The organism is Kitasatospora sp. NPDC094028, from assembly GCF_049543595.1.
In the GTDB taxonomy this organism is placed as follows: Bacteria; Actinomycetota; Actinomycetes; order Streptomycetales; family Streptomycetaceae; genus Kitasatospora.
In genome coordinates, this window is record NZ_JBMVFA010000028.1 from 1,329 (window position 1) to 57,782 (window position 56,454).

A 56,454-nucleotide genomic window follows, 5' to 3' on the forward strand; every position below is an offset into this window, starting at 1 on the left:
CCGCGGCGGCTCCCGGTGCCGGCATCCCGACCGGGACGGTGTCGTTCTTCGACGGCGTCACCCTGCTGGGCACCGCCACGCTGGACGCCACCGGCACCGGCACCTTCACCAGTTCGGCTCTGGGCGTGGGCAGTCACGCGCTGACCGCCGTGTACGGTGGAGACACCAGCTTCAACGGCTCCACCTCCCCCGTCGACGCGCAGACCGTGAACACGGCGGACACCACGACGGCGTTGACCTCGGCGCCCGACCCGTCGGTGTTCGGCCAGGGCAAGGTCCTCACCGCCACCGTCACCGCCACCGCCCCCGGTGCCGGCATCCCGACCGGGACGGTGTCGTTCTTCGACGGCGCCACCCTGCTGGGAACCGCCACGCTGGACGCCACCGGCACGGCCACCTTCACCAGTTCGGCTCTGGGCGTGGGCAGTCACGCGCTGACCGCCGTGTACGGTGGCGACTCCGCCTTCAACGGCTCGACCTCTCCGGTGGACACCCAGACCGTGAACATGGCGGACACCACTACGGTGTTGACGTCCCTGCCTGACCCGTCTGTGTTCGGCCAGGCGAAGGTGCTGACCGCTACCGTCACCGCGGCGGCTCCCGGTGCCGGCATCCCGACCGGGACGGTGTCGTTCTTCGACGGCGTCACCCTGCTGGGCACCGCCACGCTGGACGCCACCGGCACCGGCACCTTCACCACCATCGACCTCGCTGTCGGCACCCACGCGCTGACCGCCGTGTACGGTGGCGACACCAGCTTCAACGGCTCGACCTCTCCGGTGGACACCCAGACCGTCAACACGGCTGACACCAGCACGGTGTTGACGTCTCTGCCCGACCCGTCGGTGTTCGGTCAGGCGAAGGTGCTGACCGCCACCGTCACCGCGGCGGCTCCCGGGGCCGGCACCCCCACCGGGACGGTGTCGTTCTTCGACGGCGCGACCCCGCTGGGCACTGCCACGCTGGACGCCACCGGCACCGGCACCTTCACCAGTTCGGCTCTGGGCGTCGGCATCCACGCGCTGACCGCCGTCTACAGCGGAGACACCGCCTTCAACGGCTCCACCTCACCCATCGACGCCCAGACCGTCACCACGGCGGACACCAGCACGGCGTTGACCTCGGCGCCCGACCCGTCGGTGTTCGGCCAGCCCAAGGTCCTCACCGCCACCGTCACCGCCACCGCCCCCGGAGCCGGCACCCCCACCGGCACGGTGTCGTTCTTCGACGGCGCGACCCCGCTGGGAACCGCCACCCTGGACGCCACCGGCACCGGCACCTTCACCACCACCGACCTCGCTGTCGGCACCCACGCGCTGACCGCCGTCTACAGCGGAGACACCGCCTTCAACGGCTCCACCTCACCCATCGACGCCCAGACCGTGACCACGGCGGACACCGCTACGGTGTTGACCTCGGCGCCCGACCCGTCGGTGTTCGGCCAGGCGAAGGTGCTGACCGCCACCGTCACCGCGGCGGCTCCCGGTGCCGGCACCCCCACCGGGACGGTGTCGTTCCTCGACGGCGCGATCCCGCTGGGAACCGCCACGCTGGACGCCACCGGCACGGCCACCTTCACCAGTTCGGCTCTGGGCGTCGGCACCCACGCGCTCACCGCCGTCTACAGCGGAGACACCGCCTTCAACGGCTCCACCTCACCCATCGACGCCCAGACCGTCACCACGGCCGACACCACTACGGCGTTGACGTCCCTGCCTGACCCGTCGGTGTTCGGCCAGGCGAAGGTGCTGACCGCCACCGTCACCGCCACCGCCCCCGGTGCCGGCACCCCCACCGGCACGGTGTCCTTCCTCGACGGCGCGACCCCGCTGGGAACCGCCACCCTGGACGCCACCGGCACGGCCACCTTCACCACCACCGACCTCGCTGTCGGCACCCACGCGCTGACCGCCGTCTACAGCGGAGACACCAGCTTCAACGGCTCGACCTCACCCGTCGACGCCCAGACCGTCACCACGGCCGACACCACAACGGTGGTGACGTCCCTGCCCGACCCGTCGGTGTTCGGCCAGCCAGTGAGCCTGACGGCGACCGTCAGCGTCGTCGCCCCCGGGGGCGGCATCCCCACCGGCACGGTCACGTTCTTCATCGGCGGCATCCCCCAGGCGCCGGTCACCCTGTCCGGCGGCGTAGCCACCCTGACCACTGCCGCCCTCAGTGTTGGCGTGCACCCGATCAGGGCCACCTACAACGGGAGCGGCAACTACAACACCTCCACCTCGGCGACCATCACTCAGACGGTCACCAAGGCCGACACCACCACGGTGTTGACGTCCCTGCCCGACCCGTCGGTGTTCGGCCAGGCGAAGGTGTTGACCGCCACCGTCACCGCCACCGCCCCCGGTGCCGGCACCCCCACCGGGACGGTGTCGTTCTTCGACGGCGCTACCCTGCTGGGCACTGGCACTGTCGTCGCGGGCGTGGCCACCTTCACCACCACCGACCTCGGCGTCGGCACCCACGCCCTCACCGCCGTCTACGCCGGTAACCCCAGCTTCAACGGCTCCATCTCCCTCGTCGACGCCCAGGCGGTCACCACGGCCGACACCACAACGGTGTTGACCTCGGCACCCGACCCGTCGGTGTTCGGCCAGCCCAAGGTGCTGACCGCCACCGTCACCGCCACCGCCCCCGGAGCCGGCACCCCCACCGGCACGGTGTCGTTCTTCGACGGCGCTACCCTGCTGGGCACTGGCACTGTCGTCGCGGGCGTGGCCACCTTCGCCACCTCCGACCTCGCTGTCGGCACCCACGCCCTCACCGCCGTCTACAGCGGCGACACCGCCTTCAACGGCTCTACCTCCCCCGTCGACGCCCAGACGGTCACCAAGGCCGACACCACAACGGTGTTGACGTCCCTGCCCGACCCGTCGGTGTTCGGCCAGGCGAAGGTGCTGACCGCCACCGTCACCTCCGTGGACGGCATCCCGACCGGGACGGTGTCGTTCTTCGACGGTGCGACCCTGCTGGGCACTGGCACTGTCGTCGCGGGTGTGGCCACCTTCGCCACCTCCGACCTCGCTGTCGGCACCCACGCCCTCACCGCCGCCTACAGCGGCGACACCAGCTTCAACGGCTCCACCTCGCCCGTCGACGCCCAGACCGTCACCAAGGCCAACACCACCACCACGGTGACTACTGCGCCGAACCCCTCGGTGTTCGGCCAGCCAGTGAGCCTGACGGCGACCGTCAGCGTCGTCGCCCCCGGGGGCGGAATCCCCACCGGCACGGTCACGTTCTTCATCGGCGGCATCCCCCAGGCGCCGGTCACCCTGTCCGGCGGCGTAGCCACCCTGACCACTGCCGCCCTCAGTGTTGGCGTGCGCCCGATCAGGGCCACCTACAACGGGAGCGGCAACTACAACACCTCCACCTCGGCGACCTTCAAGCAGACGGTCGCTGAGGCCAGCACCACCACGGCGCTGACCTCGGCGCCGAACCCGTCGGTGCACAGGCAGTTGGTGACCCTGACAGCGACCGTCACCGCCACCGCCCCCGGGGCCGGCACCCCCACCGGCAAGGTGACGTTCTTCGACGGCGCCACCCTGCTGGGCCACGCCACCCTCTCCGGCGGCGTGGCCACCTTCACCACCACCGACCTCGGCGTCGGCATCCACGCGCTGATCGCCGTCTACGCCGGAAACCCCAGCTTCAACGGCTCCACGTCACCCATCCACGCCCAGATAGTGCTCTGAGCACATGAACTCACCCGGGTCGGCCTTCGGGCCGGCCCGGGTGAGGCATGTCCGGGGGTGGCGAGAGCGGCGTAGCCGCCAGTTAGCGGTTCCAACCGCCACCTGTCGCTTCCAGTCACAGCGGTGCGGCCGATGCGCCGGCCGCGTCAGGGGCAAAAAACAAGCAGGCATGATTGCTTTTTTCTCCGGGCGGTGCCAGGCTGCTGCGCGACGGCGCCCGTCCCGGTGTGCCGCCAACTCTCGGGCAGGGGAGGCGCATTGGAGCGCGGACGGGCAGGCTTGAGGATCGGCAACGCCTCGGGCTTCTACGGGGACCGCTTCGCGGCGGTGCGGGAGATGCTCACCGGCGGCCCGCTGGACGTGCTCACCGGGGACTACCTGGCCGAGCTGACCATGCTCATCCTGGCCCGGGACCGGCTGAAGGACCCGTCGCTCGGGTACGCCCGGACGTTCCTGCGCCAGATGGAGGAGTGCCTCGGCCTGGCGCACGAGCGCGGGGTGCGGATCGTGGTGAACGCCGGCGGCCTCAACCCGGCCCGGCTCGCCGAGGAGCTGCGGCAGCTGGCCGACCGGCTGGGCATCGGGGCGGTCGTGGCGCACGTCGAGGGCGACGACCTGCTCCCGCGCCGCGCCGAACTCGGCCTGCCCGAAGGGCTGCTGGCCGCCAACGCCTACCTCGGCGCGTTCGGCATCGCCGCCTGCCTGGACGGCGGCGCGGACGTCGTCGTCACCGGGCGGGTCACCGACGCCGCGCTGGTCGCCGGCCCCGGGATCGCCCGTTTCGGCTGGACGCCCGCCGACCTCGACGCCCTGGCCGGGGCGGTGGTCGCCGGACACGTCCTGGAGTGCGGCGCCCAGGCCACCGGCGGCAACTACGCCTTCTTCCGCGAGCACGACGTCACCCACCCCGGCTTCCCGATCGCCGAGCTGCACCCGGACGGCTCCAGCGTCATCACCAAGCACCCGGGCACCGGCGGCGCCGTCACCACCGGCACCGTCACCGCCCAACTCCTGTACGAGACCGGCGGGGCGCACTACCTCGGCCCGGACGTCACCGCCCGGCTGGACACCGTCCGGCTCACCGCGGACGGCCCGGACCGGGTCCGGATCGACGGGGTGCGCGGCGAGGCCCCGCCCGCCACCCTCAAGGTCGGGCTCAACCGGCTCGGCGGCCACCGCAACGAGGTCGTCTTCGTCCTCACCGGCCTGGACATCGACGCCAAGGCCGCCCTGGTCCGGCGGCAGTTCGAGGCCGCCCTGCCGCCCGCGGCCCGCCCGGCCGAGCTGCGCTGGACGCTCGCCCGGACCGACCACCCGGACGCCGACACCGAGGAGACCGCCTCGGCGTACCTGCGGCTCACCGCCCGGGACCGGGATCCGGCCAAGGTCGGCCGTGAACTCGGCAGGGCCGCCGTGGAGTCGGGCTTGGCTGGCTACCCCGGCTTCCACCTCACCGCCCCGCCCGGCCCGGGCGCGCCGTACGGGGTGTTCACCGCCGCGTACGTCGACGCGAAGGCCGTCGAGCACACCGCGGTGCTGCCGGACGGCCGCCGGATCGCCGTCCCGCCGGCGCCGGTCACCTGCCAACCGGGCCAGGTGGCACCGGAGTTGCCCGAGCCGCTGCCCGCCGGGCCGACCCGGCGTGCCCCGCTCGGCCTGGTGGCCGGCGCCCGCAGCGGCGACAAGGGTGGCGACGCCAACCTCGGCGTGTGGGCTCGGGGTGAGGACGGCTGGCGCTGGCTCGCGCACACCCTCACCGTCGACCGGCTGCGCGAACTGCTGCCCGAGACCGCCGAGTTGCCCGTCGTCCGGCACCTCCTGCCGAACCTGCGCGCAGTGAACTTCACCGTCACCGGCCTGCTCGGCGAGGGCGTCGCGGCGCAGCACCGCTTCGACCCGCAGGCCAAGGCGCTGGGGGAGTGGCTGCGCTCCCGACACCTCGACATCCCGACCAGCCTGCTCGACAGCACCCCGACCGACAGCCCGGAGGCCACCCCGTGACCGTCCTGCACACCCGCCTCGACCCGGCCGGGCCCGAGTACGCCGAGCACCGCGCCGCGATGCTCGGCAAGCTCGCCGAGCTGGACGAGGAGCACGCCAAGGCGCTGGCCGGCGGCGGCCCCTCGTACGTGGAGCGCCACCGGGGGCGCGGCAAGCTGCTGGCCCGCGAGCGGATCGAGTTGCTGCTCGACCAGGACTCGCCGTTCCTGGAGCTGTCCCCGCTGGCCGCCTGGGGCAGCGAGTACCCGGTCGGCGCGGCGCTGGTCACCGGCATCGGGGTGGTCGAGGGCGTCGAGTGCGTGATCACCGCCAACGACCCGACGGTGCGCGGCGGTGCCAGCAACCCGTGGACGCTGCGCAAGGCGCTGCGGGCCAACGAGATCGCGCTCGCCAACCGGCTCCCGCTGGTCAACCTGGTCGAGTCGAGCGGCGCCGACCTGCCGAGCCAGAAGGAGGTCTTCATTCCCGGCGGGGCGCTGTTCCGCGACCTCACCCGGCTGTCCGCCGCCCGCATCCCCACCGTGGCCGTGGTGTTCGGCAACTCGACGGCCGGCGGGGCCTACGTGCCCGGCATGTCGGACCACACCGTGCTGGTCAAGGACCGCGCCAAGGTGTTCCTCGGCGGCCCGCCGCTGGTCAGGATGGCCACCGGCGAGGAGGCCGACGACGAGTCGCTGGGCGGCGCCGAGATGCACGCCCGCACCTCGGGCCTGGCGGACCACTTCGCCGTGGACGAGGCGGACGCGCTGCGGATCGCCCGCCGGATCGTCGCCCGGCTCGACCACCGCAAGCCCGGCCCGCACCCGGACCGGCTCGCCGAGCCGCCGAAGTACGCCGAGGAGGAGCTGCTCGGCATCGTCCCCGGCGACCTCAAGGTGCCCTTCGACCCGCGCGAGGTGATCGCCCGGATCGTCGACGGCTCCGACTTCGACGAGTTCAAGCCGCGCTACGGCACCAGCCTGGCCACCGGCTGGGCCCGCCTGCACGGCTACCCGGTCGGCATCCTGGCCAACGCGCAGGGTGTGCTGTTCAGCGAGGAGTCCCAGAAGGCCGCCCAGTTCATCCAGCTGGCCAACCAGCGGGACACCCCGCTGCTGTTCCTGCACAACACCACCGGCTACATGGTCGGCAAGGACTACGAGCAGGGCGGCATCATCAAGCACGGCGCGATGATGATCAACGCCGTCGCCAACTCCCGGGTGCCGCACCTGTCGGTGCTGACGGGCGCCTCGTACGGGGCCGGCCACTACGGGATGTGCGGCCGGGCGTACGAGCCGCGCTTCCTGTTCTCCTGGCCGAGCGCCAAGTCCGCCGTGATGGGCCCGCAGCAGCTCGCCGGGGTGCTGTCGATCGTGGCCCGCCAGTCGGCGGCGGCCAAGGGCCGGCCGTACGACGAGGACGCCGACGCGGCGATCCGGGCGATGGTCGAGCAGCAGATCGAGGCCGAGTCGCTGCCGGTGTTCCTGTCCGGCCGGCTCTACGACGACGGCGTGATCGACCCGCGCGACACCCGTACGGTGCTCGGCCTCTGCCTGTCCGCGATCCACAACGCGCCGGTCGAGGGCGCGCGCGGCTACGGCGTCTTCCGGATGTGAGGGATCTCCGACCGATGTTCACCCAATCCATGATCACCAACCTGCTGGTCGCCAACCGGGGCGAGATCGCCCGCCGGGTCTTCCGGACCTGCCGCGACCTCGGCATCGCCACCACCGCCGTGCACTCCGACCCGGACGCCGGCGCCCCGCACGTGCGCGAGGCCGACGCCGCCGTCCGGCTGCCCGGCGCCGCGCCGGCCGACACCTACCTGCGGTCCGACCTGATCGTCGCCGCCGCGCTCGCGGCCGGGGCCGACGCCGTCCACCCCGGGTACGGATTCCTGTCCGAGAGCGCCGAGTTCGCCCGCGCCGTGCTGGACGCGGGCCTCACCTGGGTCGGCCCGCCGCCCGCCGCGATCGCCGCGATGGGCTCCAAGACCGCCGCCAAGCGCCTGATGGCCGGGGCCGGGGTGCCCGTGCTCGGCGCGCTGACCGAGCCGACCGAGGCCGACCTGCCGCTGCTGGTCAAGGCGGCGGCGGGCGGCGGCGGGCGCGGCATGCGGGTCGTGCGCACCCTCGCCGAGCTGCCGGAGGCGCTGGCGGCGGCCGGCGCCGAGGCGGCGAGCGCGTTCGGCTCGGCCGAGGTGTTCTGCGAGCGCTACCTGCCGAGCGGCCGGCACGTCGAGGTGCAGCTGCTGGCGGACGCGCACGGCACGGTCTGGGCGGTCGGCGACCGCGACTGCTCGCTGCAGCGGCGCCACCAGAAGGTGATCGAGGAGGCGCCCGCGCCGGGCCTCTCGCCCGCCGTGCGCGCCGGGCTGCACGCGGCGGCCGCCGACGCGGCCCGGGCGATCGGCTACGTCGGCGCCGGCACGGCCGAGTTCCTGCTCGGCGAGGACGGCCGGTTCTGGTTCCTGGAGATGAACACCCGCCTCCAGGTCGAGCACCCGGTCACCGAGGCGGTCACCGGGCTCGACCTGGTCGCGCTCCAACTGGCCGTCGCCGAGGGCGGTTCGCTGCCCGGCCCGACCCCGCCGCCGACCACCGGGCACGCGATCGAGGCCCGGCTCTACGCCGAGGACCCGGCGAACGGCTGGCGGCCCGCCACCGGCACCCTGCACCGGCTCGAACTCGCCGCCGGGCACGAGGAGTTCACCAGCAGCGGCGCGGCCGGGCTGCGGCTGGACGCCGGGATCGCGGCGGGCGACGAGATCACCCCGCACTACGACCCGATGCTCGCCAAGGTGATCGCCTGGGCGCCGACCCGGGCGGCCGCCGCCCGCCGACTGGCCGACGCGCTCGCCCGCGCCCGCGTCCACGGCCCGGCCACCAACCGGGAGTTGCTGGTCCGCGCGGTGCGCCACCCGGCCTTCCTGGCCGGCCGCCTGCACACCGGCTTCCTGGCCGAGCACGCCGCCGAGCTCACCGCCCCGGACCGGGCGGGCACCGACCGCGCCGCGCTGGCCGCCGCCCTCGCCGACGCCGCCGCGCGCACCACCGGGCCGCACGCCGCCCTCCACACCGCCCTGCCGTCCGGCTGGCGCAACCTGCCCTCCCAGCCCCAGCTCAAGCGCTACCGCACCGACACCGGCGCCGAGTCGGACATCCGCTACCGGCTCACCCGGGACGGCCTGCGGGCCGAGGGCCACCCCGGCACCGAACTGGTCGAGGCGGCCCCCGACCGGGTCGTGCTGCGCGAGGACGGCATCCGGCGCGGCTACCGGGTCGCCCGGCACGGCGACCGGGTGTACGTCGACACCCCCACCGGCGGCCTGGCGCTGACCGCCCTGCCACGCTTCCCCGATCCCACCGAGCAGACCGACCCCGGCGCCCTGCTGGCCCCGATGCCCGGCACCGTGGTGCGGGTCACCGCCGCCGTGGGCGACACCGTCACCGCCGGGCAGCCGCTGCTCGTGCTGGAGGCGATGAAGATGGAGCACCGCGTCGCCGCCCCGGCGGACGGCGTGCTGACCGAACTGCGCGCCGCCCCCGGTCACCAGGTCGAGCTGGGCGCCCTGCTCGCCGTCGTCAAGACGGCCACCGACACCCCCGAGAAAGCCCCCCGAGAAGCCTGAGGAAGGACCGCACATGCCCGCCACCGGCAGCCAGCTCCTCGAAACCCCCGAACGCCGCGCCCTGCGCCAGGCCGTGGCCGACCTCGCCCGTCGCTACGGCTCCGACTACTTCCTCGCCAAGTCCCGCGCCGGCGAACCCGTCGACGAACTGTGGGCGGAGGCCGGCAAGGCCGGCTACCTGGGCGTCAACCTGCCCGCCGAGTACGGCGGCGGAGGCGGCGGCATCACCGATCTGGCCATCGTGCTGGAGGAGTTGGGCGCGGCGGGCTGCCCGCTGCTGCTCATGGTGGTCTCCCCGGCGATCTCCGGCACCGTGATAGCCCGCTTCGGCACCGAGGAGCAGAAGCGCCGCTGGCTGCCCGGACTGGCGGACGGCAGCCGCAGGTTCGCGTTCGGCATCACCGAGCCGGACGCGGGCTCCAACTCGCACCGGATCACCACCGTCGCCCGCCGGGACGGCGAGGACTGGCTGCTGACCGGCCGCAAGGTGTTCATCTCCGGCATCGACCAGTGCGACGCGGTGCTGTTCGTCGCCCGCACCGAGGACGCGCGCACCGGCAAGCTCAAGCCCTGCCTGTTCGTCGTCCCGCGCGACACCCCCGGCTTCGAGTACCGGCCGATCCCGATGGAGATCGTCGCCCCCGAGCGGCAGTTCCAGGTGTTCCTGGACGACGTCCGGCTGCCCGCCGACGCCCTGGTCGGCGACGAGAACGCCGGCCTGCTCCAGCTGTTCGCCGGGCTCAACCCCGAGCGGATCCTCACCGCCGCGTTCGCGCTCGGCCTGGCCCGGCACGCCCTCGGCCGGGCCGTCGACTACGCCAAGGACCGCACCGTCTGGTCCACCCCGATCGGCGCCCACCAGGGCCTGGCGCACCCGCTCGCCCAGTGCGCCGTGGAGGTCGAGCTGGCCCGGCTGATGGCCCAGAAGGCCGGGCTGCTCTACGACGCGGGCGAGGACCTCGCCGCGGGGGAGGCCGCCAACATGGCCAAGTACGCGGCGGGCGAGGCCGCCGCCCACGCCGTCGACCAGGCGGTGCAGACCCTGGGCGGCAACGGCCTCACCCAGGAGTACGGGCTGGGCGCTCTGCTGGTCGCCTCCCGGGTGGCCCGGGTCGCCCCGGTCAGCCGCGAGATGGTGCTCAACTACGTCGCCCAGCACACCCTCGGCCTGCCCAGGTCGTACTGAGCCGGCGGACCGGGCTACCGGACCGAACTGAGGTGCGCGAACACCACGGTGTTGGCCTCGTACCCGGTGTGCCGGTCGAACTTCCCGCCGCAGGTGATCAGCCGCAGATCGGCGTGGTCGGTCTCCCCGTAGACCAGGCCGCTCGGGAAGTCCTTCTTCGGGAACACCTGGACGGAGTCGACGGTGAACACCGCCGTCCGCCGGTCCTTGCGGACCACCTCGACGGTGTGCCCGGGCCGGAGCAGCCCGAGCCGGTAGAACACCGCCGGCCCGCTGCGGTTGTCGGCGTGCCCGACGACGATCGCCGTCCCGGCGGCGCCGGGCGCGGCGCCGTCCCGGTACCAGCCGGCCAGGTTGCGCTGCGCCATCGGCGGGGTCGCCAGCTGCCGGTCGGGGGTCAGCCCGAGCCCGGTCACGGGGGCGTCGACGTCGATGGCCGGGATCCGGATCCGGGTCGGCGCGGAGGCGGGCAGCGGCGGGAAGCCGGGCGTGGCGGGCGCGGCCGGCGAGGGGGTGGCGGTGGGGACGGGTGACGGCGTGCCGGCGCCCGGCGCGACCGACGCCGGGCCGGCCGCCCGCGCGGCGGCCGGTGGCGGCAGCGGGGGGCCGCCCCGGCCCTCGCCGCCGTCCAGCACCAGCCACACCCCGGCGGTCAGGGCGACGGCGACGGCCCCGGCCCGCAGCGGGCCGGGGCCGAGGCGCCGCGAGCGCGGCGGCCGGTCAGGATCAGGCATGACGCCCGTCGCGACGACGGACGGCGCGGATGCCCAGTCCGGTGGCGCCGGCGATCAGGGCGAAGCCGCCGAGCACCTCGGGGGTGTTCGGCCCGGAGGTGCCGCCACCGCCGGTGCCGACGCCGCCGGTGGGCCCGCCGCCGTGGCTGGGGGAGACGCTCGGTCTGCCGCTCGGCGACGGGGAGCCGGACGGGGACGGGGAGCCGCTCGGCGAGGGCGAGCTCGACGGGGACGGCGACGGAGAGGGCGAGGTGGTCGCGCAGGAGACCTCGAAGACCTTCTGCTTCGCGGTGCCGGTCTCGCCGACGAACGTCCATTCGAGCTTGTAGTGCCCGTTCGGGAGGGTGAAGACGCCGGTCGCGCCGGTGCCGTTGGTGAGGCTGATCGACCCGGCCAGCACCTGCGCGGTGCCGGTCGGCGGCTGCTGCTCGATCGCCCAGTTGACCTGCTGGACCGTGTCGAAGTTGAAGGCGTCCAGGTAGAACTTGCAGACCTTGGGCTCGTCGCGGGTGTCGTCGACGGGCGTGGTGTCGTTGTGAACCTTCACGTCGCCGTTGTCGCCCGGCGCCGCGAAGGCGGCCGGGGCGCCGCCGAGGACGAGGACGGCGGCGGTGGTGGCGGCGGCGAGCAGGCGGCGAGCGGACGGCAGGGGAGGGGAGAGGGGGCTCACGGTGGGTCGCTCCAGACTTCGGGGCCGCACCCGGGCGGGCGGCCATGGCGTACCACCGTGCTGTTGTGCGCCCCCGGCGGCCAACGCGCCACGCGCACTCCGGGCCGGGTTCCCCACAATGGCCCAGCGGCGGCCCCGGGGATCCGTATGCTCCTGAACGCGCCCCGGGCCGGTGGCCGCCCAGACCCTCCGCCGGCTCTCGTTTCAGCTTCAACTTCCATAGTGGAGGCCTACCTTGGTGTTCCGAAGCGAGTTCCCCGACGTCGAGCCGATCGACCTGCCGATCCATCAGGCGGTCCTCGGCCACGCCGCCCGGCACGGCGACCGCCCGGCCCTGGTCGACGGCATCACGGGCGAGAGCACCAGCTACACGCGGCTCGCCGCCTCCGTCGAGCGGATCGCCGCCGGACTGGCCGGCGCCGGGGTGCGCCAGGGCGACGTGCTGGCCCTGTTCAGCCCCAACAGCACCGCCTACCCGATGGCCTTCTACGGCGCCACCCGGGCCGGCGCCACCGTCACCACCGTCTCCTCCCTCGCCACCCCCGGCGAACTGGCCGGCCAGCTCGCCGACGCGGGCACCCGCTGGCTGGTCACCGTCTCCCCGTTCCTGCCGACCGCCCGCCGGGCCGCCGAACTGCTCGCCGAACAGGGACGGCCGCTGGCCGAGGTCATCGTCCTGGACGGCGCCGAGGGCCACCGCTCGCTGGCCGACCTGCTGGCCGCCACCGGCCCCGCCCCCGAGGTCGACATCGACCCCGGTCGGGACATCGCCGTGCTCCCCTACTCCAGCGGCACCACCGGCCTGCCCAAGGGCGTGATGCTCACCCACCGCTCGGTCTCCACCAACCTCGCCCAGTGCGACCCCCTGTTCCGCCCCGAGGAGGGCGAGCGGATGCTCGCCGTGCTGCCCTTCTTCCACATCTACGGCCTCACCGCGCTGATGAACCAGCCGCTGCGCTGCGGCGCCACCGTCGTCGTGCTGCCCCGCTTCGACCTGGAGCAGTTCTGCCGCACCGTCGAGGAGCAACGCGTCCAGGGCCTGGTGATCGCCCCGCCGATCGCCCTCGCCCTGGCCAAGCACCCCGTCGTGGACCGCTTCGACCTCTCCTCCGTCGAGTACCTGCTGTGCGCGGCCGCCCCGCTCGACCCGGAGCTCGCCGACGCGTGCGCCCGCCGCCTCGGCCTGCCGCACCTGCTGCAGGGCTACGGCATGACCGAGCTGTCCCCGACCACCCACGTCGTCAACCCGAAGGAGACCGACCCCTCGCCCGGCTCGGTCGGCCGGATGGTCCCCTCCACCGAACTGCGGGTCGCCGCCCTGGACGGCAGCGACGGCGACCTCGGCCCCGGCGAGCGCGGCGAACTGCTGATCCGCGGCCCGCAGGTGATGAAGGGCTACTTCGGCCGCCCCTCCGACACCGCGGCGATGATCGACGCCGAGGGCTGGCTGCACACCGGCGACGTCGGCTACGTGGACGAGCGCGGCTACCTGTACATCGTCGACCGGGTCAAGGAGCTGATCAAGTACAAGGGCTACCAGGTGGCCCCCGCCGAGCTGGAGGCCGTGCTGCTCGCCCACCCGCAGATCGCCGACGCGGCCGTGATCGGCGTCCCGGACGCGGACGGCACCGAGTGCCCCAAGGCCTTCGTGGTGCGCACCCCCGGCAGCTCGCTGACCGAGCAGGAGGTCACCTGGTACGTGGCCGGGCAGGTCGCCCCGTACAAGAAGATCCGCGCGGTGGAGTTCGTCGACGCCGTCCCCAAGTCCGCGGCCGGCAAGATCCTGCGCCGCGAACTGCGGGCCCGGGAGGCCGCGCGCGCCGGGGCCACCCGCTGACCACCCCCGGCCCCGGCGTCCGAGGACGGCGGACCGTCTGTGAGGATCGACCCGCCGTACCTCCACCGACAGCGACCCCACCGGAACGGGAACCACCGCCAGCCATGACCAGCCACCCCGCCGTGCGAACCCCCCAGCAGGACCGCAGCCGCGCCACCCGCGCCCGGCTGCTCGCGGCGGCCGTCGAGTGCCTGGCCGAGCTCGGCTGGCAGGGCTCCACCGTCACCGTGGTCGCCGAGCGGGCCGGCGTCTCCCGGGGCGCCGCCCAGCACCACTTCCCGACCCGCGAGGACCTGTTCACCGCGGCCGTCGAGCACGTCACCGCCGAGCGGCTGGCAGCCGTCCGCGCCCACGCGGACCAGCTGCCGGCCGCCGGCCCCGACCGCACCCTGGCCGTCGTGGACATGATCGTCCAGCTCTACACCGGCCCGCTGTTCCGCGCCGCCCTGCACCTGTGGACGGCCGCCGCCACCGAGGACGCCCTGCGCGAGCGGATCGTCGCCCTGGAGGGCCGCGTCGGCCGGGAGGCCCACCGGGCCGCCGTCGAGTTCCTGGACGCCGACGAGACCCGCCCCGGCGTGCGCGAATCGGTGCAGGCCACCCTCGACCTCGCCCGCGGCCTCGGTCTCGCCAACCTGCTCACCGACGACAGTCATCGACGTTCCGGAGTGATCCGGCAGTGGGCGGGCCTGCTGCAGAGTACGCTGCGCCCGGTACGCCCATGACGCCCGTACACCGTCAGCGGCCGGACTACTCCTGACCAAGGGGTCGCCGGGCGGCCGATGTCCGTGCAGTCTGGAGAAGAATCCCGGCCGGCACGGACCGCGAGGCCCACCCGACCGGGCACGAGCCGAACCGGGGTGCTGCCTGATCATGCACGGACACGACTGGGACGCGACCGACGCCGCCGGCCTCGCACCGAGCGGTGCCCCGGCGCGCGCCGAAGGCCACCGACTCGTCCCGCTCGCGACGGCCCTGCTCCAGGGCGACGGACTGATCCTGCACTGGAGCGAGGACGCCGAGGCCCTGCTCGGCTACACCTCCGAGGAAGCGGTCGGCAGCTACGCCGCGCAGCTGCTCGCCGACGAGGACGACCGCTCCTCCGTCCTGGGCCTCTTCCAGCGGATCATGGCCGGTGTCGGCTCCTCCTTCGTCTTCCCGGTCCGCCACCGCGACGGCCACACGGTCGAGCTGGAGTTCCGCACCTACCCGATAGCCGGCCCGAACGGCACCCTGCTGCTGCTCGCCACCGCCTCCGACACCCGCGCCCTGCACGCCGTCGAGGCCGACCTGGCCGTCCTCGACGGCATCTTCGGCCGCTCGCCGATCGGCATGGCCGTCTACGACACCGACCTGCGCTACGTGCGGATAAACGAGGCACTGGCCCGGATGAACGGCGTCCCCGCCTCCGCGCACCTGGGCCGCCGGATATCGGCCGTCCTGCCGGGGATCAACACCGGCGAGGTCGAGCAGATCCTGCGTCAGGTACTGAAGAGCGGCAAGCCCGTGGTCGACGCCCGCTCGCACGGCCGCGTCCCCGGCGACCCCCGGCGGGACCGCGCCTGGTCCGCCTCCTACTTCCGGCTGGAGGACTCCACCGGCAAGGTCTTCGGCGTCGCCTCCTCGATCATCGACGTCACCGAGCGCTTCCAGGCCGAGGCCCGCGCCGCCCGCGCCCAGGAACGCCTCGCCACCATCGCCGAGGCCACCGCCCGGATCGGCACCACCCTCGACCTCACCCGCACGGCCGAGGAGCTGATCGAGGCGGTCGTCCCCCGGTTCGCCGACTTCGCCACCGTCGACCTGCTGGAGCCGGTGCTGCGCGGCTCCGAGCCCACCCAGATCCCCACCGACCGGCCGGTCACCCTGCGCGCCGTCGCGGTCGGCGAGGCCTACGAGTCCGGCCTCGGGGGCGCCGTGGACGTCGTCGGAGAGGCCTCCGAGTACGCCCCCGAGCGCAGCTACATCCAGTGCCTGCGCAGCGGCCGCCCGCTACTGCGCTCCCACGTCACCGAGGAGGTGCTGCGCGGCCTGGTCTCCAGCGACGACCGGGTCGCCCCCGGGATGGCGGCCGGCATCCACTCGTACCTGATGGTGCCGCTGATCGCCCGGGGCATGGTGCTCGGCGGCTCCGAGTTCATCCGGATGCGCAACCCCGAGCCGTTCACCGACGCCGACGTCGCCCTCGCCGAGGAACTGGTCGCCCGCACCGCGCTGGCCCTCGACAACGCCCGGCTCTACCGCCGGGAACGGGAGACCGCCCTCACCCTGCAGCGCAGCCTGCTGCCGCAGGAGATCCATCGCACCCTCGGCCTGGAGATCGCCTACCGCTACCTGCCCAGCAGCGTGGTCAGCGAGGTCGGCGGCGACTGGTTCGACGTGGTGCCGCTGTCCTGCGGCCGGGTCGCCCTGGTGGTCGGCGACGTGATGGGCCACGGCATCCGGGCTGCCGCCACCATGGGCCAGCTGCGCACCGTCGCCCGGACCCTGGCGACCCTCGACATGCCGCCCGAGCAGGTGCTCACCCGGCTGGACGAAACCGCCTCCGGAATCGGCGAGGGCCAGTTCGCCACCTGCATCTGCGCGGTGTACGACCCGCTGGACCGCACGGTGCAGGTCGCCTCGGCCGGCCACCTGCCGCCCGTCTGGGTCGGCCCGGACGGCGTCGCCCGGCGGGTCTCGGTGCCGCCCGGGGTACCGCTCGGCGTCGGCGGGGTCGCCTTCGAGTCGATCGAGTTCACCATCCCCGAGGGCGGCCTGGTCGCCCTGTACACCGACGGCCTGGTCGAACGGCGCGGCGAGGACCTGGACAAGGGCATCGACCTGCTCGCCGCCACCCTCGCCCAGCCCGGCCACACCCTGGAGGAGAGCTGCGACGCGGTGCTCGCCGCCCTGGTCACCGACGGCACCGAGGACGACATCGCGATGATCATGGGCCGGGTGCTGCCGCTGCCCGCCGACCGGATCGCCACCCTCCCGCTCACCGGCGGCGGCCGGGTGCCCGGCCAGGCCCGCCGCTTCACCCGCGCCACCCTGGAGAGCTGGGGCCTGAGCGCCCTCGCCGACTACGCCGAGCTGCTGGTCAGCGAGCTCGTCACGAACGCCCTGCTGCACGCCGACGCCCCGCGCCGGCTGCGGCTGTTCCGCGACCGGGTGCTCACCGTCGAGGTCTCCGACGCGGGCGGCCAGACCCCGCAGCTGCGCCCCTTCGCCGAGCAGGACGAGGGCGGGCGGGGGATGTTCCTGGTCAGCGAGCTGGCCCAGCGCTGGGGCAGTCGGCTGACCCGGGACGGCAAGGTGGTCTGGGCGGAGCTGGAGCTGCCCTTCGGCGCGTCCTGAGCACGGCGCCGGCCCCCGCTCGTCGCGGGGGCCGGCGTTCGGGCTGGTCGGACACGTTCGAGGGTCAGGCGTCGATCTTCTCGGGCGCCGGAGCGGTGACCTCGGTCGCCTCGGCCCCGGCGGGGCGCTTCTCCCCGCGCAGCAGGCGCCAGGCCATCGCCGCCGCGCCGAGCAGCAGCAGGGTGGCCAGCAGGCCGGCGCTGTTCATGCCGTGCACGAAGGCGTCCTTCGCGCTCGCCAGCAGCGGCCCGGCGACCTCGGCCGGCATCCCCTGCGCCGTTTCGACGGCGGCGCCCAGCGACTCGCCGGCCCGGGCGGCCGTGGCCGGGTCCACGGCGGCCGGGACGGTCAGCCCGCTCGCGTAGATCGAGCCGACCACCGAGCCGACCAGCGCGATGCCGAGCGCGGTGCCCAGCTCGTAGGCCGTCTCCGAGACCGCCGAGGCGGCCCCGGCCTTGTCGGCCGGCGCGGCGGTGAGCACCAGGCCGGCGCCGAGGGTGTAGGTGACGCCCTCGGCCGTGCCGACCACCAGGAAGGAGGCGGCCAGCACCAGGTAGGCGGTGTCCCGCTGGAGGAAGCCGAGCACGGCCATGCCCAGACCCATCGCGAGCAGGCAGCCGGCCAGCAGCGCCCGGGCACCGAAACGCCGGGCCAGCCGGGCGGTCAGCAGACCGCCGGCCACCGAGCCGACGAAGGCCGGCAGCTCCGCCAGGCCCGCCTGCAGCGGCCCGTAGCCGCGCACCAGCTGCAGGTACTGCGAGCTGACGAAGACCACCCCGGACACGCCGACCAGCGAGATCAGCGAGGCCGTGACGGCGGCGGTGAACCGCCGGTCGGCGAACAGCCGGACGTCCAGCAGCGGGGTCTCCAGCCGCAGCTGGCGGCGGACGAAGACGGTCAGCGCGGCCGCGCCCACGACGAAGGCGAGCGGGACGTCCCAGCGGGCGACGCCGTGCGCCGCGGCCTCCTTGATCGCGTAGACCACGCCGATCACCCCGGCCATGGACAGCGCGACGCTCAGCACGTCCCAGCGGCCCGGCTTCGGGTCCCGCGACTCCGGCAGCAGCCGGGCACCGAGCACCAGCAGCAGGAGCAGCACCGGGATGTTCAGCAGGAACACCGAGCCCCACCAGAAGTGCTCCAGCAGCGCCCCGCCGACGATCGGCCCGAGCGCGGCGCCGGCGGTGGCCGCCGCACCCCAGATGCCGATCGCGGTGGCGCGCTCCCGGTCGTCCGGGAAGAGGCCGCGGATCAGCGACAGGGTGGACGGCATGATCGTCGCCCCGGCGACGCCGAGCAGCGCCCGGGCCAGGATCAGCCAGCCGGGGCCGGGCGCGTAGGCGGCCAGCAGCGAGGCGGCGCCGAACGCGGCGGAGCCGGTCAGCAGCAGCTTCTTGCGGCCGATCCGGTCGCTGAGCGCGCCCATGCTGACCAGCAGGCCGGCCAGCACGAAGGAGTAGGAGTCGCCGATCCAGAGCAGCTGGGTGCCGCTGGGGCGCAGCGTCTCGCTGATGGAGGGGATGGCGAGGGACAGCACGGTCGCGTCGAGCGCGACCACGGTGACGGCCAGGACGAGGACGGCGAGGCCGGTCCAGCGCTGGCGGGTGGTCAGGGCGGTGCTCATGGCGTATCGGTTTCCGGTTTCCGGTCCGGGGTGTGCTGCGGGGTGTGGGCGGGGGCGGGGTGAGGGTGGCGCAGGGCCCCGCCGAGGAACAGTTCGGCCAGCGAGAAGGCGGCGTCGCGCGGGGCGAGCCGGCCGTCCTGGACGGCCCAGCCGATACCGGCGACCAGGTCGAAGAAGGCCTCGCTCAGCCAGGCGGCGCTCAGTTCGATCCGGAAGACGCCCTGCTGCTGCCCGCGCAGGAAGAGCGCGTGCAGCCGGGCGATCTGGACCTCCCAGAGGTCGTTCAGCCGGTCGTCGTCGTAGAGCTGGTTCTCGCCGGCCAGGAAGGCGCACAGCGCGGCGTCCGGGACGGCGGCGTCCACCAGGCGGCGCAGCGCGGCCTGGGCGTCGCCGTCCTCGACGGCGGCGGTGTCCAGCGCGGCGGCGAAGCGCCGCAGGCCGAGCATCCCGACTTCCAGGATCAGCGCCTCGCGGCCAGGGAAGAGCCGGTGCAGGGTGGCGCGGCTGATGCCCGCGGCGCGCGCGATCTCGTCCAGGTGGGCGGTCGGGCGGCGGGAGAGCACGCCGACGGCGGCTTCCAGGACGGTGTCGCGATCGGTGGCCATGAGACCAGTGTAGACCGAATGAGACATGGACGTCTCAGAATTTGTTCCCGAGTCTCAATCGGACCACCGCCGTCCGGGCCTGCGGACAGCAAAACCGGGGACGGCGAGTGCGCCGTCCCCGGTCCGGGGTGCTGCTGCGGCCGTACGGCCCGGTCAGCTCTGGTTGTAGAAGCCGGTGTCGTCCAGCGGGCGGTCGATCACCATCACCTCGACGTCCGCCGGGGTGAGCAGGAACACCCGGCGGGCGATCCGCTCGATGCCGCCCCGGGTGCCGAAGATCAGCCCGGAGGCGAAGTCGACCATGCGCTTGGCCTCGGCCTCGTCCATCTCGGTGAGGTCCATGACCACGGGGGTGCTCGCCCGGATGTGCTCGCCGACCGTCCGCGCGGCCTCGAATCCGGTCGGCCGCAGGGAGACGATCTTCGCGGGCGCGGGGACGGACGGCACCGTCTCCTGATCGACCCACTCGTCGTCGTACACCGCGGCCGGGTAGTTCCCCGAGGGCATCAGCCACCCGTTGTGGTGCTCGTCGCGAAGTGCTCCCATGCCGCGCCTCCCTGCCTCGTCCCGTCCTGGTCCCCCGGGGGTGGGTGTCCTTCTTGACACGTCATCCACTCGTCGGAACTGTCCGAGTATCGCACTGTTCACCGGTCCCGTGCCCGCTCGCGACCTCCGTACGAGTCGTGCCGCGCCGGAAACCCGGGCGAGCCCGGGCACCATCACCGACGCGTGGGCACATCGTACGGTTGCGCGCGTAGACCATATCGGTCACGGCCACCGCGCAATTGACCTTCTGTCAACAATGCGGAAACGATTTCGCCCCGGTTCGGTCCCGGCTCAGTCCCCGGTCGAGCCGTCCACCAATTCGCGCAGCAGATCCGCGTGTCCGTTGTGCCGGGCGTACTCCTCGATCATGTGCACCAGGATCCAGCGGAGCGTCACCTCCTGGCCCCGGCGCGGCCGCTCGGCCACGGTGTCCAGCGACAGGCCCTCGGCGGCGCGGCGGGCGGCGTCGATCTCGGCGCGCCAGGCGGCGAAGTCGTGGGCGACGTCCGCGGTGTCGACGCCGTTGAAGTCCCCGTCCTCGTCCTCCTTCGTCCAGAAGATGCCCTCCGGGAGCTCGGTCCCGAGCAGGACGCGCTGGAACCAGTGCTGCTCGACCTCGGCCATGTGCCGGACCAGGCCGAGCAGGGAGAGGTTGGACGGCGGGACGGAGCGCAGGCGGAGCTGGTCGTCGGTCAGGCCCTGGCACTTGAGGGCGAGGGTGCTGCGGTGGAATTCGAGCCAGGCGGTGAGCATCGCGGTCTCGTCGGCCACCATCGGCGCGTCGACGCGCGGGTCGAGTTCAGTCATATCGCCCATCCTGGCGGGGCGGTCGGCGGGCGGCCAGCGGATTTCGGTCCGCCGTCGCCGTCGTCGAGGCCCGCCCGGGCCGGGGGCGGTCAGGCCGTGCGCCGGCGGCGGGCCCGGGCGGCCCGCCAGAACCCCACCAGGCTGCCCAGCACCAGCACCGCGACGCCCCCGGCCGACACCAGGAAGGCGGCCGAACCGGGCTTGCCCGCGCTCGCCGCCGCCGTCACGTACACCGCCGTGGTCGGCACCACGCCGATCGCCGTCGCCGCCAGGAACGGCAGGAAGCCGACCCCGGAGAAGGCCGCGCCGTAGTTGCCCGCCTGGAACGGCATCCCCGGCAGCAGCCGCAGCACCAGCACGCTGCGGAAGCCCTGCTCGGTGAACCGCCGGTCCAGCGCGCCCAGCACCTTGCCGCGCAGGAACGGGCGCATCGCGTCCCGGCCCAGCCAGCGGGCCAGCCCGAACGCCACCACCGCGCCCAGCGTCGTGCCGAGCACCGCCAGCGCCACGCCCTCCTTGACGCCGAGCAGCAGCCCGGCGGCGGCGTTCAGCGCGGGGCGGGGGACGAAGGCCAGCGTGCCGACCGCGTAGACGGCGGCGAACAGCGGCGCGAACCAGTAGCCGGGCAGCCGGTCGGCGAGGCCGCCGTTCAGCAGCTCGGTCGGGCTCCACAGCAGCAGCGAGCCGGCGGCGGCGCCGAGCAGCAGCACGAGCAGGGCGAACCGCCACCACGGCGAGGCCGCCGGGGCAGTCGGGGCGTGGTCGTGCGGGTCGTCCTGGTCGACGGCGGACGGCGCGGCGGCGGTGGTCACGGGCACCGGCCGAGCCTAACCCGCACGGGGGAGCGCGCGGCCCGCCGGGCCGCGCCCGCCGGTCGCGGGCGACGGGCGGGCACCGGCCGCTCAGTGCTCGGTGCGCTCCGCGCCGGCCGTGCGGAGGAAGGCGAGCACCCGGTGCCAGGCGTCGAGGGCGGCGGTGAGGTCGGCGTCCAGGCCCTCGGGGGTGAGGGCGAGCAGGTGCGGGAGCAGAACCGGCATGGTGCCGAATTCCGCCGGGCGGTTTTCCGGATCGGCTCCGGCCGTCCGCCCGTAATAGTCGAGGACGAGTGCGGGGTGGCCCTGTTCGGCGAGCCGGGCGGCGGTGTGCCGGTAGAACGCGGACATTCCCTTGTTGTCGGGGAGGGCGAGCACACCGGGACCGGTGGCGAACTCGGGGCGGGCCAGGAAGGCGGCGAATTCGGTGCCGTCCGCCGAGATCAGGGTGAGCGGCGCGGCCTCGGCGAGCGGCCGGAGGGCGGGGGAGAAGGCGGGCGGGGCGGCGTCCGGGTCGTAGCACACGGGATTTCCTCTCGCGGACAGCGAAAACCGCCGGGCGCGGTGGCACCCGGCGGTCGGCGAGATTAGCGGGGAATGTCCTGGAGAATGCCGATCATAGCGCCGGAATATTTTTCCCGGAAGCGCTTTTCGGCGGCAGTTCGGTCACGATTCCTTTCGCCGCGTTCGGTTCGCCGAGGCGCAGTGCCCCGGCGCCGAGCAGCAGGGCGCAGCACAGGGCGGTGACCAGGCCGAAGGAGACGGTCAGTGAGGTGGCCTGGGCGAGGGCGCCGATGACGGCGGGGGCGATCAGGCCGGAGGTGTAGGTGACGGTGGCGACGCCCGCGATGGCCTGGCTGGCGTTGCCTCCGATCCGGCCGGCGGCCGCGAAGGCGAGCGGGACGATCACCGCGACGCCGATGCCGATGAGCGCGAAGCCGGGGACGGCGAGGGCCGGGTGGTCGGCGGTGACCACCAGCAGGCCGCCGGCGGTGGCGACGGCGCCGCCGAGCCGGGTGGCCCGGACGGCGCCGAGCCGGCGGATCACCGTGTCCCCGGCGAGCCGGCTGACGGCCATGGTGAGCGAGAAGGCGGTGTACGAGGCGGCGGCGACGGTGGCCGTGGAGCCGGTGACGTCCCGCAGGTAGACGCCGCTCCAGTCCATCGACGCGCCCTCGGCGAACACCGCGCAGAAGCCGACCAGGCCGATCACCAGCGAGCTGCGCGGCGGCAGGGCGAAGCGCGGCGGCGCCTCGGCCTCCTCGGCGGCCCGCAGGTCGGGCAGGCCCCGGCAGACGGGCTGGGCGAGGGCGAGCAGTGCGAGCGCGGTGACGGCGAGTTGGAGCCGGGCGTCGAGGTCGAGGTGGGCGGCGAGGATGCCGAAGCCGGAGGCGAGCAGGCCGCCGGCGCTCCACATGCCGTGCAGTCCGGACATGATCGAGCGGCCGAGCCGCTGCTCGATCTCCACGCCCTGCGCGTTCATCGCGACGTCCGCCATGCCCGCCGTGGCGCCGTACAGCAGCAGGACGGCGCAGAGCGCGGGCAGCGCGGGGGCGAGCGCGGGCAGGGTGAGGGCGAGGCACCAGAGCGAGACGAGCCCGCGGACGGCGGCCCGGCCGCCGTAGCGGTGCACGACCCGCCCGGCCAGCGGCATCGCCAGGGAGGAGCCGATGGCGGGCATCACCAGGGCGAGGCCGAGCCGGCCGGGGGAGAGGTCGAGGCGTTCCTGCAGCCAGGGGATGCGGGTGACGAAGGTGCCGCCGACGGCGCCGTGCACGGCGAAGACGAGCGCGATGGCCGTCCTGGCGCGGCGCGGGGCGGCGAGCGGTTCGTGGGCCGATGGTGCCGATGGTGCGGTGGGGTGTGCCATCCGGCGTTCCCTCCCGGTCGCGGGTGGATGGTCCGCGTCGTGGCGGAGCCGTGGGGCGGACGGTTCGATAAATTATCAGGAAGGGACCCTGATAGAAACCGTCTGGAAGGATGAGCCGCCATGACCACCGCGACCACCGCGCGCACGGCCACGCCGAGCACCGCCCGGGCGATCAACGACCGGCTGGCGCTCAACCTGCTCCTCGAACAGGGGCCCCTGACCGCGACCGAGCTGCGCGACCTCACCGGCCTGTCCCGGCCCACCGTCGCGGACCTGCTCGACCGCCTCCAGCGCACCGGCCTGGTCGCCCTGGCCGGCGAACGCGGCGAACAGCGGCGCGGCCCCAACGCCCGGGTCTACGCGCTCGTCGCCTCCCGTGCCCACCTCGCCGCCTTCGACGTCCGCTCGGGCGGTGTCAGTCTGGTCGTCGCCGACCTCGCCGGGCGCACCCTCGCCACCGCCGAGATCCCGGTCGAGGGCGCCGCCGGGCCCGGCACGGCCGCCCGGATCGTCGACGTCCTGCGGGAGACCGCGCGCGGCGCCGGCGTCGAGCGGCTGCACACCGTCGCGGTCGGCGCCCCCGGGCTGGTCGACCCGGCCACCGGCCGGCTCCACAGCACCGGCGACCTGCCCGTCTGGCACGCCGAACTCCTCGACGCGCTAAGGGAGTTGCCGGGAGTCGAAGTGATCCTGGAGAACGAGGTCAACCTCGCCGGGCAGGCCGAGTACCGGCTCGGCGCCGCCCGCGACCGCGACACCTTCGTGCTCCTCTGGCTCGGCCACAGCGTCGGCGCCGCCGTCGTCCTGGACGGGCGGCTGCGCCGCGGCTTCTCCGGCGGCACCGGCGAGATCTGCTTCCTGCCCGTCCCCGGCACCGTCGGCCTGCCCAGTGCCGACAGCTGCCAGGGCGGCTTCCACGACCTGGTCGGCAGCGCCGCCGTCTGCGCCCTCGCCCGCGCCCACGGCCTGCCCGCCGACCCGGCCGGGGACGCGTCCGCCGCCGAGGCCGTCCTGCGCGCCGCGCTGGCCGCGCCCGGGACCGGAGAGCCCGGCGGGGCCTTCCTGGACGAGCTGGCGGAGCGGATCGCGCTCGGCGCCGCCGCCGTCTGCGTCGTCCTCGACCCCGGCTGCGTGGTGCTCGGCGGCGAACTCGGCCGGGCCGGCGGGGACGAACTGGCCGCGCGGGTCGAACGACGGCTCGCCCGGCTCTCCCCGCTGCGCACCGAGGTGCGGGCCGGTACGGCGGGCGGCGGCGCGGTGCTCGCCGGGGCCGTGCTCACCGCCGGGGACGCCGCCCGGCGGGACCTCTTCGGCGAACCGTAAGGCGGTTCGCCTTCGCGGTGGGGCCCGAGGGCGACCGCGGTGGCCCCGGTGCGGCAGGATGAGCGGGGGCGCCGCGGCGCGTTCCGTCGCCCCTCGAACCAGCGTCAGGAGTCGTACATGGGCCAGGCCGACCAGCCGGTCAACCCCTACCGGATCGGCGAGGCCGCGGCACTGCTCGGCGTCAGCGCCGACACGATGCGGCGCTGGGTGGACGCCGGGCGGCTCGCCGCCGCGCGCGACGAGCACGGGCACCGGATCATTCCCGGCGCCGAACTGGCCGCGTTCGCCCGCGAGTTGGCCCGCTCCGAGGCCTCCGAGGGGGAGGGGCGCCCGTCCTCGGCGCGCAACCGCTTCCCCGGGATCGTCACCGACGTGCTGCTCGGCGACGTGGCCGCGCGGGTGGAGATCCAGGCCGGGCCGTTCCGGGTGGTGTCGCTGATCAGCCGGGAGTCGGCGGAGGAGCTGAACCTGGTGCCCGGCGCGCCCGCCACGGCGGTCATCAAGTCCACCAATGTGATGATCGAGCGGCGCTGAGCCACCGCGCTGCCCGCCCGTTCGTCCGCCGAACGAGCACCGAACGAGCACCGAACGAGCACCGAACGAGTACCGAAGGAGAGGCCCGCCCCGGATGCCACACCCGAAGCTGCCGACCACCCAGAGCGCCGTGCTCGCGATCGAGGCCGTGGCCGCGCGGCACGGCCGCGAGGTCCGCGCCCAGCACGACATCGGGCGCGACCAGACCTTCGCCGGACTGGTCGGCGCGGACGGGCCCGGCGAGCTGGACGCCATCCCGCACGAGGCCCTGCTGGAGTTCGGCGGCCGCCCGGCCGTCGACGTCCGGCTGTTCACCCACGACGAGGCCGTGGTCACCGTCGAGGGCATCGCCTTCGACGTCGCGCGCGACAGCGTCCCCGCGTTCGTCGACGCGGTCTGGAAGGGCCTCGTCCAGGTCAAGGCGCGCACCTTCCCGGCGTCCAGCACCCTGGTCGTCACCGTCCCCGGCGAGCCGAGCTACCGCGAGGGCATCGGCGTGCACGACCTCACCCCCTGGCTCGCGGGGAGGATCCGATGAGCACCACCCGACAGACCCGCACCTGGAAGCCGCTCGCCGTCGCCCACCGGGGCGACCCGTACCGGTACCGCGAGAACACCCTGCCCTCGATCGAGTCCGCGCTCGCCGCCGGCGCCGACGCCGTCGAGGTCGACGTCCAGCTCACCCGCGACCGGGTGCCCGTGCTGCTGCACGACCCCACCCTGGAACGGCTCTGGGGCGACGCCCGCGCCGTCGACCGGGTCACCGCCGAGCAGCTGGACGAGCTGCGCCGGGGCGAACTCGCCGTCCCCACCCTCGCCGAGGCCGTCAAGGCGGTGGCCGCCGCGAACGGCCCCCGGCTGCTGATCGACCTCGACGACCCCGGCCCGGCCGCCGCCACCTGGTCCGTCGTCACCGGCCTCGGCGCCGAACGGCAGGTCGCCTTCTGCGGCCCCGCCACCGCCATGCTCGCCGTGCGCGCCCTCAGCCCCACCGCCGACATCGCGCTCACCTGGAAGCAGCCCCGGCTCCCCGGCCGCGCCCTGCTCGACGACCTGCGCCCGCGCTGCCTCAACCCGCCGTTCGGCCTCGTCACCCCCGAGCTCGTACGGGACGCCGCCGACGCCGGGCTCGCCGTCTCCACCTGGACGGCCGACCTGCGGCGCACCATGCGCCGACTGCGCGACACCGGCGTCGCCTCGATCACCAGCAACCGGATCGGCGTGCTGCGCTCCGTCCTGGACGGCCGCCGGTGAGTGGCCCCTCGGGCGGCCAACCGGTGCTGACCACCCGGGCGTTGGGGCGCGCACTGCTCGCCCGTCAGCACCTGCTGGAGCGCACCGACCTGCCGCCCGCCGAGCTGGTCCACCACCTCGGCGGGCTGCAGGCCCAGGCCGCGCCGCAGCCCCCGTACCTCGGCCTGCTCTCCCGGCTGGACGGCTTCACCCCGGACGGGCTCAGCACGCTCATCGAGCAGCGGGCCGTCGTCCGGATCGCCCTGCAGCGCGGCACCATCCACCTGGTCACCGCCGAGGACTGCCTGACCCTGCGGCCGCTGCTCCAGCCCGTCCTGGACCGGGCACTGCGCACCACCTACGGCAAGCGGCTGGCCGGCCTCGACCTCGCCGCCCTGGCCGCCGAGGCCCGGGGCCTGGTCGAGGCGCAGCCGCGCACCTTCCAGCAGCTCGGCCCGGCGCTCGCCCGGAGCCGCCCGGACCGCGACCCGGCCGCCCTGGCCCAGGCCGCGCGCTGCCTGCTGCCGCTCGTCCAGGTGCCACCGCGCGGGGTGTGGGGGCACGGTGGCCCGGCCGCCCACACCACCGCCGAGGCCTGGCTCGGCCGCCCGCTCGACCCCTCGCCCGCGCTGGACGGCCTCGTCCTGCGCTACCTCGCGGCCTTCGGCCCGGCCGGCCCGGCCGACCTGACGAAGTGGAGCGGCCTCACCGGCCTCGCCGCGGTGCTGGCCCGGCTCGCGCCGCGGCTGCTCACCTTCCGCGACGAACAGGGCCGGCTGCTCTACGACCTGCCGCAGGCGCCCCGGCCGGCCGAGGACGTCCCGGCGCCGGTGCGGCTGGTCGCGCCCTTCGACAACCTGCTGCTCTCGCACGCCGACCGCGGCCGGGTGCTGCCGGAGGAGTACCGGGGGCGGGTGATGACGCAGAACGGCATCGTGCACGGCACCCTGCTGGTGGACGGGCTGGTGGCCGGGACGTGGCGGCTGACGGCGGAGCAGGACGTCGTCGTGCAGCCGTTCGTGCCGCTCGCGCCGGCCGACCGGGACGGCGCCGAGGCCGAGGCGCGGCGGGTCCGAGCCTTCGCGGGCGGCGGCGGATCCGTCCGGGTGGAGGCTCCGGCCTGAGGCCGGCGCGGGCACAACTCGCTCGCGGAGGCCGGGCGGACGTGTGAGCATGGCCGACGCGACGGACGTCGCGACTGCCGGGAGGGGATGCGCATGCGACGGGGCATGGAACTGATCGACGCGGCGCCCGAGGGCGCCGGGCCGTACGGCGTCACCGTGGCGCCCGGCGGGGACGTCTGGTTCACGCTGGTGCACAGCGGCGAGATCGGGCGGCTGTCGGCGGACGGCGAGGTGCGGCGGTACGGCCTCGGCGCGCCAGAGTGCGGCCCGGCCGTGATCACCGCCGGCCCGGACGGCGCGCTCTGGTTCAGCCGGATGCGCGACCACCGGATCGGGCGGATCACGGAGGCCGGGGAGGCGGGTTCGTTCCCGGTCCGCACCGAGGGCGCCGGCCCGTACGGCATCGCCGCCGGGCCGGACGGCGCACTCTGGTTCACCGAGCTGAACGCCGGCCGGGTGGGCCGGATCACGGTGGACGGCGAGGTCACGGAGTACCCGCTGCCGCTCGACGGGGCGTTCCCCTCGATGATCACGGCCGGGCCGGACGGCGCGCTGTGGTGCACGCTCAACCAGGCCGACGCCGTGGCCCGGATCGCCCTGGACGGCGAGGTGACGGTCCACCGGCTGCCCACCCCGGGCACCGCGCCGGTCGGCCTCACCGCGGGCCCGGACGGCGCGCTCTGGTACGTCGGGATCGGCGGCGGGCTGGTCGGGCGGATCACCGTGGACGGGCAGGTCACCGAACACCCGCTGGCCGACCGGGCGGCCAAGCCGCACGCGATCGCCGCCGGGCCGGACGGCACGCTCTGGTTCACCGAGTGGGGCGCCGGCCGGATCGGGGTGCTGCACCCGGACGGGCGGCTGGACGGCCACCCGGTCCCCGGCCCGGGCGCCGAGCCGCACGGCATCGCGGTCGGCCCGGACGGCACGGTATACGCGGCGCTGGAGCGCGGGCAGATCCTCCGCCTGAGCGTCTGACCGCACGTCGGCCGGCGGGCGCAACCGTCCGTCCATGGACCGACGAGCGGGGTGGGGCCCGGGCGGGAGGGCCCGGGCGGGGGCCCGGAAGACGGGCCCAGCGGCCCCGGGGAGCCGGGCCCAACGGCCCTGGGGCGCGGCGGTCGTGCGTTCGGATCATGGGACGCCATCATCCGCACGACGTTCCGAAGGAGTGCGTCCTTGAGCGCCACGCAGGCACAGGGCGACCCCACCCTCCCGCCGATTCCCCGCTCGGAGAAGGCGGTTCGGGCCAGGCGGCCCGGTTCGGCCGTGGTCAGGCTGCTGACCACCACCGACCACAAGACGATCGGCACCATGTACCTGGTGTCCTCGTTCGCGTTCTTCCTGATCGGCGGCGTCCTCGCCCTGGTCATGCGCGCCGAACTCGCCCGGCCCGGCAACCAGATCCTGTCGAACGAGCAGTTCAACCAGGCCTTCACCATGCACGGCTCGATCATGCTGCTGCTGTTCGCGATGCCGCTGTTCACCGGCTTCGCGAACTGGATCATGCCGCTGCAGATCGGCGCCCCGGACGTGGCCTTCCCCCGGCTGAACGCGCTGGCCTACTGGCTGTTCATGGGCGGCTCGCTGATCGCGGCGGCGGGCTTCCTCACCCCGCAGGGCGCCGCCGACTTCGGCTGGTTCCTCTACGCGCCGCTGTCCGACGCCGTCCACTCGCCGAGCATCGGCTCCGACATGTGGATCATGGGTGTCGCCCTGTCCGGCTTCGGCAGCATCTTCGGCGCGGTCAACTTCATCACCACCATCATCTGCATGCGCGCCCCCGGACTGACCATGTTCCGGATGTCCATCTTCTGCTGGAACGTGCTGCTCACCTCGGTGCTGGTGCTGCTGGTCTTCCCGGTGCTCGCCGCCGCGCTGTTCGCGCTGGAGGCGGACCGCAAGTTCGGCGCCCACGTCTTCGACCCGGCCAACGGCGGGGCGATGCTGTGGCAGCACCTGTTCTGGTTCTTCGGCCACCCCGAGGTGTACATCCTGGCGCTGCCCTTCTTCGGCATCGTCTCCGAGGTCATCCCGGTGTTCAGCCGCAAGCCGATGTTCGGCTACTCCGGCCTGATCGCCGCCACGGTCGCCATCGCGGGCCTGTCGGTCACGGTCTGGGCGCACCACATGTACGTCACCGGGCAGGTGCTGCTGCCGTTCTTCTCCTTCATGACCTTCCTGATCGCGGTCCCGACCGGGGTGAAGTTCTTCAACTGGGTCGGCACCATGTGGAAGGGCTCGCTGAGCTTCGAGACCCCGATGCTGTGGACCGTCGGCTTCCTGGTCACCTTCCTCTTCGGCGGTCTGACGGGTGTCCTGCTGGCCGCCCCGCCGATCGACTTCCACGTCTCCGACTCGTACTTCGTCGTCGCGCACTTCCACTACACGCTGTTCGGCACCGTGGTGTACGCGATGTTCGCCGGCTTCCACTTCTGGTGGCCGAAGATGACCGGCAAGATGCTGGACGAGCGCCTCGGCAAGATCACCTTCTGGACGCTCACCGTGGGCTTCCACGCCACCTTCCTGGTGCAGCACTGGCTCGGCGCGGAAGGCATGCCGCGGCGGTACGCCGACTACCTGGAATCGGACGGCTTCACCACGCTGAACACCGTCTCGACGATCGGCTCGTTCCTGCTCGGGCTGTCGATCCTGCCCTTCCTGTACAACGTCTGGAAGACCGCCAAGTACGGCGAGAAGGTCACCGTGGACGACCCGTGGGGCTGGGGCCGCTCGCTGGAGTGGGCCACCTCCTGCCCGCCGCCGCGGCACAACTTCACCACCCTGCCGCGGATCCGCTCCGAATCCCCGGCGTTCGACCTGCACCACCCGGACATCGCCGCGCGGGACGCCCTGGAGAACACCGGCAGGCCGGCCCCCCACCTGGCGGACGTGGAGCCGGCGAAGTACGACCGGCCGCTGAGCCGGGCGGCGGTCCGGGCCGCCGCCCGGCCGGGGTCCTCGGCCGGCTCGGGCGACCCCCGGCCGTGAGACGCCGCCCCCGCCCGTGCGTGGTCGCGGGCGGGCGGGGGCGGTCCCGCGCTCCTCGCATCCCCCTCTCCGCCCGCATCGGTTCGTCTCGGAAGGCCGGCCCATGAACCACAGCGTCCTCGCCATCGGCACCGCCGCCCTCAGCGCCGGCGGCTGCGTCTGGTACCTGCCCGCCATCGCCGACCTCCAGGCCGGCGCCGACCGGCCCCGCTCCACCCGTACGGCGGCCGCCGCCTGCGTGCTCTGGTGGGCGGCCCTCGCCGTCGCGGGCGGGCTGCTGCTCGCCCTGACGGACTGGCGGCCCGCCGCCCAGATCGCCCTCGCCGGGCTGGTCGGCGGCGTGGCGCTGCGGCTGCGCGCGCTGCGGGAGCGACGGGTCGAGCAGCGGGAGGCGGACGAGCGGTGGATCGCCCTGGACGCCGGGCCCGCGCCGCGCGGCGGCCGGCCGTCCGCGGTCGGCCTGGCCGGGTGGCTGGTGGTCGGCGCCGCCGTCGCCTCGCTCGGGGCGGCGGCCGTGCTGCTCTCCGGCGGCGGGGCGGTCGGGACCCGGGTCGTGCTGGCGGCGGGCAGCGGCGTGGGGGTGGCGCTGGTGTTCCTGGCGGCGGGCCTGGGCAGCGTGCGGCGGCAGGGGCGGTGAGGCGACGCACTCCGGGCCCTGGCGACGGGCACTGCGGCCCCGTGCGAGGTGGCCGGAATGGGGTCGTTGGGCCCTGGGCCGGGTGGCGGCGGTGGGTGATGATGCCCTGGGCCCCGCCGGCTGGGCGCGGGGGTGATGAAGGTGGAGCCGAGTGATGGCGACCAAGACGGAGGGTGCCGGGGCTCCGGCGCCGGTCCGGGTGTTCCTGCTGGACGACCACGAGGTGGTGCGCCGGGGTGTGCACGACCTGCTGGACGGCGAGCCGGACCTGACGGTGGTCGGCGAGGCCGCGACCGCGGAACAGGCGCTCGTCCGGGTGCCGGCGCTGCGGCCCGACGTGGCGGTGCTGGACGTCCGCCTGGGGGACGGCGACGGCGTCTCCGTCTGCCGTGAACTGCGCTCGCGGATGCCCGACCTGGCCTGCCTGATGCTCACCTCCTTCGACGACGAGGAAGCGCTGCTGGACGCCGTGATGGCCGGCGCCGCCGGCTACGTGCTCAAGCAGATCAGCGGCACCGACCTGGTCGCCGCCGTCCGCACCGTCGCCTCCGGCCGCTCGATGCTCGACCCCGGCGCCGCGACCCGCCTGCTGAACCGGCTGCGCAGCGACGCCGAACCGGCCCGGCCGGCCAGCGCCGGACCGGCGCTGACCGCGCGCGAGCAGGAGGTGCTGGCGCTGATCGGCGAGGGCCTGACCAACCGACAGATCGGCGAACGGCTCTACCTCGCCGAGAAGACGGTGAAGAACCACGTCTCCCGGCTGCTCGCCAAGCTCGGCGTCGAGCGGCGGGTGCAGGCCGCCCTGATCGCCACCGAGATGCGCCAGGCCGCCGCCGCGCCGTCGTCCCCGCTGCGGCCGGGGCGGTTCTGACGGCCGTGGGGCCGGCGACGGGCACGGGCCGGACGGCCGGCCGGGTGGGACCATCGGCCCTCGCCGCGGCGGCCGGGGGCGGGTGACCATCGCCGGTATGAACCGCGATCGCGACCTGTACGAGGAAGAAGACGGCCTGCTGGACCTCGGCCCGGAGCGGGCGCTGGAACTGCTGGGCCGGGCGACGGTCGGCCGGGTGGTCTACACCATCGGGGCCCTGCCGGCCGTCCTGCCGGTTCCGTTCCGGCTCGCCCCCGGCGGCGTGCTGCTGACCGCCGGAGCCGACTCCGAACTGGCCCGCGCGGTCGACGGCGCCGTGATCGCCTTCGAGGCCGACGAGGTCGACGCGGCGGACGGCTCCGGCTGGTGCGTCACCGTCCTCGGCCGCGCCCAGGCCCGGCCCGCCGCCGATGCCGTCGAGGTCGAGATCCGCATCCGGCCCGAACTCGTCACCGGGCGGCGGCTTCCGTCGAGCCGCCTGCCCGGCCCGGCCGCCGTCCGGTTCACTGCCGGAGGGGAGCGGGAGGACGGGGAGCGGGAGGACGGGGAGCAAGGATGATCGACTACGACGCCGGGGCGCGCCGCCACCACGCCCCACGCGGCGGCGAGCCCCGGGGCCGGGCGGCCGCCGGGGCCGCCACCCGGGCCCTCGCCGCCCTCCCCGACCAGGACCTCCCGCGCCCCGACCCGCGGTACCGCCCGGCGGCCTTCCGGGCCTGACGGAACGCCACCGGCCGGGCGTTGTCGGACCCCTGTGCGATCGTGTGCGCACGAGTGGGGGCGCGAGGGCCTCCCGCTCGCTGGCGACGAGGGGCGGTGCGGCGCGATGACGGGCTGGGAGAGTGTGGGCCGGGAGGGCTGGCGGGACGTCGACGGGATCCGGGCGCGGCTCGACGCGGGCGCCGACCCGGAGGGGGCGGGGTGGGGGTGGCGCCCCCTGCACCGGGCGGCGGTGTACGGCTCGCCCGAGGTGGTGGCCGAACTGGCGCGCCGCGTCCCGGACGTGGACGCGGTGGAGGACGGGGCGAGCGCGCTGTGGGAGGCCGTGCTGGCCGACCGGCCGGACAACGCCCGCGCCCTGGTCGCCGCCGGTGCCGACCCCTGGCGGCCGCAGCTCGGCGGCTGGTCGCCGGGCCGGCTCGCCCTGGCCGGTCCGGTGCCCGGGCTGTTCCCGGTGCCCGAGGGGCGGCCGGGCCTGACGGCGGCGGAGCGGGCCGCGGCCGAGCGCGGCCGCCGACTCGTCGCGGCGCTGGGGGACTTCCACTACGAGGGCACCGGGCTCGCCTGCGTCGCCGGTATCGACGCCGCGGAGGCGATACGGCGGCTGGACGCGGTGCCGGCCGACGAGGGGTTCATGGCCGACTTCCTCGACGACCCGCGGGCGTTCGCGACGGACGAAGGCCTGCTCGTCGCCGGTGTCACGACCGTGCCCGGCGGCTGCGTCGTCACCCAGCCCTGGGGCTTCACCCCGTTCACCCCCGGAGTGATGGCCCGGCTGACGGCCGGCACCGTCGGCTACGGCCTCTACGCCAATCCCAAGAGCGGCAACCAGGGGAACGTCTTCCGGGGCGGCGCCGAGGAGGGCTGGGACCTCCACCCGGGCGGCGACCCCCGCCCCGGCGACAGCGCGGAGGAGGTGCTGGCCGGCTACCTCTACCGGCACCGGGCCGTCGCCGCGGCGTGTGCCTTCGCGGGCCTCGACCCGGTGGACGCCCGTGCCGTCACGGGCCCCGCCGAGGTCTGGATACGGCTGCCCGACGTCGACTACTGGGCGCGCTGACCGGTCCGTTCAGGGGCTGACGGGCGCCTCCCAGGTGAGGGCGGTGCCGCCGGATTCGCCCGGGGCCAGGCGGAAGGCGCCGCCGACGCGGGCGGCGCGTTCGGCGAGGTTGCGCAGGCCGCTGCGGCGGCCACCCCCGGGGGTGCCGACGCCGTCGTCGGTGACGGTCAGGGTCACCCGGCCGGCGAGGGCGCGCAGGGTGACCTCGACCCGGGAGGCGTGGGCGTGGCGGGCGGCGTTGCTGAGGGCCTCGGCGAGGACGGCGACCACGTGCTCGGCGAGCTCCTGCGGCACGTCGGTGTCCAGCAGGCCCTCCATGCTCAGCCGGGGGGCGAAGCCGAGCGTCGCCTGGGCGTCGGTGACGACGCGGGTGGCGCGGGCGCGCAGGCCGCGGTCGGGTTCGCCGCGGGCGCGCAGGCCGAAGATGGTCGAGCGGATGATCTTGATGGTCTCGTCGAGGTCCGCGACGGCCCGGGCGACCCGGTCGGCGGCGGCCGGGCTCTCGATCAGCCGGCCCGCGCTCTGCAGCGTCATGCCGGTGGCGAACAGCCGCTGGATGGCCAGGTCGTGCAGGTCCCGGGCGATCCGGTCACGGTCCTCCAGCAGCGTCAACTGCTCCGCGTCGCGCCGCCGTTCGGCCAGCTCCAGGGCGAGTGCGGCCTGGTCGGCGAAGCCCAGCAGCGGGCCGGTCTCCTCCGGGCCGAAGGCGGGCTGCCCCTGCGCCCGGGCCAGCAGCAGGACGCCGCGCCCGTACCCCGGCCCGGTGCCCAGCGGCACGGCGACGGCCGGGCCCAGCCCGTCGAAGCGGCCCGCCGGGCCGGCCGGGAAGCGGGTGTCGCAGGCCAGGTCGTCGCTGGTCGCCGGTGAGCCGGAGGCGTACGCGGCGCCGGACAGGGTGCCGTCCACCGGCACCGTCACGCCCAGCCGCGCGGTGGGCTCGCCGCCGAGTGCGACCTCGACCGTCAGCTCCTCGGCCCGCTCGTCCGGCGCGGCCAACGCCACCGAGACGTCGGCGAGTTCGGCGCCCGCGATCTCCCGGGCCCGGCCGGCGATCAGCTCCACCACCTCCAGGCGCGGCGCGCCCGACAGCAGGCTGCGGGTGATCTCGGTGCTCGCCCGGAGCCAGCGCTGACGCAGCTGCGCCTCCTCGTACAGCCGGGCGTTGTCGATCGCGACCCCGGCCGCGACCGCGAGGGTGGCGATCACCGCCTCGTCGTCCTCGTCGAAGTCCAGACCGCCGCGCTTGTCGGTGAGGTACAGGTTGCCGAACACCTCGCCGTGCACCCGCACGGGCACCCCCAGGAAGGTGTGCATCGGCGGGTGGTTCGGCGGGAAGCCCACCGAGGCCGGGTGCTCGGGCAGCGCCGGGCAGCGCAGCGGCCGCGGCTCGCGGATCAGCTCGCCGAGGATGCCCCGGCCGGCCGGCGGCGGGCCGATCTCGGCGATCTCCTCGTCCGACAGGCCCACCGTCAGGAACTGCGACAGCGAGTGCCCGTCCGGGCCGATCACGCCGAGGGCGCCGTAGCGGGCGTCGACCAGGTCGGCGGCGGCCTCGACGATCCGGTGCAGCGCCTGGCCGAGGTCCAGCTCGCGGCCGACCGCCAGCACCGCTTCCAGCAGGCTGTGCACCCGGTCCCTGGTGCCGCGCGCGGCGTCGATGCGCCACTGCAGCTCCTCCAGCAGCTCGTCCAGGCGCAGCCGGGGCACCCGTGCGCCGCCGCCCGCCGCGCCGACCTCGGTCGGGTCGGCCCCTGCCGCGCTGCCGTCCGCTCCGCGCACCGCCGTCCTCCTCGCCCTCGCCGACCTGGCCGGTGCTCTCCGGCCGGCGGGCGGCGGGATGCCGTCCGACCAGCGAGAATGGCCGGACTACAAGATAGTCGGAGCGGCGTGCCGCGCTGTCCTCGGGTGCCGGGCGGGCGGCGGGGACGGCGGCCGGTCGAGGGCTGCGGCGAACGGGGCTTTCGTCCCGTTCGCGCGGGCCTTGCGGCACTGGCGGCGGGCCCGGCGGCGGCGCCAGGGTGGGGGCAGCAGCGGACGGGCCGTCAGGGCGGACCGGCCGCGGCGGTCCGGGACGGCAGTGGCGGTCCGGGACGGCAGTGGTGTCCGAGATGCGTGGAACACGTGGAACAGGTGGAGGAAGTCATGACGTCGATCGTTGCGGCCGGAGTCGACGGATCGCCGGCGAGCACCGCCGCCGCCCACTGGGCCGCCGAGGAGGCGCTGCGGCGCGGGGCCGCGCTGCGGCTGCTGCACGCCTGGCCGTGGCTGACCGACGGCGTCGCCTCCTACGCCGAGCCCGACGACCTGCCCGCCGCCGCGCAGCGCCTCCTCGCCGCGGCCGCCGAGGAGGTCCGCGGGCGCCACCCGGGCCTGGACGTGCGGACCGACGTGGTGCTGGACGCGCCGGTGGACGGGCTGGTGGCGGCCGCCGCCGACAGCGAACTGCTGGTGCTCGGCTCGCGCGGCCTCGGCGGCTTCGCCGGACTGCTGCTCGGCTCGGTCGGCATGGCCGTTGCCGGGCGCAGCGCGGCGCCGGTCGTCGTGGTGCGGGAGGAGCCCGCGAGCGGCGGCGGCGCGGGCGCGGGCGGCGAGGTGGTCGTCGGCGTGGACGCGCACGGCCCCGAGGAGGAGGTGCTCGCCTTCGCGTTCCGCGAGGCCGCCCTGCGCGGCGTCCGGCTCCGGGCCGTGCACGGCTGGGACCTGCCGCCTCTGTTCGGCTACGCGGGCGGCGTCGTGCCGGCGGGCGAGGTCGGCCAGTTGGAGGCGCTGGAGGCGAAGCTGCTGTCGCTGGCCCTGGCCGGGTCGCGCGAGCAGCACCCGGCCGTCGAGGTGGTCGAGGACGTCCGGCTCGGCGCGGCGCGCGGCCTGGTCGAGGCCTCGGCCGGGGCGGCGCTGGTGGTCGTCGGCCGGGGGCACCGGCCGGTGGAGTTCGGGCCGCGGCTCGGGCGGGTCGCGCACGCGGTGCTGCACCACGCCGCGGCGCCGGTCGCGGTCGTGCCGCACTGGTGACCGGCCGCCCCGGGTGATCGGGGACGGACGGCCCGGTGCGGGTGCGGCCTTGGGCCCTGCTCCCCGGGCCGGGCGGCGCGGCCTCGCCGTGCACGCCGACCGCGCGCGGGCCGTGCCGCCGTCCGACCCGGTGGGTGCGGGCTCGGGTCCGCTCAGGCCCGGTCGGCGAAGGCGGCGCGCCAGGCGGGGCTGTCGACGTAGTGGTTGTCGAAGCGGTCGGCGGAGGCGGCGATCGCGGTCGGGCTGGCCTCGCCGCGCATGACGCTGCCGAGCAGGCGCAGGTAGTCGAAGCGGTCCATGCCGGGCCGCGTCGCGTCGGGCCGCTCTTCGGTGCCCGGGGTGAAGAGGAACAGGACGTCGGCTCCGCCGCCCGGGGCGGCGGCGAAGGCGTGCGGGGTGTGCGGGGGCACGGCCAGGAAGTCGCCCGCGTCCAGGACGGTGACCTGCTCACCGACCAGGACGCGCAGCGAGCCGCTGACGACGAAGAACAGTTCCCAGGCCCGGGTGTGGAAGTGGGCGGGCGCCCCGGCGGCGCCCTCGGTGAAGACGGAGCGGTAGACGGTGAAGCCGCCCTCGGCGGGGGAGGGTTCGGCGAGCAGGGTCATGGTGGCGCTCGGGTCGGCGCAGGTCTCGGCCTCGGTGTGGCGGGCCAGGATCGGGGAGGTGTTCGGCTTCGTCGTCATGTGACCAGGCTAGGACCGGATAGACCCATGATCATGGGGCAATCGATCATCGTTTTGACGGGTCAATTCGAGGACGGGCCGCCCGCCGCCACCCCTGCCCGCAGGAGCGCCGTGAACGCCGTCACCGCCGGCGGCACCCGCTGCCCCCGCCGCACCGCCGTGTACACGTGCCGCACCGGGGTGTCGTCCGGGTGGAGCGGCACGAGGGCGATGTCCGGGCGGGCGGCGCGGGCGGCCAGGGACGGGATCAGGGTGGTGCCCAACCCGGCGGCGACCAGGCCGAGTTTGGCGGTCCAGTTGGCGACGGCGTACTCGATCCGGGGCTGGAAGCCGCTGCGCACGCAGGACGCGAGCAGGGTGGACTCCGGCTGGCGGCGGGCCGCGATCCACGCTTCGTCGGCGAGCTCGGCCAGTCGCAGGCGCCGCCGCCCGGCCAGCCGGTGGCCGCGGGACAGGGCGACCAGCACCGGGTCCTCGGCCAGTAGTGAGAGATCGAACTGACCGGTCTCGTCGGCGAGTTCGGCGTCGGCGTGGTAGGTGGCGAGGAGGGCGAGGTCGATCGCGCCGTCGGCCAGCAGGTCCAGCAGGGGTGCGGACAGCCCCTCGGTCAGGCTGATCGCCACCTGCGGGTGGGCGGAGCGGAAGGCGGCGAGGGCGCCGGGGACGAGCGCCACGTTGGCGCTGTCGAAGGCACCGACCCGCAGCCGTCCGGCCGTCAGCTCGGTGAGGGCGGTCAGGTCGCGCCGGGTGGTGTCCAGGCGCTCCAGCATCGCTTCGGCGTGCGGCAGCAGGGCGCGCCCGTGCTCGGTCAGCCGCACCCCGCGGGGCAGCCGGTCGAACAACGGAGTGTCCAACTCGGCTTCCAGCGTGGCGATCTGACGGGAGATCGCGGACTGGGTGTAGCCCAGACGCTCCCCGGCGGCGGTGAAGGAGCCCAGGTGGGCGACGGTACGGAAGACGTCCAGCCAAGCCATGTCCATTCCGCATGGATACCATGCCGGACATTCGCTTGTCGCGTGGCTCGGGCCTGCCTAGCGTGAAGGCCATGAAGAAGATCGCATTTCTCGGGCTGGGCCGCATGGGCCGGCCGATGGCCCGTCGCCTCGCCGCCACCGGCCACGCTCTGACCGTCTGGAACCGCTCGCCGGGCCGCGCCGAAGACCTCGGCGAGGCCGCGACACCGGCCGAAGCCGTACGGGGAGCCGACCTCGTCATCACCATGCTGTCCGACCCGGCCGCCGTGGCCGAGGTGGCCGGGCGGTTCACCCCCGCGCTGGCGCCCGGCGCGCTGTGGATCGACATGTCCTCGATCGGCCCGCGCGCGGCCGCCGAGCTGCGCGACCGGCTGCCGGACGGCGTCCGCATGGTCGACGCGCCCGTGCTCGGCAGCGTCGGCCCGGCGGCCACCGGCGGCCTGACCGTCCTCGCCGGCGGCGAGGAGGCCGACCTGGACCGCGCGCAGCCCGTCCTGGAACACCTCGGCACGGTGCTGCGCTGCGGCGGCCCGGGCACCGGCGCGGCGCTGAAGGTGGTGGTGATCGGCGGCATCGTGGCATCGGTCACCGTCATCGGTGAAGTACTGGCGGTGGCAGAGGAGTTGGGCGTGCCGCAGGAGCAGGCCCTGCAGGCGCTGTCGACCACCCCGCTCGCCGGGGCGCTCGCCCGGGCGCGCAGCACGGAGTCGGACTTCCCGGTCCGGCTGGCGGCCAAGGACCTCGCCCTGGCGGGCGGCGGTCCGGTGCTGACGGCGGCCCGCGAGGTGCTGCTCGCGGACCCGTCGATCGCCGACCTGGACCTGGCGTCCGTGGTGACGGCGCTGCGGCGGTAGCCGCCGGTCGGGGCCCGGCCCGCCCGGCTCGGGGGAGCGGGCGGGCCGGGCCCCGGTGCCACCACCGTCAGCGCGGCCGCGCGCCCGGGGGGAGGACCTGGGCGGACACGCGCAGCGCCGGGCTGTGGCGGAAGGTGAGGGTGAACTCCACCCACTGCCCGGCCGTCAGCGGCGGCGGGTCGGCGATCATCAGATCGGCGTCCTCCGGCGTCAGGACCAGTTCGCCGCCCGGCGGCACCGGGAGCGCGGAGACCGGCTCCCAGCGGCCCGCGGCGCCCTGGTGCAGGTGCCGCTTCAGGGTGACCCGGCTTCCGAACTGCCAGTCGGCGCAGACCAGTTCGTCGGAGACGTCGCCCGGGTTGCGGAGCGTGAAGAACGCCGCCGTCGCCGGCGCGGCGCCGGCGGTCGGGAGGAGCACCCAGCCCGGGCCCGCGACCTCGACCGGCCGGGGGCGGCCGGCGCCGCCGACCGCCGTCCAGCCGGTCAGCAGGGCCAGCGCGAGGGCGGCCGCGCCGAGCGTCGGCGCGACCGGCGCGAGGGACTTGAGCCGCCGCAGGGCCGTCATCGCCGCACCGCCCTTCCACGCGCCGGCTGCCAGGTGCGCAGCCGCAGGCTGTTGCCCACCACGAGCAGCGAGCTGAGCGACATGGCGACCGCCGCCAGCATCGGGTTCAGCAGGCCGACCGCCGCGAGCGGGATCAGCACCAGGTTGTAGCCGAACGCCCAGAGCAGGTTCGCCCGGATCGTGGTGAGCGTGCGCCGCGCCAGCCGGACGGCGTCCACCACCGCCTCGATGTCGCCCCGCACCAGGGTCAGCCCGGCCGCGCCGATCGCCGCGTCGCTGCCGGAGGCGAGCGCCACCCCGAGATCCGCCCCGGCGAGCGCCACCGCGTCGTTGACGCCGTCGCCGACCACCGCCACCGTCCGCCCGGCGGAGCGCAGTTCGGCCACCACCTCGGCCTTGCGCTGCGGCGAGGCGGCGGCGTGCACCCGCTCGATGCCGAGCTCCGCCGCCACCGCCCGGGCCGCGCCCGGCCCGTCCCCGGTCGCCAGGACCGGCTCCAGACCGAGGCCGCGCAGCCGGTGCAGCGCGCGCCAACTGCCCGCGCGCACGGTGTCGCCGACCGCGAGCACCGCCGCGCCCCGCCCGTCCAGCTCCACCAGGACGGCGGTGCGGCCCGCGTCCCCGGCCGCCGCCACCGCGCGCGCCAGCCCGGCCGGCAGCGGCCCGGCGGCCGCGTCCGGGCGGACCAGCCGGACGGCCCGGCCCTCGACCGTCCCGGACACCCCGAGCCCGGCGGTGGCCGCGAAGCCCGCCACGGCCGGGAGCTCGCCGCAGCGCTCGCGCGCCGCCGCCGCGACGGCCCGTCCGATCGGATGCTCGGAGCGGTGCTCGACCGCCCCGGCCAGCCGCAGCACGTCCTCCTCGGCCAGGCCGTCGACGTCCACGGCCGTGACGGCGGTGAGCGCCATCCGGCCGGTGGTCAGCGTCCCGGTCTTGTCCAGCACCACGGTGTCCACTCGGTGCAGGCTCTCCAGCACCTCCGGGCCGCGCACCAGCACGCCCAGCTCCGCGCCCCGGCCGGTGGCGGCCAGCAGCGCGGTCGGCGTCGCCAGGCCCAGCGCGCACGGGCACGCCACCACCAGCACCGCGACCGCCGCCGTCACCGCCGCCTGCGGGGCCGCGCCCGCGCCCAGCCAGAAGCCCAGCACGCACACCGCGACCGCCAGCACGCACGGCACGAACACCCCGGCCACCGCGTCCGCCAGCCGCTGCGCCCGCGCCTTGCCGGCCTGTGCCTCGGCCACCAGCGCGGTGATCCGCGCCAGTTGGGTGTCGGCGCCGACCGCCGTGGCCCGCACCACCAGCGCGCCGCCGACGTTCACCGTCGCGCCCGCCACCGCGTCCCCCGGGCCCACCTCCACCGGCACGCTCTCGCCGGTCAGCAGACTCAGGTCGAGCGCCGAACCGCCCTCGACGACCACGCCGTCGGTGGCCACCCGCTCGCCCGGACGCACCACGAACTCCTGCCCGGGCAGGAGCAGTTCGACCGGCAGCAGCCGCTCGGAACCGTCCGCCGAACGGACGCACACCTCCTTCGCCCCCAGCTCGGCCAGCGCCCGCAACGCGGAGCCGCCGCTGCGCCGCACCCGGGCCTCCAGCAGCCGCCCGGCCAGGACGAACAGCGGGACGCCGACCGCCGCCTCCAGGTACACGTGCGCGGCGCCGCCGGACGCCGTCAGCGAGAACGGCATCCGCATGCCCGGATCCCCGGCGCCGCCGAACACCAGGGCGTACGCCGACCAGCCGAAGGAGGCCACCACACCCAGGCTGACCAGGGTGTCCATGGTGGCCGTCGCATGCCGCAGGCCGCGCCGGGCCCGGCGGTGGAAGCCCGCCGAACCCCAGGTCACCACCGGGACGGCGAGCGCGAAGCAGACCCACTGCCAGGCCGTGAACTGGAGTGCCGGCACCATCGAGAGCACCAGCACCGGGACGGCCGCCACGGCGGTGAGCAGCAGCCGGCGGAGCTCGTCCGGCTCCTCGGCGGGGAGCGTCAGCGGGGCGCCGGCCGGGGCCAACTCGGCCGTGTACCCCGCCCGTTCGACCGCCGCCACGAGCTCGGCGACCGGCACGCCGGCCGGGTGCAGCACCCGTGCCCGGCCGGTCGCCAGGTTCACCCCGGCGCTCACCCCGTCGATCCGGGCCAGCCGCTTCTCCACCCGGCCCACGCAGGCCGCGCAGGTCATCCCGCCGACCGCCAGATCCGTGCTCACCAACGCGGCCCCGGGCTCCGCGAGCGCGCTCAATTCGTCCCGCCCATGTCGTGCCCGCCCATCCCCGGCGCCACCCCGCCACCGCCACCCGCCGGGCGCAGGCCCGGCGCCACCGGGCCGACCTGCCGGCCCACGGCGTAGGCGGTGCCGAACACCGCGACCAGGAGGAGGGCGAATCCCACCAGCACACTCAACGACTTCGCATTCACGGTTCAGCAGTCGGACGGGAGCGGGGTGTGGTTCCCGGACGGTCGGAAATCGTTCGGGCGGGTGGCGGGCGGCCTCGCGAGCGGTCAGGGGCGGACGCTGCGCGGCCCGGTGACGGCGGCGCCGAGCGCGGTGACGCGGGCCCGCAGCTCGCGGTCGGCGGTGGCCACCAGGCAGTCGCGGTCCGGGTGCGCGGCGCGGGCGGCGTGGACGAGCTGCACGATCCGGTCGTCGCCGCTGCCGCTCGCCTCGACCACCCGGACCTCGGGCAGGCCCGCGACGCCCCGGGCGGCGCCCTCGACCACCAGCACCACGTCGAGCGGCCCCGGCAGCTCCGCCAGGCCGCGCTCCGCCACGGCCACCAGGGCGTCCCGCAGCCGTTCGGCGGCGCCGCGCCGGTCCCGCCACCAGCCGTCCGGCACCGACCCGACCACGTTCGCGCCGTCGACGACCAGCAGCGGCCGCTCGGCGGCGCCCGTTTCCTCGTGCTCCATGGCGGCCAAGCCTGCCACCTCCGGGCCGCCCGACCGGAATCCGGTGGAACGGCCGGCGGGGCGGCGCCTACGCTCCGGGGAAACCGGCGATCCGAGGAGCGGTCATGACGGACGGGTACGTCGAGCTGGTCTGCGACCACGTGCCCGACGACGTCGTGCTGACGGACGCGGGCCCGCAGGCCCTGGAGACGGTGAAGGTGATCCACCGGCACACCGGGCTGAGCCTGTGGCACAGCAAGGTCCTGCTCGGCGACCTGCCGGCCACGCTGCTGGAGGAGGCGGAGGAGAGCCGGGCCGAGCGGCTGGTCGAGGACCTGCGCCGGGTGGGCGCGGCCGCCGAGATCCGGCCCTCGTGGAGCTGAGAACGGCGACGGCCGGGTCCGGCGCCTCGGCCGCGCGGACGCGCGGACGCGCCGACTGGCTGGGACCGGGTAAAACCGCTGGTCGGCGGCGCGGGCGCAGTGGTCTGATGCCGCCATGGCCAGGATGAGCATCACGGTGTGTCTGCCCGCGCGGGAAGCCGGCCGAGTGGAGGAGGCGGTGGGCGAGGCGATGGCCCCCTTCGAGCTCGACTGCACGGGCGGCGCGGACCTGGACATCTGGGACTCCTGGCGCATCACCGGCGGCACGGTGCACGGCGGCGGGTTCAACGTCCTGCCCGGTCACGAACGGGACGCCCGGCTGCTGCACGAGTTCCCGAACCGGTGGCTGACCGGGCACGTGCCGGTGCCCAACGACTTCGGCTGGTGCGCGGGCGGGCCCCGCGAGCTGCTCGACTTCACCGCCACGCGCGAGCAGGCCGCCGAGCTGGCCGACGCGGTGTGGCGGCGCTGGCACGAGCTCGCGGGGGAGCTGCCGACGCCCCGGCCCCTGGAGTCCTACCTCGCCCGCCATCATGCCGATGCCATGACCTACTCGTCCCAGCAGGCCTACGAGGACTTCGGCGCCCAGCCCCTTCTGCGGGCGTTCGCGGACTACCGGAGGTCACTGCCGACCGAGCGCTTCCGAGGGGCGTTCCTCTGGCTGCCGGACCCGCTCGCGGACGTGGGCGGCCGCCCCCGCGCGGAGTTCGTCGCCTCCACGGCGGCCCAAGCCCTGCACCGGCGCAACGTCCTGACCCTGGACGGCTGGTGGTACGAGGACGGCGGCCCGGGCCTGCACGGTGCCTGCCACAGCGGTGCCTGCCCGCACGAGCCGGACCTGGCGCCGGGCTACGACCACATCAGCGGGTATCTGACGGACCTGCCCGGCGACACGCTCCTGGTCAACGTGCACTGTCACGTCTGAGCGGGGCTCCGGTCAGGGCGTGCCCGTCGTGCCCGCCGCGTAGGCGCGGGCGACGGCGGCGTGGCCGGCCTTGGGGGTGGTGCGGCCCTCCGGCCAGGAGCGGACCAGGCCGTAGCCGACCGTGTCGAGGTCGTCCCGCGGGTCCTCGGCGGCCGGGTAGGCCGGGGTCACGTACGTGAAGACGAACGCGCCGGTGAGCCCGGCGGCCGTGAACAGCTCGATCAGGGAGACGAGTTCGCGGGCCTGGGCCTCCTCGTCGCGGACCAGGCCGGCGCGCGGGCGGCGGGTGCCGTCCGTCCGGTCGACCAGGGTCCAGGCCGAACCGCCGTACGCGGCCGCGCCGGTGAACGCGGCGCAGCCGAACTCGGCGGCGACCAGCGGCTTTCCGTGCCGGTGCAGTGCTTCGAGGGTGGCCCGGAGGGTGGCGGCGTTGCCCGCGTCCCGGTAGGCGTCGACGGCGACGAGGTCGAACGGCGTCCAGTCGATGTCCTCCCAGAGCCCGGCGGCGTAGGTGAGGGGGCCGGTGAAGTGCCGGCGCGCGGTGGTGACGGCGGTGGCCAGCAGGGCGTTGAGGCGGACCGGTGGCGGGCCGGCCGCGAAGAACTCCGGGGCCCAGCTCATCGGGTCGGAGAGGGCGGCCAGGCGGGCGACGACGTCGGCGCCGGGGACCAGGCCGGCCAGGAAGAGGGTCCACTCGCAGCCGACGACCAGGGTGACGTCGGCGCCGGTGCGGTGGAGGTCACCGGCGATCCGGGCCGCCTCCTCGACCGCGGCCAGGGTCGTGGCCTCGTCGGCGTTCGGCAGCATGGGGGAGAGCCAGACGGCGAGGCCCAGCCGGGCGGCCGTCTCGGCGGCGAGCCGCAGTCGGGCCGGGTCGTTGCCGGTGAGGCGGACGGCGTTGCAGTGCAAGTCGCCTGAGATGGCGGCGAGTTCGCGTTCCACGGTGTCCGCGGTGAGGCCGGGGCGGGTGACCGAGCCGTCGACGGTCGGAGTGCCGGTGTCGTAGGTGACGCCCTTGATCTTCATGGGTGTTGTTCTACCGCACCGATGATCACCCCGGGGCGGCTTCGGGCGGTTCGCCGCCCCGGGGGAGGTGCTCAGACGGCGGTGGCCACCGGCGTCCCCGCGCCGTGCCAGTGGCGCAGCGCCTGCCGGAGCCCGTCCGGATCCTCGTGCCCTTCGGTGCCCACCCAGGCCGTGTGCCCGTCCGGGCGGAGCAGGACGGCCCGGAGCCCGGGGTGGTCGGGGCAGGCCGCGGTGACGACGTCCACGCAGCCCGCCCAGGCCGCCGCCGCCTCGCGCAGGGCGCCGCCGCCCGTCAGGTCGAGCAGGAGGCCGCGCCCCGGGGCGAGCAACGAGCTCAGGCGGACGGGCCCGTCGCCGGTGTCCAGGGCGAGGTCGGGGGCGAGGCGGCCGAGCCAGGGGTGGCCGGTGTCGGGGTGCATCGGGTAGCGGGTGTCGAGCCCGGTGATGGTCTCGGTGAAGGCGCGGTTGCCGTCCGGGTGGCGGGCGACGCGGGCGAGCAGGTCGACGAGCGGACCGAGGCCGGGGCCGGCGTCGGCGAGCAGCAACTGCGCCTGGGTGTCGGCCAGGACGCGCGCGCCGGCGGCGTGGCGTTCGGCGTGGTAGCCGGCGAGCAGGTGGGCGGGCGCGGTGCTGCGGACGGTGGCGGCGAGTTTCCAGCCGAGGTTGAACGCGTCGTCGAGGGCGACGTTGACGCCGATGGCCCCGGCCGGCGGGTGGATGTGCGCGGCGTCCCCGGCGAGCACGACCCGGCCGCGGACGTACTCGGCCGCCTGCCGGGCGGCGTTGCCGAAGCGCGACAGCCAGCGCGGGCCGCGCAGTTCGACGTGCCGGCCGAGCGCGGCGTCGACGGCGCTCCGGAGCAGGTCGAGGGTGACCGGGGTGTCCCGGTCGGCGGGGGGCTGCGGGTCGGTGGTGAGGATCCGGACGTAGCCGGGGCGGGGGATGACGAAGACGCTGCCGCCGGGGCCGGTGGTCGGGCCGAACGGCAGTGCCTCCGGGTCGGCGAGTTCGACGTCGCCGAGCAGGGTGAAGCGGGTCGACGCGGTACCCGGGAAGTCGATGCCGGCCTGCTTGCGGACGGTGCTGCGGCCGCCGTCGCAGCCGACCAGGTAGGCCGCCCGGATGCGGTACTCGCCGCCGTCCGGAGCGCCGACCGTGGCGGTGACGGACTCGGAGTCCTGGGCCAGGGCCCGCAGTTCGTGCCCGCGCCGGAGGTCGGCGCCCAGGTCGCGGGCGTGCGCTTCGAGGACCTCCTCGACCCGGGTCTGCGGGATGCCCAGCGTGAACGGGTGGTCGGTGCGGGCGCCCGCGAGGGTGAGGGTCACCGGCAGGCCGGCGAACGCGGCGTGCGGGACCGGCCGGCCCTCGCCGACGAGCCCTTCGGCGAGGCCGCGCCGGGCCAGCAGGTCCAGGGCGCGGGCGTTGAGGTTGAAGCCCCGGCAGTGGTCAGGCCGCCGCAGGTGGCGTTCGAGCACGACGGTGTCGATGCCGGCGAGGCGGAGTTCGGCGGCGAGTAACAGGCCGGCCGGGCCGGCTCCGACGATCAGCACCTCGGTCATCGGGCGGTTCCCTCCTCGGTGCCGGCACCGGCACCGGCACCGGCGCCGGCGTCGGGGACGGACCAGGTCCAGCCCTGTTCGGTGCGTTCGAGCTTCGGCCAGAACAGGCTGCCGTCGCGGATCTCGGCGACGGTGCGCCGGGTCCAGGCCAGTTCGGCCTCCCAGGCGTGTACGGCGCACTCGGTCTCGATCATGAACAGTCGGGGGACCCGCCCGGAGCCGACCGTGTCGGCCAGCACCGCGTCGGTCTCCGCGATCCGGCGGGCCAGGTGGTCGGCCCGTTCGAGCAGTGCGGCGGCGGCCCGCTCGGGGCCGAGTGCGCCGAGGTAGGACACCGCGGCCAGGAACTTGGGGTACTCGGCGACGGGCGTGCGGAGGAGTTCGTCGATCCACTGCACGAACTCGCCCTGGCCGAGCTCGGTGGGCGCGTACACCGTCCGCTCGGGCCGCCGGCCGTCACGCCCGGTTTCGACCGGCTCGATCCAGCCGTGCCGGACCAGCGACTCGACGGTGTCGTACAGCGACCCGGAGTTGACCTTGAAGCTGCTGTCCTTGTGGCGTTCCCGCAGCGTGGTCGCCATCTCGTAGGGGTGCATCGGCTGTTCCTGCAGCAGGCCGAGGACGGCCAGCGCCAGGGTGTTGGAGATCTTTCGCTTCGCCATGTGTGCTCCGATCGACGCGGTCACGTGGTAGTCGGACCCTAATAGCCGGATCCGACTATATGCAAGCGACCGGCCGACGCACCGCGCCCGGCGCACACCGCCGAACCGGGGACCCGCCCGGCATGTCCCGCCCCGGCTGACCGGACGGCGGGCCGGGACTCGGGTAGGCAACGGGGCCATGGAGACACGCATCGACGAGATCGCCGAGCGCATCTACCGGGTCTCGACCTTCGTCCCGGAGATCGCCCCGCCCGCCGGGTTCACGTTCAACCAGTTCCTGATCGACGCCGAGGAGCCGCTGATCTTCCACACCGGCATGCGGTCGCTGTTCCCCGCCGTCTCGGCGGAGATCGGCCGGGTGGTGCCGCTGGAGCGGCTGCGCTGGGTCACCTTCGGGCACGTCGAGGCGGACGAGTGCGGCGCGATGAACGAGTTCCTGGCGGCCGCGCCGCGGGCCCTGGTCGCGCACAACACGCTCGGCTGCACGGTCTCGCTCAACGACCTCGCCGACCGGCCGCCCGTCCCGATGGACGACGGGGAACTGCTGGACCTCGGCGGTCGGCAGGTGCGCCGGCGGGTGCGCAACGTCAACACCCCGCACGTGCCGCACGGTTGGGAGGCGCGGGTGCTGTTCGAGGAGGAGACCCGGACGCTGTTCTGCGGGGACCTCTTCACCCACCTCGGCGACGGGCCCGCCGTCACCGGCGACGACCTGGTCGAACCCGCGCTGCGCTCCGAGGAGCTGTTCCGGCAGACGTCCTGCCTGACGGCCGCCACGGACGCCCTGCGCGCGCTCGCCGAGCTGCGCCCGCGCACGCTCGCGGTGATGCACGGCTCGTCGTTCCACGGGGACGGCGCGGCGGCGCTGAACGCGCTCGCGGACGCGATGCTGGAGCGGTTCGGGCCCGAGTCGGAGTTCGCGGCCCGCCCGAGCGCGCTGGCGGGCCCGCACCCGTAGAGCCCGGGCGCAGCGGGCGTGGGCCCGCCCGCTGCCGGGTGGTCAGGCCAGCGTGATCCGGATGCCGACCGTGCCGCGGTCGCCGCGGCGCAGCCGGCTGCCGAGCAGGGTGAGCACACCGAGCAGGCCGTACTTCTGGCGCAGCAGGGTGCGGTAGGCGGCGGTGCGCTCGGGGCCGAGGAGCTCGGCGGTGGCCGGGTACTGCTCGCCGGTCGGGCGGCCCTTGACGTCGCAGGGGCCGACCAGCACGTCGGCGCGGTTGCGGATCCGCTTGACCTTCCACGAGTCCGCGACGGTCCAGATGCCGAGCGCCTCCCCGTCGCGGACCACCCAGACCGGGGTCGGCACCGGGGTGCCGTCCTTCTTGTAGGTGGTGACGAGCAGGTAGCTGCCGGAGGAGAGCCGGACGATCCGGGCGAGCCGGTCCGAGGCAGCGGGGTCGACGGGGTCGGGCGTGGTCATGGCGGAAGTCTAGAGGCCCCGGGCCGCCCGGAGCCCCCGGAAGGCGGCCGGGCCGGTCACCGGCGGCGGGTGGAGTGCAACAGGGCGCGGACGCGGCGGGAGAACCGGGCCCGGCCGCGGCCGCCGACCGCGGTGGCGCCGATGGCCGTCGCGCCGGTGCCGACCGCCGCGGCGGCCACCGCACCGGCGGCCCGGCGGCGCGCGACCGTACGGGCGCCGGCCCAGAGGGCGAGGGCGGTGGCCAGGGCGGCGCCGGTCCAGACGGCGGGGGTGAGGCCGGGGTCGGTGGAGGGGCCGCCGAGCGGCGGCTGGGCCCAGGCCGGGAGGTCGTCGGAGGCCTGCGCGGTGGCGGCGGCAGCGGAGGACGCGCCGCTCGCGGGGGCGCCGGTGTCCTCGACCAGCTGGCCGACCGGCTGGACCTTCCCGGCCGCCGCGAAGCCCCAGTCCAGCAGGCTGGCCGCCTCGTCGTAGACCTTGCCCTGCGCCTCCGGGTGCATGACCGTCACCAGCAGGGTGCGGCCGTCACGCTCGGCGGCGCCGGTGAAGGTGGCGCCCGCGTTGGTGGTGTAGCCGTTCTTGACGCCGATCAGGCCGGGGTACTTGCCGAGCAGGCGGTCGGTGTTGGCGATGTCGAAGCTGGTGCGCTGACCGGTGACCTTGTCCAGCCCGCCGGGGAAGCGGGCGGTGCGGGTGGAGCAGTAGGAGCGGAAGTCGGCGTTGCGCAGCCCGGCGCGGGCGAACAGGGTGAGGTCGTAGGCGGAGGAGACCTGGCCGTCCATGTCGTAGCCGTCCGGGGTGACGACCTTGGTGTCCCTGGCCTGGAGGGCCTGGGCGCGGGCCTGCATCTCGCCGACGGTGCGCTGGACGCCGCCGTTCATGTTGGCGAGGACGTGCACGGCGTCGTTGCCGGAGCTGAGGAAGACGCCCCGCCAGAGGTCCTCGACCCGGTACGGCAGGTTCTCCTTGACGCCGACGAGGCTGCTGCCGGCGCCGAGGCCGGCCAGTTCGGCGGTGGTGACCTGGTGTTCCAGGGAGCGGTCGAACTTGGGCAGCACGGTGTCGGCGAACAGCATCTTGAGCGTGCTGGCGGGCGGCAGCGGCAGGTGGGCGTCGCGCGCGGCGAGCACCTCGCCGGTCTTGGCGTCGGCGACCAGCCAGGAGCGGCCGGTCAGGGTGGTGGGCAGGGCGGGGGCGCCGGCCAGCGGCGCGACCTGGACGGCCGGCCGGCCGAGCCGTTCCCCGCCGACCGTCGCGCCGGCGTCCTGGGCGACGGCCGCCGGGGCGGTGAGGGCGACGGCGGTGAGGGCCAGGGCGGAGGCGGCGGCCGCCCGGGCGGCCCGCTGGGTTCGCTGCACATGCTTCGACTGCACAGGGCGAACGTAACCGGGCGGCCGCCGGTGCGCCGTGGCTGCTGCTCCGTCCGGTGGGCCCCGGCGGCACGGGCGCTGGGCCGCGACTTTGGTGATCCCGGCCCGCGCCGAAAGTCGGACTACCCCGGGGCGGCCGGCTCCTAGGCTGACGGCCATGAAGACGCTGTGCGGCTACCTCGGTTTCGTGCTGATCCTCGGCGGCGGTACCGGCCTGCTGGCCGACCGGCTCGGCGGGTTCCGGCTGTTCGGCTTCGTCCGCTTCCTGGTGCCGCAGGACCACGAGACGGCCGGGTACGCGGCGCTGCTGGTGCTCGGTGTGCTGCTCGCGATCCCCGCCGCCCGGCGGGGTTGATCGCTCAGGAGGCGGCGATGCCGTCGAGCAGGACGGCGAGCCCGGTGCGGAAGGCCTCCCGGCCGTCGTCCGCGGCCGCGCCGGTGTCCCGCCGCAGTGCCGTCAGCAGTGGGAAGCGGTCGGCGAAGTCCGGTGCGAAGCAGGCGAGTTGGCTGGCGCGGGCGGGCCACCAGTCCTCGCCGGTGAGGCCGGTGAGGCCGGTGAGGCCGGTGGCGGCCGCGGAGCGGCGGGCGTCGGCGGTGGTGGCGGCCGTGCCGCGGACGTACTGCCACAGGGCGGTGACGGCTCCGCGCCGTCGGGCGGGGGCCAGGGCGGCGGGCGCGAGGGCGTTCAACAGGCTTTCCGTCGCGGCGAGTTCGGCCGGGCCGAGGACGGGCCGGGCGGGTGGGGCCTGGAGCACCCAGGGGTGGCGCAGGTAGCAGGCGTGCAGCTGCTCGGCCCAGGTGGTGACGGCGGCCCGCCAGTCGTCCAATGGCGCGGCCGGGGCGGGGAGTTCGGCGAGCACGCGGTCGTGCATCAGGTCGAGGAGCTCGTCCTTGCCGGGCACGTAGGTGTAGAGCGCCATCGCGGTGCGGCCGAGGCGTTCGCCGACCGCGCGCATGGAGAGCGCGGCCATGCCCTCGGCGTCGGCGACGGCGATGGCGGCGGAGACGATCGCGTCCACGCTCAGGCCCGGCTTGGGGCCGCTGCGGGCTCCCCGCCCGGCGCGCGACGGTTCGGGTGCGCCCCAGAGCAGGGCGAGTGAGCGGTGGGTGTCGCCCTGCCCGGCGAAGGCGGTCATCCGGGGTCTCCTTATGGCGTAAAGCATCGCCGCGACGGCAACTCTTTATGCTGTAAGGATATCAAGTCCGCCCACCGGCACGGTTTCGCGACGGCGCCGCGCACGGCACCGCCCGCCACCGTCGTCGAGGTCGTCGAGGCGGTGCGGATCACGCCCCGTACGGCCCGGATCGCCTGCGCCGCCGAGGCGTTGGCGAACTCCGCGGGCACCGCGCCGGGCCGGCGGCTGAAACTCCCTCCCCCCGCCCGGTTGGAACGTGCCCGGACCGCCCGCGCGGAGCGACGCTCCGATGGGCCGGTACCGGGCCCACCTGGCGATCCCCGAGGTCGGGCGGCCACTGACGCGCGGCTCGACCCGTGCCGCCGGTGCCCGGACACCCGGCCGGTCGAGGCCGGCTTCGTGCTGCACGGCGACACCGGCCCCGCCGCCGCCCGGGCGCTGCGCGGCGCCCCCCGGGGGGCCGGCTCGGCCCGGTCCCGGGGACGGCGATCGCGGATGGAAGCCGTGATGCCCGGTTTCGGGTCGGGTCGACGGGGAAGGAAGTGTCGCGGTGTCGACAAAGCGCCGACAGCTTGGCGACATTCCGCCACTGTCGAGAGTCCGCCACTGGCGTTTTCGGGGCGGGATCGGTCGGTTCCGACCGTGACCGACCGGTCCTGATCGGCGAAAAAGGGACACGGATCGGCCCGATTTATACGGTGTATTTTACTTTCTGATGGTCATTTTTACTTTCTGATGGGGATTTCGCCCCTTGTCGTGGTCGTGTCGGATGCGCTGGAATGCGACCGCTGTCGGGACGCGCGGTCCGGACCAACCACGCGGCCGATCCGGACTCGCGTACGCTGGGCTGTGCGCAACCTGACGTCGCATCAGACGAAAGGATGTCCATTGATCAGCTGGCGGAAAGCCCAGCTAGCAGCTGCCGTCTCGGTCACCTCCGCGTCCCTGGTCCTGACCTTCGGGACCTGCGCGAACGCCACCCCCGCCCCGACCGCTCCGGCCGCCCCCACGGCGGCCGAGGGTGGGGCGCCGGCGCCGGTGATCGTGATCCTGAAGGACCAGATCGCGGACGCCCCGGCCGACCACGGCCACGTCGGCGCCCGCCAGCAGAAGACGGCCGCCTCCCAGGCCCCGCTGCTGAACAAGGTCAAGGCCCAGGGCGGCACCAACATCAAGAGCTTCGTCGTCGGCAACGCCTTCTCGGCCACCGTCGACCCGGCTCTGCGCGCGTCCCTGCAGGCCGACCCGGCCGTTGCCGCCGTCGTGGCGGACACCCAGGTCAAGGTCGCCCCGGTCTCCGCCTCCACGGCGAAGACGGGCAAGGACGCCGTCGACGCCAAGGCGGCCGGCAACGGCGACGCCAAGGCCGCCGCCTCGGGCAGTGACGGCAGCCAGGCTCCGGAGGAGAACGCGACCAACACGGTCTGCCCGTCCGACCCGAGCAAGCCGCTGCTGGAGCCCGAGGGCCTCTACTCGGTGCGCGCCCAGACCGGCAACGGCCACCCCGGTGTCGAGAACCTGGCCACCGGCAAGGGCGTCAAGGTCGCCTACATCGCGGACGGCCTCGACCCGAACAACCCGGACTTCATCCGGGCCGACGGCTCGCACGCCGTCGTCGACTACCAGGACTTCGCCGGCGACGGCTGGGCCGCGCCCACCGGTGCGGCCGAGGCCTTCGGCGACGCCTCGGCGGTCATCGCCCAGGGCCGCCAGGTCTACGACGTCTCGCAGTTCGTCAACGCCTCGCACCCGCTGCCGGCCGGCTGCAACATCAAGATCAAGGGCCTCGCCCCGGACGCCGACCTCGTCGCGCTGAAGGCCGGCGGCGAGATGATGTCCAACTCGTCGATCCTGCAGTCCATCGACTACGCGGTGCGGGTCGCCCACGTCGACGTGCTGAACGAGTCCTTCGGTGGCAACGTCACCCCGGACAGCGGCGCGCACGACACCATCTCGCTGTTCAACGACCAGGCCGTCAAGGCCGGTGTCACGGTCTCCGTCTCCTCCGGTGACGCGGGCATCAGCGGGACCATCGGCACCCCGGCCACCGACCCGAACGTGATCGCGGTCGGCGCGTCGACGGACAACCAGAACTACCAGCAGACCGGTTACGCGGCCTCCCAGTTCTCCAGCAAGAAGTGGAGCAACAGCCGCATCTCCGCGCTGTCCTCGGGTGGCTTCACCCAGGCCGGCCGGACCGTCGACCTGGTCGCCCCGGGTGAGTCGGACTGGGCGCTGTGCACCCCCGACGTCACCAAGTACACCGAGTGCACGGGCTACAACGGCAAGCCGTCGGCGATCCAGCCGTTCGGTGGCACCAGCCAGGCCGCCCCGTTCGTCACCGGCGCCGCGGCCCTGGTCATCCAGGCCTACCGCGACACCCACGGCGGCGACTCGCCGTCCCCGGCCCTGGTGAAGAAGTTCCTCACCGGCACCGCCCAGGACCTCGGCGTTCCGGCCGAGGAGCAGGGCGCCGGTCTGCTGAACGTCCGGGCCGCCGTCGAGGCCGCCCGCGGCTACGACGACGGCGACGGCACCGACGGTGCCAGCACCGTGGTCGTCAACACCGGCCAGCTCGACATCTCGGGCGCCCCGGGCTCGACCCACACCGCCGACGTGTCCGTCACCAACACCAGTGACAGCCCGCAGACGGTCAGCGCCGCCACCCGTGCCTTCGTGCCGCTGGCGAGCAACACCCAGACCGTCAAGCTGGACACGTCCTCGAAGGACACCTTCAAGTACGCGACCAACGGCGCGGACTGGGTCCAGAAGCAGGTCAAGTTCACCGTCCCGGCCGGCGCCGACCGCCTCGCGGCCTCGATCGCCTGGCACGGTGCGGCCAACCCGACCGTCAACGGCCCGGTCGTGCGCCTGACGCTGCTCGACCCGTCCGGCAAGTTCGAGACCAACACCCGCCCGCAGGGTGGTGCGACCCCGGCCAACTACGGCCTGGTGGACGTCCCGCACCCGGTCGCCGGTGAGTGGACCGCCGTCTTCTACACCCCGGCCGGCGACCACGGCTTCAGCGGCGACGTCCTGTTCGGCACCTCGACCCAGCGGGCCGTCCCGGCCGGCGCGGTCGGCCCGAACACCGCCGACCTGCAGCCCGGTGAGACCAAGAACCTGAAGGTCCAGCTCACCACCCCGGCCACCAGCGGCGACTCCAGCGAGGCCGTCACGGTCTCCAGCTCGAACGGCAGCACCACCAGCGTGCCGGTCATCCTGCGCAGCACCGTCCCGGTCAAGGACGGCAAGGGCACCTTCACCGGCACCATCACCGGTGGCAACGGCCGCGGCCAGTCGCCGACGCAGAGCTTCACCTACGGCTTCGACGTCCCGAAGGGCCAGAAGGACCTGCGGGTCGGCCTGACCGTCGCCAAGGACGCCAACCTGCTCATGCAGGGCGCGCTGATCAGCCCGAACGGCACCCCGATCGACATCGAGGGCAACGGTCTGTTCGACGCCAAGGGCAACCTGACCGGCACCACCCCCGGCGTGTCCGCCACCACCGTCAACCCGGCCGAGGGCCACTGGCGGTTCGTCCTGAACGTGCTCGGCCCGATCAGCGGCCAGCAGCTGTCGCAGGACTTCACCGGCACCATCGCGTTCAACCAGAACCAGGCCACCGCGGCCGGTCTGCCGAACGACAAGGGCACCAAGCTGGCGGCCGGCAAGCCGGTCACCGTCACGGTGAACTACACCAACAACACCGTCGCCACCCAGCAGATCTCGGCTGACGGCCGCCTGGACAACCGGGTCGACCTGCCGCTGGTCCCGCAGGGCGCCTCGGGCTCGGTCACCCTGCCGCTGAGCCTCAGCTCCGCGGTCCCGGGCTTCCTGATCCCGCCGGGCACCGACCAGCTCAAGGGCGTCGCGGCCTCCTCGACCCCGGCCCAGCTGGAGCTGGCCGCCACCACCTCGTCGCCGGACCTGTTCGGTGACCTGAAGAAGGCGCAGAACGGCTCGACCATCTCGACCGTGACCGACAAGGGCACCGCCGAGCAGCCGATCGTCCCGGGCAACTGGGGCACCTTCCTGCAGCAGATCGGCCCGTTCACCAACGCGGGCGCGCCGGCCGGCACCGCCACCATCACCGCCACCGCGCACACCCTGGCGTTCGACCCGGCGCTGACCTCCAGCACCGGTGACCCGTACGCCGCCTCGGTGAACGCCACGGCCCCGGCCGCCACCCCGGTGACCGTCCAGCCGGGCGCCAGCGGCTCGCTGCAGGTGACCCTGACCCCGACCGGCCCGAAGGGCAGCACGGTCAAGGGTCTGCTGTACCTGGTGTCCGCCCCGACCTCGGTGGCGACCGCCAACAACAGCCTGAGCACCACCGGTGCGGTGCTCGCGGCGATCCCGTACAGCTACACCGTGAGCTGACGCTTCGTCTCCTCGGTCGCGCCCTGATCGCGCCGAACGCACCAACTGGCCGAGGCCGTCCCGGAGTTCCGGGGCGGCCTCGGTCGCGTTTCAACCGTTCCCGGGTGGGCAGTCAGCAGTCATAGGGACATGTCGGCCCAATCGGGGAGCGGATTTGTACGAGGTGATCAAACACAGCGACGTCGAGGTGAACGGCGTCCGGCTGCACATCGCGGAGCAGGGGGAGGGCCCACTGGTCCTGCTGCTCCACGGCTTCCCGGAGAGCTGGTACTCCTGGCGCCACCAGTTCGCCCCGCTCGCCGCGGCCGGCTACCGGGTCGTCGCCCCGGACCAGCGCGGCTACGCGCGCAGCGAGCAGCCCGAGAACGTCGACGCGTACACCCTGCTGCACCTGGTCGGTGACGTCACCGCGCTGATCGCCGCCCTCGGCGAGGAGCGGGCCGTGGTGATCGGGCACGACTGGGGCGCGCCGGTGGCCTGGACCACCGCGGCGCTGCGGCCCGACCTGGTGCGCGGCGTCGCCGGGCTGAGCGTGCCGCCGGTGCCGGTCGGCGGGCCGCCGCCGCTGCAGGCCTACCGCGAGAACTACGGCGAGGGCTTCTACCAGCTCTACTTCCAGGAGCCCGGCCGGGCCGACGCCGAGCTCGCCGCCGACGTCCGGTCCAGCCTGCGCCGGATCCTGACCGGCACCACGCCGGACGGCAAGCCGCGGCCCTGGGTGGTGCCCGAGGGGAAGACCCTGCTCGACACCCTCCCGGACCAGGA

General features: G+C 74.9%; 50 protein-coding genes (1 of these 50 cut by a window edge). 28 read left to right on the plus strand and 22 right to left on the minus strand.

The genetic code is table 11. From position 1 onward, the window contains the following. The 5 genes from ACPC54_RS30900 to ACPC54_RS30920 form a co-directional block, all read left to right on the plus strand. The coding region (locus ACPC54_RS30900) for a beta strand repeat-containing protein (protein WP_498969537.1) at nt 1-3,716 on the plus strand (3,716 nt) is incomplete at its 5' end. Between the two features lie 279 nt (nt 3,717-3,995). Then, nucleotides 3,996-5,717, plus strand: a complete 1,722-nt coding sequence (locus tag ACPC54_RS30905) for an acyclic terpene utilization AtuA family protein (protein ID WP_498969538.1) — start codon at nt 3,996-3,998, stop codon at nt 5,715-5,717. Further along, entirely contained in the window at nt 5,714-7,312 is a 1,599-nt protein-coding gene (locus ACPC54_RS30910) for an acyl-CoA carboxylase subunit beta (protein WP_498969540.1), read from the plus strand. Before ACPC54_RS30905 ends, ACPC54_RS30910 begins: the two co-directional genes overlap by 4 nt. A gap of 29 nt (nt 7,313-7,341) precedes the next feature. Further along, nucleotides 7,342-9,327, plus strand: coding sequence for an ATP-binding protein (locus ACPC54_RS30915; RefSeq protein ID WP_498969708.1), 1,986 nt, complete (start codon nt 7,342-7,344; stop codon nt 9,325-9,327). 13 nt (nt 9,328-9,340) lie between these two features. After that, nucleotides 9,341-10,513, plus strand: coding sequence for an acyl-CoA dehydrogenase family protein (locus ACPC54_RS30920; protein WP_498969541.1), 1,173 nt, complete (start codon nt 9,341-9,343; stop codon nt 10,511-10,513). A 14-nt stretch (nt 10,514-10,527) separates the two neighbouring features. Here the strand turns inward: ACPC54_RS30920 and ACPC54_RS30925 are convergent, their stop codons facing one another. Both ACPC54_RS30925 and ACPC54_RS30930 read right to left on the minus strand, forming a co-directional pair. Beyond that, on the minus strand, nt 10,528-11,247 hold the full coding sequence (locus ACPC54_RS30925; RefSeq protein ID WP_498969543.1) for a class F sortase: 720 nt from the start codon (nt 11,245-11,247) through the stop codon (nt 10,528-10,530). Next, the gene (locus ACPC54_RS30930) at nt 11,240-11,917 is read right to left on the minus strand and encodes a hypothetical protein (protein WP_498969544.1); all 678 of its coding nucleotides are present in this window, start codon (nt 11,915-11,917) and stop codon (nt 11,240-11,242) included. Before ACPC54_RS30930 ends, ACPC54_RS30925 begins: the two co-directional genes overlap by 8 nt. Before the next feature lie 235 nt (nt 11,918-12,152). On the opposite strand from ACPC54_RS30930, the gene ACPC54_RS30935 reads away from it, so the two are divergent. The 3 genes from ACPC54_RS30935 to ACPC54_RS30945 all read left to right on the plus strand — a co-directional run bounded on the left by ACPC54_RS30935 (nt 12,153) and on the right by ACPC54_RS30945 (nt 17,093). Further along, nucleotides 12,153-13,754: a 4-coumarate--CoA ligase family protein gene (locus ACPC54_RS30935; protein WP_498969545.1), complete on the plus strand. Its 1,602-nt coding sequence runs from the start codon at nt 12,153-12,155 to the stop codon at nt 13,752-13,754. Nucleotides 13,755-13,858: 104 nt separating this feature from the next. Next, complete coding sequence (locus ACPC54_RS30940; protein ID WP_498969547.1) at nt 13,859-14,479, plus strand: TetR/AcrR family transcriptional regulator; 621 nt, start codon at nt 13,859-13,861, stop codon at nt 14,477-14,479. Between the two features lie 148 nt (nt 14,480-14,627). Beyond that, a complete protein-coding gene (locus tag ACPC54_RS30945) occupies nt 14,628-17,093 on the plus strand; it encodes a SpoIIE family protein phosphatase (RefSeq protein ID WP_498969549.1) in 2,466 nt (821 codons plus the stop codon). 64 nt (nt 17,094-17,157) lie between these two features. Here ACPC54_RS30945 and ACPC54_RS30950 read toward each other — a convergent pair whose 3' ends face one another. From ACPC54_RS30950 to ACPC54_RS30980, 7 genes are all read right to left on the minus strand, one after another. After that, complete coding sequence (locus tag ACPC54_RS30950) at nt 17,158-18,717, minus strand: MFS transporter (RefSeq protein WP_498969550.1); 1,560 nt, start codon at nt 18,715-18,717, stop codon at nt 17,158-17,160. Then, a complete protein-coding gene (locus ACPC54_RS30955) occupies nt 18,714-19,322 on the minus strand; it encodes a TetR/AcrR family transcriptional regulator (protein WP_498969551.1) in 609 nt (202 codons plus the stop codon). The genes ACPC54_RS30950 and ACPC54_RS30955 overlap by 4 nt, the downstream gene beginning before the upstream one ends. Before the next feature lie 153 nt (nt 19,323-19,475). Then, on the minus strand, nt 19,476-19,868 hold the full coding sequence (locus ACPC54_RS30960; RefSeq protein WP_052706523.1) for a cell division protein SepF: 393 nt from the start codon (nt 19,866-19,868) through the stop codon (nt 19,476-19,478). A 291-nt stretch (nt 19,869-20,159) separates the two neighbouring features. Further along, entirely contained in the window at nt 20,160-20,675 is a 516-nt protein-coding gene (locus tag ACPC54_RS30965; RefSeq protein WP_498969552.1) for a DinB family protein, read from the minus strand. 89 nt (nt 20,676-20,764) lie between these two features. Then, nucleotides 20,765-21,493, minus strand: coding sequence for a TVP38/TMEM64 family protein (locus tag ACPC54_RS30970; RefSeq protein ID WP_498969554.1), 729 nt, complete (start codon nt 21,491-21,493; stop codon nt 20,765-20,767). An 84-nt stretch (nt 21,494-21,577) separates the two neighbouring features. After that, nucleotides 21,578-22,012 (minus strand): dienelactone hydrolase family protein, encoded by a 435-nt coding sequence (locus tag ACPC54_RS30975; RefSeq protein ID WP_498969556.1) that lies wholly within the window; start codon nt 22,010-22,012, stop codon nt 21,578-21,580. A 91-nt stretch (nt 22,013-22,103) separates the two neighbouring features. Beyond that, the gene (locus tag ACPC54_RS30980; RefSeq protein ID WP_498969558.1) at nt 22,104-23,357 is read right to left on the minus strand and encodes an MFS transporter; all 1,254 of its coding nucleotides are present in this window, start codon (nt 23,355-23,357) and stop codon (nt 22,104-22,106) included. A 120-nt stretch (nt 23,358-23,477) separates the two neighbouring features. On the opposite strand from ACPC54_RS30980, the gene ACPC54_RS30985 reads away from it, so the two are divergent. The 12 genes from ACPC54_RS30985 to ACPC54_RS31040 all read left to right on the plus strand — a co-directional run bounded on the left by ACPC54_RS30985 (nt 23,478) and on the right by ACPC54_RS31040 (nt 33,850). Beyond that, nucleotides 23,478-24,680 carry an ROK family transcriptional regulator gene (locus tag ACPC54_RS30985; RefSeq protein ID WP_498969559.1) on the plus strand — a complete coding sequence of 401 codons (1,203 nt, stop codon included), beginning with the start codon at nt 23,478-23,480 and terminating at the stop codon, nt 24,678-24,680. Between the two features lie 117 nt (nt 24,681-24,797). Further along, nucleotides 24,798-25,214: a TOBE domain-containing protein gene (locus ACPC54_RS30990; protein WP_498969561.1), complete on the plus strand. Its 417-nt coding sequence runs from the start codon at nt 24,798-24,800 to the stop codon at nt 25,212-25,214. A gap of 94 nt (nt 25,215-25,308) precedes the next feature. Continuing rightward, a complete protein-coding gene (locus ACPC54_RS30995) occupies nt 25,309-25,752 on the plus strand; it encodes a hypothetical protein (protein ID WP_498969562.1) in 444 nt (147 codons plus the stop codon). After that, on the plus strand, nt 25,749-26,468 hold the full coding sequence (locus ACPC54_RS31000) for a glycerophosphodiester phosphodiesterase (RefSeq protein WP_498969563.1): 720 nt from the start codon (nt 25,749-25,751) through the stop codon (nt 26,466-26,468). Before ACPC54_RS30995 ends, ACPC54_RS31000 begins: the two co-directional genes overlap by 4 nt. Beyond that, on the plus strand, nt 26,465-27,571 hold the full coding sequence (locus ACPC54_RS31005) for a winged helix DNA-binding domain-containing protein (RefSeq protein ID WP_498969565.1): 1,107 nt from the start codon (nt 26,465-26,467) through the stop codon (nt 27,569-27,571). The genes ACPC54_RS31000 and ACPC54_RS31005 overlap by 4 nt, the downstream gene beginning before the upstream one ends. 93 nt (nt 27,572-27,664) lie before the next feature. Next, nucleotides 27,665-28,549 (plus strand): Vgb family protein, encoded by an 885-nt coding sequence (locus ACPC54_RS31010; protein WP_498969566.1) that lies wholly within the window; start codon nt 27,665-27,667, stop codon nt 28,547-28,549. 243 nt (nt 28,550-28,792) lie between these two features. Beyond that, complete coding sequence (gene ctaD / locus ACPC54_RS31015) at nt 28,793-30,562, plus strand: aa3-type cytochrome oxidase subunit I (RefSeq protein WP_498969710.1); 1,770 nt, start codon at nt 28,793-28,795, stop codon at nt 30,560-30,562. 103 nt (nt 30,563-30,665) lie between these two features. Continuing rightward, the gene (locus ACPC54_RS31020; RefSeq protein WP_498969567.1) at nt 30,666-31,199 is read left to right on the plus strand and encodes a hypothetical protein; all 534 of its coding nucleotides are present in this window, start codon (nt 30,666-30,668) and stop codon (nt 31,197-31,199) included. A gap of 154 nt (nt 31,200-31,353) precedes the next feature. Next, entirely contained in the window at nt 31,354-32,070 is a 717-nt protein-coding gene (locus ACPC54_RS31025; RefSeq protein WP_498969568.1) for a response regulator, read from the plus strand. 97 nt (nt 32,071-32,167) lie between these two features. After that, nucleotides 32,168-32,629, plus strand: coding sequence for a pyridoxamine 5'-phosphate oxidase family protein (locus ACPC54_RS31030; protein WP_498969570.1), 462 nt, complete (start codon nt 32,168-32,170; stop codon nt 32,627-32,629). Then, nucleotides 32,626-32,790 carry a hypothetical protein gene (locus ACPC54_RS31035; RefSeq protein WP_498969571.1) on the plus strand — a complete coding sequence of 55 codons (165 nt, stop codon included), beginning with the start codon at nt 32,626-32,628 and terminating at the stop codon, nt 32,788-32,790. Before ACPC54_RS31030 ends, ACPC54_RS31035 begins: the two co-directional genes overlap by 4 nt. Nucleotides 32,791-32,896: 106 nt before the next feature. Further along, nucleotides 32,897-33,850, plus strand: a complete 954-nt coding sequence (locus tag ACPC54_RS31040) for an ankyrin repeat domain-containing protein (protein ID WP_498969572.1) — start codon at nt 32,897-32,899, stop codon at nt 33,848-33,850. Between the two features lie 9 nt (nt 33,851-33,859). Here the strand turns inward: ACPC54_RS31040 and ACPC54_RS31045 are convergent, their stop codons facing one another. After that, nucleotides 33,860-35,557 (minus strand): sensor histidine kinase, encoded by a 1,698-nt coding sequence (locus ACPC54_RS31045; RefSeq protein ID WP_498969711.1) that lies wholly within the window; start codon nt 35,555-35,557, stop codon nt 33,860-33,862. Nucleotides 35,558-35,992: 435 nt separating this feature from the next. On the opposite strand from ACPC54_RS31045, the gene ACPC54_RS31050 reads away from it, so the two are divergent. After that, a complete protein-coding gene (locus ACPC54_RS31050; RefSeq protein ID WP_498969573.1) occupies nt 35,993-36,859 on the plus strand; it encodes a universal stress protein in 867 nt (288 codons plus the stop codon). Nucleotides 36,860-37,011: 152 nt separating this feature from the next. Here ACPC54_RS31050 and ACPC54_RS31055 read toward each other — a convergent pair whose 3' ends face one another. Together ACPC54_RS31055 and ACPC54_RS31060 are read right to left on the minus strand one after the other, a co-directional pair. After that, nucleotides 37,012-37,542 (minus strand): cupin domain-containing protein, encoded by a 531-nt coding sequence (locus tag ACPC54_RS31055; RefSeq protein ID WP_498969574.1) that lies wholly within the window; start codon nt 37,540-37,542, stop codon nt 37,012-37,014. 62 nt (nt 37,543-37,604) lie between these two features. Beyond that, the gene (locus tag ACPC54_RS31060; RefSeq protein WP_498969576.1) at nt 37,605-38,522 is read right to left on the minus strand and encodes a LysR family transcriptional regulator; all 918 of its coding nucleotides are present in this window, start codon (nt 38,520-38,522) and stop codon (nt 37,605-37,607) included. A gap of 65 nt (nt 38,523-38,587) precedes the next feature. Between ACPC54_RS31060 and ACPC54_RS31065 the strand changes: the two genes are divergently transcribed. Further along, the gene (locus ACPC54_RS31065; protein WP_498969578.1) at nt 38,588-39,370 is read left to right on the plus strand and encodes an NAD(P)-dependent oxidoreductase; all 783 of its coding nucleotides are present in this window, start codon (nt 38,588-38,590) and stop codon (nt 39,368-39,370) included. 67 nt (nt 39,371-39,437) lie between these two features. Here ACPC54_RS31065 and ACPC54_RS31070 read toward each other — a convergent pair whose 3' ends face one another. The 4 genes from ACPC54_RS31070 to ACPC54_RS31085 all read right to left on the minus strand — a co-directional run bounded on the left by ACPC54_RS31070 (nt 39,438) and on the right by ACPC54_RS31085 (nt 42,849). After that, complete coding sequence (locus tag ACPC54_RS31070) at nt 39,438-39,935, minus strand: copper chaperone PCu(A)C (protein WP_498969580.1); 498 nt, start codon at nt 39,933-39,935, stop codon at nt 39,438-39,440. Continuing rightward, nucleotides 39,932-42,121 carry a heavy metal translocating P-type ATPase gene (locus ACPC54_RS31075; RefSeq protein ID WP_498969712.1) on the minus strand — a complete coding sequence of 730 codons (2,190 nt, stop codon included), beginning with the start codon at nt 42,119-42,121 and terminating at the stop codon, nt 39,932-39,934. The genes ACPC54_RS31070 and ACPC54_RS31075 overlap by 4 nt, the downstream gene beginning before the upstream one ends. Nucleotides 42,122-42,177: 56 nt before the next feature. Continuing rightward, nucleotides 42,178-42,330 (minus strand): hypothetical protein, encoded by a 153-nt coding sequence (locus ACPC54_RS31080; protein WP_498969581.1) that lies wholly within the window; start codon nt 42,328-42,330, stop codon nt 42,178-42,180. 111 nt (nt 42,331-42,441) lie between these two features. Beyond that, the gene (locus ACPC54_RS31085; protein WP_498969583.1) at nt 42,442-42,849 is read right to left on the minus strand and encodes a PIN domain-containing protein; all 408 of its coding nucleotides are present in this window, start codon (nt 42,847-42,849) and stop codon (nt 42,442-42,444) included. A gap of 104 nt (nt 42,850-42,953) precedes the next feature. Between ACPC54_RS31085 and ACPC54_RS31090 the strand changes: the two genes are divergently transcribed. Together ACPC54_RS31090 and ACPC54_RS31095 are read left to right on the plus strand one after the other, a co-directional pair. Continuing rightward, nucleotides 42,954-43,211, plus strand: coding sequence for a ribosomal protein L7/L12 (locus ACPC54_RS31090; protein ID WP_498969585.1), 258 nt, complete (start codon nt 42,954-42,956; stop codon nt 43,209-43,211). A gap of 115 nt (nt 43,212-43,326) precedes the next feature. Then, nucleotides 43,327-44,136, plus strand: coding sequence for a hypothetical protein (locus tag ACPC54_RS31095; protein ID WP_498969586.1), 810 nt, complete (start codon nt 43,327-43,329; stop codon nt 44,134-44,136). Nucleotides 44,137-44,148: 12 nt separating this feature from the next. Here ACPC54_RS31095 and ACPC54_RS31100 read toward each other — a convergent pair whose 3' ends face one another. The 3 genes from ACPC54_RS31100 to ACPC54_RS31110 form a co-directional block, all read right to left on the minus strand. Beyond that, nucleotides 44,149-45,162, minus strand: coding sequence for a glycoside hydrolase family 113 protein (locus ACPC54_RS31100; protein ID WP_498969587.1), 1,014 nt, complete (start codon nt 45,160-45,162; stop codon nt 44,149-44,151). 71 nt (nt 45,163-45,233) lie between these two features. After that, a complete protein-coding gene (locus ACPC54_RS31105) occupies nt 45,234-46,721 on the minus strand; it encodes an FAD-dependent monooxygenase (protein ID WP_498969589.1) in 1,488 nt (495 codons plus the stop codon). Then, entirely contained in the window at nt 46,718-47,383 is a 666-nt protein-coding gene (locus ACPC54_RS31110; RefSeq protein WP_498969590.1) for a PadR family transcriptional regulator, read from the minus strand. Before ACPC54_RS31110 ends, ACPC54_RS31105 begins: the two co-directional genes overlap by 4 nt. 178 nt (nt 47,384-47,561) lie before the next feature. On the opposite strand from ACPC54_RS31110, the gene ACPC54_RS31115 reads away from it, so the two are divergent. Continuing rightward, a complete protein-coding gene (locus tag ACPC54_RS31115) occupies nt 47,562-48,341 on the plus strand; it encodes an oxygen-binding di-iron domain-containing protein (protein ID WP_498969591.1) in 780 nt (259 codons plus the stop codon). Nucleotides 48,342-48,383: 42 nt separating this feature from the next. Here the strand turns inward: ACPC54_RS31115 and ACPC54_RS31120 are convergent, their stop codons facing one another. Then, nucleotides 48,384-48,803, minus strand: coding sequence for a PPOX class F420-dependent oxidoreductase (locus ACPC54_RS31120; RefSeq protein WP_498969593.1), 420 nt, complete (start codon nt 48,801-48,803; stop codon nt 48,384-48,386). 56 nt (nt 48,804-48,859) lie between these two features. Continuing rightward, entirely contained in the window at nt 48,860-50,173 is a 1,314-nt protein-coding gene (locus tag ACPC54_RS31125; protein ID WP_498969595.1) for a D-alanyl-D-alanine carboxypeptidase family protein, read from the minus strand. A 154-nt stretch (nt 50,174-50,327) separates the two neighbouring features. On the opposite strand from ACPC54_RS31125, the gene ACPC54_RS31130 reads away from it, so the two are divergent. Then, nucleotides 50,328-50,525 carry a hypothetical protein gene (locus tag ACPC54_RS31130; protein ID WP_498969597.1) on the plus strand — a complete coding sequence of 66 codons (198 nt, stop codon included), beginning with the start codon at nt 50,328-50,330 and terminating at the stop codon, nt 50,523-50,525. A 4-nt stretch (nt 50,526-50,529) separates the two neighbouring features. Here the strand turns inward: ACPC54_RS31130 and ACPC54_RS31135 are convergent, their stop codons facing one another. Beyond that, nucleotides 50,530-51,306: a TetR/AcrR family transcriptional regulator gene (locus tag ACPC54_RS31135; protein ID WP_498969598.1), complete on the minus strand. Its 777-nt coding sequence runs from the start codon at nt 51,304-51,306 to the stop codon at nt 50,530-50,532. Between the two features lie 888 nt (nt 51,307-52,194). Between ACPC54_RS31135 and ACPC54_RS31140 the strand changes: the two genes are divergently transcribed. Together ACPC54_RS31140 and ACPC54_RS31145 are read left to right on the plus strand one after the other, a co-directional pair. Further along, nucleotides 52,195-55,689, plus strand: coding sequence for a S8 family serine peptidase (locus ACPC54_RS31140; RefSeq protein WP_498969600.1), 3,495 nt, complete (start codon nt 52,195-52,197; stop codon nt 55,687-55,689). Between the two features lie 163 nt (nt 55,690-55,852). Next, nucleotides 55,853-56,454, plus strand: partial view of an alpha/beta fold hydrolase gene (locus tag ACPC54_RS31145; RefSeq protein ID WP_498969601.1) — the 5' portion only. Its footprint extends 358 nt past the window's final position; the window shows 602 of its 960 coding nt (coding positions 1-602); it begins with the start codon at nt 55,853-55,855; its stop codon lies off the right edge, out of view.

What these genes read in the sequence shown, in the direction of transcription:
- ACPC54_RS30915 (WP_498969708.1), top strand. Translation starts at nt 7,342, where the DNA reads ATGATCACCAACCTGCTGGTCGCCAACCGGGGCGAGATCGCCCGCCGG.
- ACPC54_RS30920 (WP_498969541.1), top strand. Translation starts at nt 9,341, where the DNA reads ATGCCCGCCACCGGCAGCCAGCTCCTCGAAACCCCCGAACGCCGCGCC.
- ACPC54_RS30925 (WP_498969543.1), bottom strand. Translation starts at nt 11,247, where the DNA reads ATGCCTGATCCTGACCGGCCGCCGCGCTCGCGGCGCCTCGGCCCCGGC.
- ACPC54_RS30940 (WP_498969547.1), top strand. Translation starts at nt 13,859, where the DNA reads ATGACCAGCCACCCCGCCGTGCGAACCCCCCAGCAGGACCGCAGCCGC.
- ACPC54_RS30945 (WP_498969549.1), top strand. Translation starts at nt 14,628, where the DNA reads ATGCACGGACACGACTGGGACGCGACCGACGCCGCCGGCCTCGCACCG.
- ACPC54_RS30950 (WP_498969550.1), bottom strand. Translation starts at nt 18,717, where the DNA reads ATGAGCACCGCCCTGACCACCCGCCAGCGCTGGACCGGCCTCGCCGTC.
- ACPC54_RS30955 (WP_498969551.1), bottom strand. Translation starts at nt 19,322, where the DNA reads ATGGCCACCGATCGCGACACCGTCCTGGAAGCCGCCGTCGGCGTGCTC.
- ACPC54_RS30960 (WP_052706523.1), bottom strand. Translation starts at nt 19,868, where the DNA reads ATGGGAGCACTTCGCGACGAGCACCACAACGGGTGGCTGATGCCCTCG.
- ACPC54_RS30965 (WP_498969552.1), bottom strand. Translation starts at nt 20,675, where the DNA reads ATGACTGAACTCGACCCGCGCGTCGACGCGCCGATGGTGGCCGACGAG.
- ACPC54_RS30980 (WP_498969558.1), bottom strand. Translation starts at nt 23,357, where the DNA reads ATGGCACACCCCACCGCACCATCGGCACCATCGGCCCACGAACCGCTC.
- ACPC54_RS30985 (WP_498969559.1), top strand. Translation starts at nt 23,478, where the DNA reads ATGACCACCGCGACCACCGCGCGCACGGCCACGCCGAGCACCGCCCGG.
- ACPC54_RS30990 (WP_498969561.1), top strand. Translation starts at nt 24,798, where the DNA reads ATGGGCCAGGCCGACCAGCCGGTCAACCCCTACCGGATCGGCGAGGCC.
- ACPC54_RS30995 (WP_498969562.1), top strand. Translation starts at nt 25,309, where the DNA reads ATGCCACACCCGAAGCTGCCGACCACCCAGAGCGCCGTGCTCGCGATC.
- ACPC54_RS31000 (WP_498969563.1), top strand. Translation starts at nt 25,749, where the DNA reads ATGAGCACCACCCGACAGACCCGCACCTGGAAGCCGCTCGCCGTCGCC.
- ACPC54_RS31010 (WP_498969566.1), top strand. Translation starts at nt 27,665, where the DNA reads ATGCGACGGGGCATGGAACTGATCGACGCGGCGCCCGAGGGCGCCGGG.
- ACPC54_RS31020 (WP_498969567.1), top strand. Translation starts at nt 30,666, where the DNA reads ATGAACCACAGCGTCCTCGCCATCGGCACCGCCGCCCTCAGCGCCGGC.
- ACPC54_RS31025 (WP_498969568.1), top strand. Translation starts at nt 31,354, where the DNA reads ATGGCGACCAAGACGGAGGGTGCCGGGGCTCCGGCGCCGGTCCGGGTG.
- ACPC54_RS31030 (WP_498969570.1), top strand. Translation starts at nt 32,168, where the DNA reads ATGAACCGCGATCGCGACCTGTACGAGGAAGAAGACGGCCTGCTGGAC.
- ACPC54_RS31035 (WP_498969571.1), top strand. Translation starts at nt 32,626, where the DNA reads ATGATCGACTACGACGCCGGGGCGCGCCGCCACCACGCCCCACGCGGC.
- ACPC54_RS31040 (WP_498969572.1), top strand. Translation starts at nt 32,897, where the DNA reads ATGACGGGCTGGGAGAGTGTGGGCCGGGAGGGCTGGCGGGACGTCGAC.
- ACPC54_RS31050 (WP_498969573.1), top strand. Translation starts at nt 35,993, where the DNA reads ATGACGTCGATCGTTGCGGCCGGAGTCGACGGATCGCCGGCGAGCACC.
- ACPC54_RS31055 (WP_498969574.1), bottom strand. Translation starts at nt 37,542, where the DNA reads ATGACGACGAAGCCGAACACCTCCCCGATCCTGGCCCGCCACACCGAG.
- ACPC54_RS31060 (WP_498969576.1), bottom strand. Translation starts at nt 38,522, where the DNA reads ATGGACATGGCTTGGCTGGACGTCTTCCGTACCGTCGCCCACCTGGGC.
- ACPC54_RS31065 (WP_498969578.1), top strand. Translation starts at nt 38,588, where the DNA reads ATGAAGAAGATCGCATTTCTCGGGCTGGGCCGCATGGGCCGGCCGATG.
- ACPC54_RS31070 (WP_498969580.1), bottom strand. Translation starts at nt 39,935, where the DNA reads ATGACGGCCCTGCGGCGGCTCAAGTCCCTCGCGCCGGTCGCGCCGACG.
- ACPC54_RS31075 (WP_498969712.1), bottom strand. Translation starts at nt 42,121, where the DNA reads ATGACCTGCGCGGCCTGCGTGGGCCGGGTGGAGAAGCGGCTGGCCCGG.
- ACPC54_RS31085 (WP_498969583.1), bottom strand. Translation starts at nt 42,849, where the DNA reads ATGGAGCACGAGGAAACGGGCGCCGCCGAGCGGCCGCTGCTGGTCGTC.
- ACPC54_RS31090 (WP_498969585.1), top strand. Translation starts at nt 42,954, where the DNA reads ATGACGGACGGGTACGTCGAGCTGGTCTGCGACCACGTGCCCGACGAC.
- ACPC54_RS31095 (WP_498969586.1), top strand. Translation starts at nt 43,327, where the DNA reads ATGGCCAGGATGAGCATCACGGTGTGTCTGCCCGCGCGGGAAGCCGGC.
- ACPC54_RS31100 (WP_498969587.1), bottom strand. Translation starts at nt 45,162, where the DNA reads ATGAAGATCAAGGGCGTCACCTACGACACCGGCACTCCGACCGTCGAC.
- ACPC54_RS31105 (WP_498969589.1), bottom strand. Translation starts at nt 46,721, where the DNA reads ATGACCGAGGTGCTGATCGTCGGAGCCGGCCCGGCCGGCCTGTTACTC.
- ACPC54_RS31110 (WP_498969590.1), bottom strand. Translation starts at nt 47,383, where the DNA reads ATGGCGAAGCGAAAGATCTCCAACACCCTGGCGCTGGCCGTCCTCGGC.
- ACPC54_RS31115 (WP_498969591.1), top strand. Translation starts at nt 47,562, where the DNA reads ATGGAGACACGCATCGACGAGATCGCCGAGCGCATCTACCGGGTCTCG.
- ACPC54_RS31120 (WP_498969593.1), bottom strand. Translation starts at nt 48,803, where the DNA reads ATGACCACGCCCGACCCCGTCGACCCCGCTGCCTCGGACCGGCTCGCC.
- ACPC54_RS31130 (WP_498969597.1), top strand. Translation starts at nt 50,328, where the DNA reads ATGAAGACGCTGTGCGGCTACCTCGGTTTCGTGCTGATCCTCGGCGGC.
- ACPC54_RS31135 (WP_498969598.1), bottom strand. Translation starts at nt 51,306, where the DNA reads ATGACCGCCTTCGCCGGGCAGGGCGACACCCACCGCTCACTCGCCCTG.